59 protein-coding genes, 3 pseudogenes and 1 riboswitch (2 of these 63 cut by a window edge) are annotated in these 57,671 nt (G+C 38.4%); of the genes and pseudogenes, 11 read left to right on the forward strand and 51 right to left on the reverse strand.

The genetic code is table 11. The features are described from left to right. Window positions 1-210, forward strand: partial view of a tyrosine-type recombinase/integrase gene (locus HOO54_RS18115; protein ID WP_253907710.1) — the 3' portion only. The gene continues 111 nt to the left of window position 1, outside the view; only the last 210 of its 321 coding nucleotides appear in the window; its start codon lies off the left edge, out of view; the stop codon is at window positions 208-210. 122 nt (window positions 211-332) lie between these two features. On the opposite strand, the gene HOO54_RS18120 is transcribed toward HOO54_RS18115, so the two are convergent. From HOO54_RS18120 to HOO54_RS25245, 22 genes and pseudogenes are all read right to left on the reverse strand, one after another. Next, window positions 333-1,085 carry a hypothetical protein gene (locus HOO54_RS18120; RefSeq protein ID WP_172297703.1) on the reverse strand — a complete coding sequence of 251 codons (753 nt, stop codon included), beginning with the start codon at window positions 1,083-1,085 and terminating at the stop codon, window positions 333-335. A gap of 180 nt (window positions 1,086-1,265) precedes the next feature. Beyond that, window positions 1,266-1,865: pseudogene (locus HOO54_RS18125) on the reverse strand (phage major capsid protein); the annotation flags it as partial. A 125-nt stretch (window positions 1,866-1,990) separates the two neighbouring features. Further along, complete coding sequence (gene sufB, locus HOO54_RS18130; RefSeq protein WP_172297707.1) at window positions 1,991-3,388, reverse strand: Fe-S cluster assembly protein SufB; 1,398 nt, start codon at window positions 3,386-3,388, stop codon at window positions 1,991-1,993. A 16-nt stretch (window positions 3,389-3,404) separates the two neighbouring features. Beyond that, entirely contained in the window at window positions 3,405-3,851 is a 447-nt protein-coding gene (gene sufU / locus HOO54_RS18135) for a Fe-S cluster assembly sulfur transfer protein SufU (RefSeq protein ID WP_172297709.1), read from the reverse strand. Beyond that, window positions 3,841-5,064, reverse strand: coding sequence for a cysteine desulfurase (locus HOO54_RS18140; protein ID WP_172297711.1), 1,224 nt, complete (start codon window positions 5,062-5,064; stop codon window positions 3,841-3,843). The genes sufU and HOO54_RS18140 overlap by 11 nt, the downstream gene beginning before the upstream one ends. Then, the gene (gene sufD / locus HOO54_RS18145; RefSeq protein ID WP_172297713.1) at window positions 5,064-6,377 is read right to left on the reverse strand and encodes a Fe-S cluster assembly protein SufD; all 1,314 of its coding nucleotides are present in this window, start codon (window positions 6,375-6,377) and stop codon (window positions 5,064-5,066) included. The genes HOO54_RS18140 and sufD overlap by 1 nt, the downstream gene beginning before the upstream one ends. Window positions 6,378-6,390: 13 nt before the next feature. Then, on the reverse strand, window positions 6,391-7,176 hold the full coding sequence (sufC, locus tag HOO54_RS18150) for a Fe-S cluster assembly ATPase SufC (RefSeq protein ID WP_172297715.1): 786 nt from the start codon (window positions 7,174-7,176) through the stop codon (window positions 6,391-6,393). A gap of 352 nt (window positions 7,177-7,528) precedes the next feature. Next, a pseudogene (locus tag HOO54_RS25240) lies at window positions 7,529-7,635 on the reverse strand (hypothetical protein); the annotation flags it as partial. 475 nt (window positions 7,636-8,110) lie between these two features. Beyond that, window positions 8,111-8,257: a YuzK family famiily protein gene (locus HOO54_RS24455; RefSeq protein WP_253907711.1), complete on the reverse strand. Its 147-nt coding sequence runs from the start codon at window positions 8,255-8,257 to the stop codon at window positions 8,111-8,113. Between the two features lie 190 nt (window positions 8,258-8,447). Next, window positions 8,448-8,816 (reverse strand): carboxymuconolactone decarboxylase family protein, encoded by a 369-nt coding sequence (locus HOO54_RS18155; RefSeq protein ID WP_309244885.1) that lies wholly within the window; start codon window positions 8,814-8,816, stop codon window positions 8,448-8,450. Window positions 8,817-8,915: 99 nt separating this feature from the next. Then, window positions 8,916-9,740, reverse strand: coding sequence for a methionine ABC transporter substrate-binding lipoprotein MetQ (gene metQ, locus HOO54_RS18160; protein ID WP_172297719.1), 825 nt, complete (start codon window positions 9,738-9,740; stop codon window positions 8,916-8,918). Window positions 9,741-9,752: 12 nt separating this feature from the next. Beyond that, a complete protein-coding gene (locus HOO54_RS18165; RefSeq protein ID WP_172297721.1) occupies window positions 9,753-10,421 on the reverse strand; it encodes a methionine ABC transporter permease in 669 nt (222 codons plus the stop codon). Beyond that, entirely contained in the window at window positions 10,414-11,439 is a 1,026-nt protein-coding gene (locus tag HOO54_RS18170) for a methionine ABC transporter ATP-binding protein (RefSeq protein ID WP_172297723.1), read from the reverse strand. The genes HOO54_RS18165 and HOO54_RS18170 overlap by 8 nt, the downstream gene beginning before the upstream one ends. A 113-nt stretch (window positions 11,440-11,552) precedes the next feature. Then, a riboswitch (SAM riboswitch) is annotated at window positions 11,553-11,659 on the reverse strand. Window positions 11,660-11,762: 103 nt separating this feature from the next. After that, window positions 11,763-12,107 (reverse strand): hypothetical protein, encoded by a 345-nt coding sequence (locus tag HOO54_RS18175; protein WP_172297725.1) that lies wholly within the window; start codon window positions 12,105-12,107, stop codon window positions 11,763-11,765. 119 nt (window positions 12,108-12,226) lie between these two features. Then, a complete protein-coding gene (locus HOO54_RS18180; RefSeq protein ID WP_172297727.1) occupies window positions 12,227-12,535 on the reverse strand; it encodes a thioredoxin family protein in 309 nt (102 codons plus the stop codon). A 21-nt stretch (window positions 12,536-12,556) separates the two neighbouring features. Continuing rightward, window positions 12,557-12,898, reverse strand: a complete 342-nt coding sequence (locus HOO54_RS18185; protein ID WP_172297729.1) for a toprim domain-containing protein — start codon at window positions 12,896-12,898, stop codon at window positions 12,557-12,559. Between the two features lie 384 nt (window positions 12,899-13,282). Further along, window positions 13,283-13,666, reverse strand: coding sequence for a glycine cleavage system protein GcvH (gene gcvH / locus HOO54_RS18190; protein WP_172297731.1), 384 nt, complete (start codon window positions 13,664-13,666; stop codon window positions 13,283-13,285). Between the two features lie 59 nt (window positions 13,667-13,725). Continuing rightward, entirely contained in the window at window positions 13,726-14,082 is a 357-nt protein-coding gene (locus HOO54_RS18195; protein WP_172297733.1) for an arsenate reductase family protein, read from the reverse strand. A gap of 123 nt (window positions 14,083-14,205) precedes the next feature. Next, window positions 14,206-15,990 carry an acyl-CoA dehydrogenase family protein gene (locus HOO54_RS18200; RefSeq protein WP_172297735.1) on the reverse strand — a complete coding sequence of 595 codons (1,785 nt, stop codon included), beginning with the start codon at window positions 15,988-15,990 and terminating at the stop codon, window positions 14,206-14,208. An 18-nt stretch (window positions 15,991-16,008) separates the two neighbouring features. Beyond that, window positions 16,009-17,184: an acetyl-CoA C-acetyltransferase gene (locus HOO54_RS18205; protein WP_172297737.1), complete on the reverse strand. Its 1,176-nt coding sequence runs from the start codon at window positions 17,182-17,184 to the stop codon at window positions 16,009-16,011. 10 nt (window positions 17,185-17,194) lie between these two features. Then, window positions 17,195-19,585, reverse strand: a complete 2,391-nt coding sequence (locus HOO54_RS18210) for a 3-hydroxyacyl-CoA dehydrogenase/enoyl-CoA hydratase family protein (protein WP_172297739.1) — start codon at window positions 19,583-19,585, stop codon at window positions 17,195-17,197. A gap of 145 nt (window positions 19,586-19,730) precedes the next feature. Further along, a pseudogene (locus HOO54_RS25245) lies at window positions 19,731-19,898 on the reverse strand (DUF3221 domain-containing protein); the annotation flags it as partial. Window positions 19,899-20,358: 460 nt separating this feature from the next. Here HOO54_RS25245 and HOO54_RS18220 point away from each other — a divergent pair. From HOO54_RS18220 to HOO54_RS18230, 3 genes are read left to right on the forward strand one after another with little or no spacing between them, the layout of a single operon-like run. Next, window positions 20,359-20,520, forward strand: coding sequence for a YuzL family protein (locus HOO54_RS18220; RefSeq protein WP_172297741.1), 162 nt, complete (start codon window positions 20,359-20,361; stop codon window positions 20,518-20,520). Window positions 20,521-20,546: 26 nt separating this feature from the next. Next, entirely contained in the window at window positions 20,547-20,798 is a 252-nt protein-coding gene (locus HOO54_RS18225) for a hypothetical protein (RefSeq protein ID WP_172297743.1), read from the forward strand. Between the two features lie 10 nt (window positions 20,799-20,808). Continuing rightward, a complete protein-coding gene (locus HOO54_RS18230; protein WP_172297745.1) occupies window positions 20,809-21,141 on the forward strand; it encodes a spore coat protein in 333 nt (110 codons plus the stop codon). Between the two features lie 32 nt (window positions 21,142-21,173). Here the strand turns inward: HOO54_RS18230 and HOO54_RS18235 are convergent, their stop codons facing one another. The 5 genes from HOO54_RS18235 to HOO54_RS18255 form a co-directional block, all read right to left on the reverse strand. Beyond that, on the reverse strand, window positions 21,174-22,130 hold the full coding sequence (locus HOO54_RS18235; protein ID WP_172297747.1) for an RtcB family protein: 957 nt from the start codon (window positions 22,128-22,130) through the stop codon (window positions 21,174-21,176). 351 nt (window positions 22,131-22,481) lie between these two features. Beyond that, on the reverse strand, window positions 22,482-22,700 hold the full coding sequence (locus HOO54_RS18240; protein ID WP_172297749.1) for an RtcB family protein: 219 nt from the start codon (window positions 22,698-22,700) through the stop codon (window positions 22,482-22,484). Between the two features lie 342 nt (window positions 22,701-23,042). Beyond that, a complete protein-coding gene (locus HOO54_RS18245; protein ID WP_172297751.1) occupies window positions 23,043-23,861 on the reverse strand; it encodes an ABC transporter ATP-binding protein in 819 nt (272 codons plus the stop codon). A 20-nt stretch (window positions 23,862-23,881) separates the two neighbouring features. After that, window positions 23,882-24,934 (reverse strand): FecCD family ABC transporter permease, encoded by a 1,053-nt coding sequence (locus tag HOO54_RS18250; protein ID WP_172297753.1) that lies wholly within the window; start codon window positions 24,932-24,934, stop codon window positions 23,882-23,884. Beyond that, the gene (locus HOO54_RS18255; RefSeq protein ID WP_172297755.1) at window positions 24,931-25,932 is read right to left on the reverse strand and encodes a FecCD family ABC transporter permease; all 1,002 of its coding nucleotides are present in this window, start codon (window positions 25,930-25,932) and stop codon (window positions 24,931-24,933) included. The genes HOO54_RS18250 and HOO54_RS18255 overlap by 4 nt, the downstream gene beginning before the upstream one ends. Window positions 25,933-26,079: 147 nt before the next feature. Between HOO54_RS18255 and HOO54_RS18260 the strand changes: the two genes are divergently transcribed. Beyond that, window positions 26,080-27,051: an ABC transporter substrate-binding protein gene (locus HOO54_RS18260; RefSeq protein WP_172297757.1), complete on the forward strand. Its 972-nt coding sequence runs from the start codon at window positions 26,080-26,082 to the stop codon at window positions 27,049-27,051. A 152-nt stretch (window positions 27,052-27,203) separates the two neighbouring features. On the opposite strand, the gene HOO54_RS18265 is transcribed toward HOO54_RS18260, so the two are convergent. The 3 genes from HOO54_RS18265 to HOO54_RS18275 all read right to left on the reverse strand — a co-directional run bounded on the left by HOO54_RS18265 (window position 27,204) and on the right by HOO54_RS18275 (window position 30,703). Next, a complete protein-coding gene (locus HOO54_RS18265) occupies window positions 27,204-27,641 on the reverse strand; it encodes a YusW family protein (protein ID WP_172297759.1) in 438 nt (145 codons plus the stop codon). Window positions 27,642-27,710: 69 nt separating this feature from the next. Next, window positions 27,711-29,468 (reverse strand): M3 family oligoendopeptidase, encoded by a 1,758-nt coding sequence (locus HOO54_RS18270; protein WP_172297762.1) that lies wholly within the window; start codon window positions 29,466-29,468, stop codon window positions 27,711-27,713. 77 nt (window positions 29,469-29,545) lie between these two features. Further along, window positions 29,546-30,703, reverse strand: a complete 1,158-nt coding sequence (locus tag HOO54_RS18275) for a D-alanyl-D-alanine carboxypeptidase family protein (RefSeq protein WP_172297765.1) — start codon at window positions 30,701-30,703, stop codon at window positions 29,546-29,548. A gap of 217 nt (window positions 30,704-30,920) precedes the next feature. Here HOO54_RS18275 and HOO54_RS18280 point away from each other — a divergent pair, with 217 nt between their 5' ends. Further along, window positions 30,921-31,385, forward strand: coding sequence for a Dps family protein (locus tag HOO54_RS18280; RefSeq protein WP_172297768.1), 465 nt, complete (start codon window positions 30,921-30,923; stop codon window positions 31,383-31,385). Between the two features lie 40 nt (window positions 31,386-31,425). Here the strand turns inward: HOO54_RS18280 and HOO54_RS18285 are convergent, their stop codons facing one another. After that, window positions 31,426-32,772 carry a S1C family serine protease gene (locus HOO54_RS18285; protein WP_172297771.1) on the reverse strand — a complete coding sequence of 449 codons (1,347 nt, stop codon included), beginning with the start codon at window positions 32,770-32,772 and terminating at the stop codon, window positions 31,426-31,428. A 223-nt stretch (window positions 32,773-32,995) separates the two neighbouring features. On the opposite strand from HOO54_RS18285, the gene HOO54_RS18290 reads away from it, so the two are divergent. Then, window positions 32,996-33,664: a response regulator transcription factor gene (locus HOO54_RS18290; protein ID WP_172297773.1), complete on the forward strand. Its 669-nt coding sequence runs from the start codon at window positions 32,996-32,998 to the stop codon at window positions 33,662-33,664. Beyond that, window positions 33,661-35,001: a two-component system sensor histidine kinase CssS gene (gene cssS, locus HOO54_RS18295; RefSeq protein WP_172297776.1), complete on the forward strand. Its 1,341-nt coding sequence runs from the start codon at window positions 33,661-33,663 to the stop codon at window positions 34,999-35,001. Before HOO54_RS18290 ends, cssS begins: the two co-directional genes overlap by 4 nt. A 24-nt stretch (window positions 35,002-35,025) precedes the next feature. Here the strand turns inward: cssS and spxO are convergent, their stop codons facing one another. Beyond that, window positions 35,026-35,190 (reverse strand): anti-adapter protein SpxO, encoded by a 165-nt coding sequence (spxO, locus tag HOO54_RS18300; RefSeq protein WP_172297778.1) that lies wholly within the window; start codon window positions 35,188-35,190, stop codon window positions 35,026-35,028. Between the two features lie 172 nt (window positions 35,191-35,362). Between spxO and HOO54_RS18305 the strand changes: the two genes are divergently transcribed. Next, window positions 35,363-36,241, forward strand: a complete 879-nt coding sequence (locus HOO54_RS18305; RefSeq protein ID WP_172297780.1) for a TetR/AcrR family transcriptional regulator — start codon at window positions 35,363-35,365, stop codon at window positions 36,239-36,241. Between the two features lie 199 nt (window positions 36,242-36,440). On the opposite strand, the gene fumC is transcribed toward HOO54_RS18305, so the two are convergent. After that, on the reverse strand, window positions 36,441-37,829 hold the full coding sequence (fumC, locus tag HOO54_RS18310; protein WP_172297783.1) for a class II fumarate hydratase: 1,389 nt from the start codon (window positions 37,827-37,829) through the stop codon (window positions 36,441-36,443). Window positions 37,830-38,051: 222 nt separating this feature from the next. Between fumC and HOO54_RS18315 the strand changes: the two genes are divergently transcribed. Further along, on the forward strand, window positions 38,052-38,426 hold the full coding sequence (locus HOO54_RS18315) for a hypothetical protein (RefSeq protein WP_253907712.1): 375 nt from the start codon (window positions 38,052-38,054) through the stop codon (window positions 38,424-38,426). Between the two features lie 14 nt (window positions 38,427-38,440). Here HOO54_RS18315 and liaR read toward each other — a convergent pair whose 3' ends face one another. From liaR to HOO54_RS18395, 16 genes are all read right to left on the reverse strand, one after another. Beyond that, complete coding sequence (gene liaR / locus HOO54_RS18320; RefSeq protein WP_172297788.1) at window positions 38,441-39,076, reverse strand: two-component system response regulator LiaR; 636 nt, start codon at window positions 39,074-39,076, stop codon at window positions 38,441-38,443. Beyond that, complete coding sequence (gene liaS, locus HOO54_RS18325) at window positions 39,054-40,142, reverse strand: two-component system sensor histidine kinase LiaS (protein WP_172297791.1); 1,089 nt, start codon at window positions 40,140-40,142, stop codon at window positions 39,054-39,056. Before liaS ends, liaR begins: the two co-directional genes overlap by 23 nt. Further along, on the reverse strand, window positions 40,139-40,870 hold the full coding sequence (liaF, locus tag HOO54_RS18330; RefSeq protein ID WP_172297794.1) for a cell wall-active antibiotics response protein LiaF: 732 nt from the start codon (window positions 40,868-40,870) through the stop codon (window positions 40,139-40,141). Before liaF ends, liaS begins: the two co-directional genes overlap by 4 nt. A 33-nt stretch (window positions 40,871-40,903) precedes the next feature. Then, window positions 40,904-41,764, reverse strand: coding sequence for a LiaG family protein (gene liaG, locus HOO54_RS18335; protein WP_172297797.1), 861 nt, complete (start codon window positions 41,762-41,764; stop codon window positions 40,904-40,906). Window positions 41,765-41,938: 174 nt separating this feature from the next. Further along, on the reverse strand, window positions 41,939-42,622 hold the full coding sequence (gene liaH, locus HOO54_RS18340) for a stress responsive protein LiaH (RefSeq protein WP_172297799.1): 684 nt from the start codon (window positions 42,620-42,622) through the stop codon (window positions 41,939-41,941). 20 nt (window positions 42,623-42,642) lie between these two features. Next, entirely contained in the window at window positions 42,643-43,032 is a 390-nt protein-coding gene (locus HOO54_RS18345) for a protein liaI (protein ID WP_172297801.1), read from the reverse strand. Window positions 43,033-43,198: 166 nt separating this feature from the next. Beyond that, complete coding sequence (locus HOO54_RS18350; protein WP_172297803.1) at window positions 43,199-43,888, reverse strand: aspartate/glutamate racemase family protein; 690 nt, start codon at window positions 43,886-43,888, stop codon at window positions 43,199-43,201. 58 nt (window positions 43,889-43,946) lie between these two features. Continuing rightward, window positions 43,947-44,519: a cob(I)yrinic acid a,c-diamide adenosyltransferase gene (locus HOO54_RS18355; RefSeq protein WP_172297805.1), complete on the reverse strand. Its 573-nt coding sequence runs from the start codon at window positions 44,517-44,519 to the stop codon at window positions 43,947-43,949. Beyond that, window positions 44,516-45,868 carry a heme ABC transporter ATP-binding protein gene (locus HOO54_RS18360; protein ID WP_172297807.1) on the reverse strand — a complete coding sequence of 451 codons (1,353 nt, stop codon included), beginning with the start codon at window positions 45,866-45,868 and terminating at the stop codon, window positions 44,516-44,518. Before HOO54_RS18360 ends, HOO54_RS18355 begins: the two co-directional genes overlap by 4 nt. Then, window positions 45,852-46,925 (reverse strand): FecCD family ABC transporter permease, encoded by a 1,074-nt coding sequence (locus HOO54_RS18365; protein WP_172297809.1) that lies wholly within the window; start codon window positions 46,923-46,925, stop codon window positions 45,852-45,854. Before HOO54_RS18365 ends, HOO54_RS18360 begins: the two co-directional genes overlap by 17 nt. Further along, window positions 46,888-47,844 carry an ABC transporter substrate-binding protein gene (locus HOO54_RS18370; RefSeq protein WP_172297811.1) on the reverse strand — a complete coding sequence of 319 codons (957 nt, stop codon included), beginning with the start codon at window positions 47,842-47,844 and terminating at the stop codon, window positions 46,888-46,890. The genes HOO54_RS18365 and HOO54_RS18370 overlap by 38 nt, the downstream gene beginning before the upstream one ends. Window positions 47,845-48,149: 305 nt before the next feature. After that, the gene (locus HOO54_RS18375) at window positions 48,150-49,895 is read right to left on the reverse strand and encodes a HAMP domain-containing sensor histidine kinase (RefSeq protein WP_172297813.1); all 1,746 of its coding nucleotides are present in this window, start codon (window positions 49,893-49,895) and stop codon (window positions 48,150-48,152) included. Further along, window positions 49,892-50,617: a response regulator transcription factor gene (locus tag HOO54_RS18380; RefSeq protein WP_172297815.1), complete on the reverse strand. Its 726-nt coding sequence runs from the start codon at window positions 50,615-50,617 to the stop codon at window positions 49,892-49,894. Before HOO54_RS18380 ends, HOO54_RS18375 begins: the two co-directional genes overlap by 4 nt. Window positions 50,618-50,839: 222 nt before the next feature. Further along, window positions 50,840-51,640 (reverse strand): ABC transporter ATP-binding protein, encoded by an 801-nt coding sequence (locus tag HOO54_RS18385; protein WP_172297817.1) that lies wholly within the window; start codon window positions 51,638-51,640, stop codon window positions 50,840-50,842. 17 nt (window positions 51,641-51,657) lie between these two features. Then, window positions 51,658-52,656, reverse strand: coding sequence for a FecCD family ABC transporter permease (locus tag HOO54_RS18390; RefSeq protein WP_375335845.1), 999 nt, complete (start codon window positions 52,654-52,656; stop codon window positions 51,658-51,660). 20 nt (window positions 52,657-52,676) lie between these two features. Then, the gene (locus HOO54_RS18395; protein ID WP_172297819.1) at window positions 52,677-53,738 is read right to left on the reverse strand and encodes a FecCD family ABC transporter permease; all 1,062 of its coding nucleotides are present in this window, start codon (window positions 53,736-53,738) and stop codon (window positions 52,677-52,679) included. 230 nt (window positions 53,739-53,968) lie between these two features. Between HOO54_RS18395 and HOO54_RS18400 the strand changes: the two genes are divergently transcribed. Further along, window positions 53,969-54,889 carry a DMT family transporter gene (locus HOO54_RS18400; protein WP_172297821.1) on the forward strand — a complete coding sequence of 307 codons (921 nt, stop codon included), beginning with the start codon at window positions 53,969-53,971 and terminating at the stop codon, window positions 54,887-54,889. A 95-nt stretch (window positions 54,890-54,984) separates the two neighbouring features. Here the strand turns inward: HOO54_RS18400 and HOO54_RS18405 are convergent, their stop codons facing one another. Together HOO54_RS18405 and HOO54_RS18410 are read right to left on the reverse strand one after the other, a co-directional pair. Beyond that, on the reverse strand, window positions 54,985-57,198 hold the full coding sequence (locus tag HOO54_RS18405; protein WP_172297823.1) for a non-ribosomal peptide synthetase: 2,214 nt from the start codon (window positions 57,196-57,198) through the stop codon (window positions 54,985-54,987). 198 nt (window positions 57,199-57,396) lie between these two features. Beyond that, window positions 57,397-57,671: the final stretch of an amino acid permease gene (locus HOO54_RS18410; RefSeq protein ID WP_172297825.1), read on the reverse strand. 1,120 nt of this gene lie beyond the right edge of the window; the window shows 275 of its 1,395 coding nt (coding positions 1,121-1,395); its start codon lies off the right edge, out of view; its stop codon occupies window positions 57,397-57,399.

Genomic DNA, 57,671 nt, shown 5'->3' on the forward strand with positions numbered 1-57,671 from the left:
TGTAAAAAAGCTGGTGTTGATTATAAAGGCACCAACGGCTTTAGACATACCCATGCTGTTCTGCTGCTTGAATCAGGTGCAAACCTGAAATATGTATCAAATCGATTGGGGCATAAGACCATCAAAACAACTGCTGATACTTATCTTGATATTACCGAAAAAATAGAAGAAGACGAACTTCAAAAGTTCTCCTCCTACACTAAAAGATAATTTCAACTTGGCACAAACTTGGCATGTTTTTGGCAAGTAATGAAGTCGTAAAATATAAGGGTTTAAGGTTTTATAAATATAAACTCACAGTTTAACTGTGGATTCTTTTATTTGTCTATTTATCAATATCCTATGACAGTAGTTTTGACTTCATTGATAATTTCATTAGATATTGTACTTATAGGTAACAAATAGACTTTATTTAAACGAGAATTAAATATCCCTAAATTCTCAATTTGTTTAAACTCTGAATGAATAGAATGAATACCCATTAGATAATATATGAGTAACTGTAATGTATTCTTGCTAGTCGGTGCTGATTTTGAAACTTTAAAATCCCATAACGTTTTTTCTGTTAAAAAATCACCATCACCAGTATTAATAGAAGACGTATATCCACCTTCAAAAGTAAAACCATTCTTTACAATAGGTCCATAGAGTTTTAAAAAATTCATTCCTCTATTGACCATAATTCTTATATTCGAGATAGTTTCTTTATCAGGGTTAATAAGTTCCACTGGTTTATACCCCATTACTCCTGCTCGATACGCTACATCAAACCCAACCATTTTACATGCACTTTCAATTGAAGTATCATCTATGCCCTGTATATTGAGTAATAGGTCATTCGCTGATTCAACTTCATTGACATTATATGCTCCCATCAGTGAAATTTTAAATGCCTTTTCAATTGGTTCACCATTTAAAAATCTTGTTAAATAATCTACCACCATTCCTACTAAACCACCACTGATATTTTCGCTTTCATTTAAAATATCAGTATCTACTAAATCTGTAATAACAAAATCTTTCGGTTTAATATATCCTCCTCTCGGTTGTTTAACTTGAGTAATTCTCTTAGTAACTGATACCAAAAAAACACCTCTTTTTTATGTATTTTATTTTTCATTTTCTGTGACGTTAGTTCAATACTAATTATTTCTAATAAGAGAAACTATTACAACATTTTCTTTAAAACAACACAATTCTTTAGCAAACCTTAAAATACAAAAAAGCTAGGGTTTATGGTTCCCCCTAGCTTTTTTCATGTTCATTTATGCAGTTGGTCGAATATGAGAAATCAACTTCGGATTCGTTAAAGCAAAATCACTGTTGATTCTTGCTCTAATTTTAATCTGCCCACGGTTGAAAGCATCACCTGATTTATCAATATCAATCTGAAGTCCACCCTCAGAAAGGATGCTCCAAGCAATTGGTTGAAGGTTAGCAACAACACCTTCATCAAGTCCACCACCTAAAGAATAGGTTTCAAGGTTCTCCATGAATTTAGGGGGTTGAATATATTGCCCTGTTGTATCTGTTAGCAATTCTAAATCCATTGCATCAGGATTGCCGTTTGCACTTCTGATTGCTCTAAACCCTGCCCCAATACTTGCATAATCATTAGTAGTTGCATCAATTAGATTGATGTTAGGGTCATTCAAGATACCTTTATATCCATTAACACCTCCACCCTTCAACATAAAACTTTGAACGGCTTGTGCCATTGCAGATGCCATGATATTTGTTACCGCCATTCCAATATCAAGTCCACCTGATTCAATCAATTCTAGTGAAATAGATGTCATTGCATACAATGGTTTTGCTTCTAAACGTACTGAATCGAATACAGGGGCACTTTCCACAATTAAATCATTTTCAGCCTTGCATGTTAAAAATAACTTCTAATAACATAAAAGTAACCTCAACTTCGCATTAACTTGGCACGAATTAAACTTAGCACGTTCTAAAAATAAGAAAAACCCTTGATATACAAGGGTTAACCAATACTACCTTCCATTTCGAACTTGATAAGACGGTTCATTTCAACCGCATATTCCATCGGCAGTTCTTTTGTGAATGGTTCGATGAAGCCCATGACGATCATTTCGGTTGCTTCTTCTTCAGAAATGCCGCGGCTCATGAGGTAGAAGAGTTGCTCTTCAGATACTTTTGATACTTTTGCTTCATGTTCCAATGAAATGTTGTCGTTCAAGATTTCATTGTAAGGGATCGTGTCTGATGTGGATTTGTTATCCATGATCAGTGTGTCACATTCGATGTTTGAACGGGCGCCTTCTGCTTTGCGCCCAAAATGGACGATTCCGCGGTATGTGACTTTACCACCTTGTTTAGAAATTGATTTTGAGACAATTGTTGATGACGTATTTGGTGCAAGGTGGATCATTTTTGCGCCTGCATCTTGATGTTGACCTTTACCTGCCAATGCGATGCTGAGCGTCATGCCGCGTGCACCTTCGCCTTTTAAAATAACAGCAGGATATTTCATTGTCAGCTTGGAACCAATGTTGCCATCGATCCATTCCATTGTTGCGTTAGCTTCACAAACAGCCCGTTTTGTCACAAGGTTAAAGACATTGTTTGCCCAGTTTTGAATGGTTGTATAGCGACAATACCCGCCATTTTTAACGATGATTTCAACTACTGCGCTATGAAGGGAGTTTGTTGTGTAAACAGGTGCGGTACAGCCTTCCACATAGTGAACATGTGCACCTTCATCAACGATAATTAATGTCCGCTCAAACTGTCCCATATTTTCAGAGTTGATGCGGAAATACGCCTGTAATGGTGTTTCTACTTTGACACCTTTTGGTACATAAATAAATGATCCACCGGACCATACTGCAGAGTTGAGCGCTGCAAATTTGTTGTCAGTTGGCGGAATTACTTTTGCAAAATGCTCACGGAAAATATCTTCATTTTCTTTGAGGGCGCTGTCCGTATCTTTAAAGATGATTCCTTGAGATTCAAGGTCTTCTTTCATATTGTGATAGACCACTTCTGACTCATATTGGGCGGAAACACCTGCTAAATATTTCTGCTCAGCTTCAGGAATTCCGAGCTTATCAAATGTCTGTTTAATTTCTTCAGGAACTTCATCCCAAGACTTTTCTGAACGCTCAGAAGGCTTTACATAGTAAGTGATTTCATCAAAATTTAATGACTTTAAATCTCCGCCCCATTGCGGCATTGGCATATTGTAAAAATGCTCAAGAGATTTGAGACGAAAATCAAGCATCCACTGTGGCTCTTCTTTCATGCGTGAAATTTCTTCAACGATCTCTTTTGTCAGTCCCCGCTCTGAACGGAAAATGGAAACGTCTTTGTCGGCAAAACCATATTTATATTCACCGATATCCGGCATTTTTTTGGCCATCCATTTTCACTCCAATCTATTGATTATCGTTTTCTTCTGTTTGAACACCTTTTTCAAGTGCTTTCCATGAAAGAGTTGCACATTTGATACGGGCTGGAAACTTGGAAACGCCTTGCAAGGCTTCGATATCACCTAAATCAAGTGAATCATCGTAATCTTTGCCCTGCATCATATTTGAAAAAATTTGTGACATTTGAAGGGCACTCTCTACATCTTTTCCTTTGATTGCCTGTGTCATCATTGAAGCAGATGCCATCGAAATCGAGCACCCTTCCCCTTCAAACTTTGCATCTTCTACTTTATTATCCGCTATTGTCATCGTCAGTCTGATTCTGTCACCGCATGTTGGATTGTTCATATCAACAACAATTCCATCACTTAAAATCCCTTTATTGCGCGGGTTTTTGTAATGATCCATAATCACCTGCCGATATAATGTATCTAAGTTCACATTAAAAGACATTTGTGAAATACTCCTTTGTCTTGTGGAGAGCTGCAATCAGTTTATCAACATCTTCCTCTGTATTATACAGATAAAAGCTTGCTCTGGCTGTCGCGGAAACATTCAACCATTTCATTAAAGGCTGTGCACAATGGTGTCCAGCTCTAACAGCCACCCCTTCAGCATCCAACACTGTTGCTACATCATGCGGGTGGACATCTTTTAGATTGAATGTCACCAGACCTGCCCGCTGCTCTTTCGGTCCATAAACAACTGCATCATCAAGCTCTTTAAACTGTTCTAACGCATATGAAGCGAGTCGATGTTCATGTTCTGAAATTTTCTCAAGCCCGATGTCTTCAAGGAAGTCAATCGCTGCACCTAGTCCGATCGCACCAGCAATGATTGGTGTACCCGCTTCAAACTTCCAAGGCAGCTCCTTCCAAGTCGATTCATAAAGATCGACAAAGTCAATCATTTCCCCACCGAATTCTGCAGGCTCCATGTTTTCAAGCAAGACTTTCTTTCCATACAATACCCCAATTCCAGTCGGACCACACATTTTATGAGACGAAAAAGTGAAAAAATCGCAATCTAAATCTTGAACATCTATTTTCATATGAGGTGTGCTTTGAGCACCATCAACAACCATTACTGCACCATGGTCATGGGCAATTTTGCTGATGTCTTTAATTGGATTGATCGTCCCAAGAACATTTGATACATGGGAAATCGATACAATCTTTGTATGAGCAGACACCGTTTGTCTCACATCATCTAAAGAAAGGCTACCATCTTTTTGCAGAGGAATATATTTTAATGTTGCACCGGTTGCTTTCGCAGCTTGCTGCCAAGGAATCAAATTCGCATGATGCTCCATCGGTGTAATGACTATTTCATCGCCCGGTTTCAAATTCGCCCGGGCATAGCTGAGTGCAACCGTATTAAGAGCAGTTGTCGTACCCCTCGTAAAAATGATTTCTTGCAACGATTTTGCATTGATAAACTTTCTGACTTTTTCGCGTGCTCCTTCATAGCGATCCGTTGCTTTCGTTCCCAGTGTATGAACTCCACGATGGACATTGGAATTATATGATTTGTAATAATCATTTAACGTATCGATGACTACACGTGGTTTTTGTGATGTAGCAGCACTGTCCAAATAAACGAGATCATGCCCATTGACTTGTTGATGAAGGATCGGAAACTGACTGCGAACCTCATTGATATTCATTATTTTACTTTCCTTTCAATTACAGAGACCAATTGCTTTTTCACGCCTTCAATCGGAAGTTCATTAACAACCGGTGCAAGGAAGCCATGAATCACAAGACGCTCTGCCTCTTCTTTTGGAATGCCGCGGCTCATTAAATAGTACAGTTGAACCGGATCAACACGACCAACAGATGCAGCATGACCGGCTGTCACATCATCTTCATCAATCAAAAGGATAGGATTCGCATCACCGCGGGCTTTTTCACTTAGCATTAAAACGCGTGATTCCTGTTCTGCATTTGATTTTGATGCACCATGTTCAATTTTGCCAATTCCGTTAAAAATCGAAGAAGCGGAGTCTTTCATCACACCATGTTTTAAAATGTAGCCTTCTGAATGTTTACCATGATGTATGATTTGTGTTGTAAAGTTTTCAGTTTGTTCGCCTCTGCCGACAACGACTGTTTTTGTGTCGCCAAATGTGCCATCACCATGTAAATTTGTCGTATTTTCTGAAATGGTATCACCATCATTCATCAATCCTAGTGCCCACTCAATTTTACTGTCCCTGCCAAGAGCGAGACCTCGGCGGTTGACATATGCCGTAACCCCGGCAGAAAGATTATCAACTGCTCCATATTGAACACGAGCATTTGCACCTGTGATCACTTCGGCAACAATGTTAAACACTGCTTTTTTAGGATTGACTGTACTAATATAGTTTTCCACATATGTGACCGCACTGTTATCATCCGCAACGATTAAGACATGGTTAAACAGTGTCGTATCAATGCTTTCATGAACATAAACAGCTTGAATAGGGTTTGTGAGTTCAACATTTTTTGGAATATAAAGGAATGCCCCTCCGTTTAATAGGGCTGCATGAAGTGCTGTTAGCTTATGTTCATCAACTTTTACGCCATCTTTCATAAAGTATTTCCTGACAAGATCGCCATGTTCACGAAAAGCCGTATGAATATCGGTAAAGATAACACCTTTACTTTGAAGCTCTTTTGAGAGAGATACATAAGCAGGTGTTTGATCTTTTTGAATATAAAGGGTCTTATCTTCGTTCTCAAGATCAATCAAAGATTTGACTTCATCAGAAAGATCATCCAAAGATTCAAGCGGTTCATTTTCTACAGTATGCTTAGCAAATTGCGTAAAATTCCAATTCGATATTTTTGTTTTATCAGGTTTAGGCAGTGGCAATTCTTCCGCATGATCAAGCGCTTTTAAACGCAGGTCTTGCAGCCAGGCTGGCTCCTGATGTTTCTCAGAGAAACTTTTGACATATTCCCGATCTATTGATAGTTTTGTTTGCAATGTCATATCCCCCTAACGCTTACGCTTCTTGACCGACAGTTTCGTCTTCGATTCCTAACTCTTGCTTAATCCAATCGTATCCTTCTGCCTCTAAACGCTGTGCAAGTTCAGGTCCACCTGATTTTACAATACGCCCCTGCATCATGACATGAACATGATCAGGCGTTATGTAGTTTAACAGACGCTGATAGTGTGTAATAATTAAGCAGCCAAAATCTTCACTGCGCATTTTGTTAATTCCTTTTGAAACGACTTTAAGGGCGTCAATATCTAGACCTGAGTCAATTTCATCAAGAATGGCAATTTTAGGTTCAATCATCATCAGCTGAAGAATTTCATTGCGTTTTTTCTCACCGCCAGAGAATCCTTCATTTAAATAGCGTTGTGCCATATCAGGATCCATTTCAAGAAATTCCATGTTTTGATCCATCTTGCGGATAAATTTCATCAATGAAATTTCGTCACCTTCTTCTCTTCGTGCATTAATTGCTGACCGAAGAAAATCGGCATTGGTGACACCGCTAATTTCACTTGGGTACTGCATCGCCAAAAATAAACCAGCTTGAGCGCGCTCATCTACTTCCATTTCCAGTACATCTTCACCATCAAGCAAGATGCTGCCTTTTGTTACTTCATATTTTGGATGCCCCATAATCGCTGCAGACAAAGTCGATTTACCTGTACCGTTCGGTCCCATGACAGCGTGGAATTGTCCACCTTTTATCTCTAGATTTACACCCTTTAAAATCTCTTTCCCCTCAATCTCAACATGAAGATCTTTGATTGTTAATGTCGAAGCAGCCATGAAATATACCTCCAATATATATAATCATTATTATCAGTTTATTCTCATTCTAATTTTATAACAAATGAAAATTGAATACAACCAATGCGTTTTATCTTTCTGATGTACAAGTGTAACAAAAAACACCTTTCTATTAAAGAGATTTCGAACATAAACTTTCTGATCTGTTATGGAACAAGGGAATTTTTGTTTATCATAAAGGCAGATGGTTCTCAATTGCATCGATTATGATGGGAATGCTGATCACCTTTAATTTGGAGTCTGACATGCTCTAGTTTAAACTGTTTTTCTAGATATACCAATATTTGGTTTTAATTAACTCAAGAGAAAAGCTAGTAACCTTTCCTTAGATATCAATATGTTTTGGCTTTTCTTCCATTAATATATGAACAGAGTCTTTCACACGCCCACCGCTGACAAGCACTAAAACCGTACAATGACACTCGCAATCGCATCAGCGATATGTAGATGAACGCACTGACAGAACCAAAATCATACTTTGCGCTTGTATCCCGCTTCATTAATACAGATGCATCAGCTATATTGCAAGGAGTCCAATAAAAGCAATACCGAGCATTCCAACACTTTGTCCCAATGGGAGTAATTTCATTTAAAAGTGCGGCCATATATGTTTTACTTCTCCAAATCGCAAACAAGCTTAATATGCGCCTAGCATCAGACAACAAAGCGAGACTTGTTTGTCTTGATCACACTTAACTCTTCTTTTCCTACAAAATAGTAGTGTATGTTGGTGTCTACAGCATGATTCCTCCTTTTTAAAAGCGGCGAACCTTCTATTAGCCTTTTCAATTTTTTCCTAAATTATTTTTACATTTAAATGATCATATATTCATATTAAAAATGTTATTCCTCTTATTTTATATGGTCAACTGTTTTCAGACAAAAAGGACGGATTTTTCACCGTCCCCTTCCATTAGCCGATCATTTTCATGTTTGAAATGATCTGTTTACTTTTCCTGTACTGTATTTCTCGTTTTTTCTCAACTTCAAGGCGTGTTGTATGCCTTCTGCTGTATTCTTGATAACCGATGCCGTGAGCTGTTTGCATCGCTTTCTCCATTTCCGCAGTAAATTCAAGGTCAAGCTGATCTTGGCTTGAGCAAATAATGAATCATCCTTTCAGAGATTTTCTTACATGATACCAATTATATACAGAATGTTCAAAGCCGATAGAGCCTCAAATATGCGGTTATTTTTCGATATGAAAGAAATATAAACATGTAAAAGTGAATTTCCTTTTTATTTCTCCCTCAATGTTTCGTTTGTTTAAATTCTTCTATGGCTTGCAAGACAAGTGTTACCGCCTGACTCATTGCAGCTCCCCCACCAAAAGCAGCAGCAACACCAGCGGTCTCAAGAATTTCTTGATCACTTGCTCCTCCGTCAAGACACCCTTTAATGTGATAGATCATACAATACTCATCTTGTGCATGAATACTGATTCCAAGTGCAATCAACTGTTTATCTTTCTCAGAAATCGCCCCCTCCTTAAAACATTCCTGTGTAAACTCGTTGTACTTAGAAGCAATACCCGGCATTTTTTCAGAAAAAGTACCAATTCCTGATTTGTATTCGTGTAATGCTGATTCAATAATACTTTCTGATTGTTCCTGAGACACGATTTTTCCCTCCATTTGTTTAAGCTATTTTTATTATGAACTGATTGAGGAAAAAATACGCAAAATCCCCCGGTTTTCAGAAACCGAGGGATCAATTGATTATTCTGAGACAGATATGACAGAACCTTGATATTTTTTATCTATGAATTGTTTGATTTTATCTGAACGCAATACTTCTAGAAGTGCTTTGATTTTTTCGGAATCTTCATCACCTTTGCGGACAGCGATAATGTTTGCGTAAGGATTTTCTTTTGGAGATTCAAGCTTGATCGAATCTGTTTTCGGATTAAGTTTGTTTTGAATTGCAAAGTTCACATTGATAAATACTGCATCAGCTTCATTCGTTTCATACGCTTTTGCTGTCATTTCTGGAGCAACATCATTTCTGATTTTTAAATTTTTCTTGTTTTCGGTAATGTCTTTAATCGTCGCGTCCACTTTCTTAATTCCAGATTTCAATTTGATTAGGCCTGCTTTTTCAAGCATTGACAACATCCGGCCCTGCTCGGCAGCATTGTTGCTCATGATAATTGATGCACCATTAGGAAGTTCTTTTAAAGATTTATATTTTTTTGAATAAATTCCAAATGGCTCAAGGTGTACGGCACCGACATTAACTAAGTCATAGTCTTTGTTTTCTTTCATTTCCTGTTCTAAGTACGGAACATGTTGAAAATAGTTTGCATCAAGATCTTTTGAGACAAGCGCTTTATTAATCAGTTTATAATCAGTGAATTTCTTAATTTCTAGATCATAGCCTTTTTCTTTCAGCAATGGCTTAACCTTTTCAAGAATTTCCGCATGCGGCGTTGGTGTTGCGCCAACTGTAATGACCTTGTTGTTTTCCTTTTCACTTGATGAGCCGCAGGCTGAGAGAATTCCTGCAAAAATAATAAATATAGCAATACATAAACTTTTTTTCACTTTATTTCCTCCTTAACGTTTGTCTAATTTATTTGTTATAAAGTCTCCAATAAATTGGATGATAAACACAATAGCTAAAATTAATATTGTTGCTATTAAAATAATATCTGGGTTATTCATCTGAAACCCGTCTATATAAGCAAGATTTCCGAGCCCTCCAGAACCGATAGCTCCCGCCATTGCTGTTGAACCGATCAGCGCAATGGCAGTTACAGTAATGCCTGATATAAGCGCAGGCATTGATTCTGGTAAGAGAACTTTGAAAATAATCGTTGATGTTTTAGCACCCATTGATTTTGCCGCTTCAATTACACCTTTATCAACTTCCCGTAACGCGATTTCCACAAGACGAGCATAGAAAGGTGCTGATGCAATGATGAGTGCGGGTAAGGCTGCGTTTGGTCCTAAGATGGTTTTCATTAAAAAGTTTGTAAACCCTAACAGCAATACAATTAATATAATAAATGGAATAGACCGAAAAACATTAACGACTGCTGCAATGGCTAGATTAATCAATCGATTTTCCCAAATATTACCTTTAGATGTCATATACAATAATAACCCAAGGATGATTCCAATGATAAAGGCAAACAAAAGCGAAATACCTGTCATATAAATCGTTTCATATGTCGCTTCCCACAGCTGTTCCAAATCTACATTAGGAAACAATTTTTCAAACATTTGAGATCACCTCAACTTCCACATGTTTGCTCTTGATGAAATCAATCACTTGACTGACTTCCTTTTCAGTTCCATCGATATGAATGAATAATGAACCATATGCCCCTTCTTGAGTTTGTGAAATCTTCCCTTGCAGGATATTGATTTCAACAGTAAACTTTCGAATGATTTGCGTAATGAGAGGTGTTTCAGCTGCCTCACCGACAAATGAAAGTTTGATTGTTATTCCTGATTTCATTTCTGTGAGAAATTGTTTTAAAGTTTCTTTTGTTTCTTCTGGTTCAGTCACTTGCTGAACAAACCGCTTTGTTATATCCATCTTCGGTTTTCTGAAAACGGTCAGTACATCGCCTTCTTCGACAACATGACCGTTTTCCATGACGGCGACTCTATGACAGATCTTCCTGATGACATGCATTTCATGGGTAATCAAAACGATTGTCAATCCTAGTCTTTCATTAATATCAGATAGCAGACTCAAAATGGAATCAGTTGTCTGCGGATCAAGTGCTGATGTTGCTTCATCACAAAGCAAAACTTTCGGATTGTTTGCGAGTGCCCTTGCAATTCCAACACGCTGCTTTTGTCCTCCACTTAGCTGAGATGGATAAGCATTTTCTTTTCCTTTAAGACCGACAAGTTCAATCAGCTCATCAACTCTTTTTAAACGTTGGTCTTTGTTCATTCCGGCTATTTCTAGCGGGAAAGCAATATTTTCACGAACAGTTCTTGACCATAATAAATTGAAATGCTGAAAGATCATACTGATTTCTTGCCTTGCTTTTCTCAAGACTTTGCCTTTAATCTGGCTAATTGTCCTGCCAGCAACTTCAATCTCACCTGAAGTGGGCTGTTCAAGTCCATTCAATAACCGAATCAATGAACTTTTACCAGCTCCGCTATATCCGATAATTCCGAAGATTTCACCTTTTTTAATCGTAAGGGTGACCTCCCGAACGGCATGAACATCTCCATGATTTGACTGATAAGTTTTTGAAACATTCCGAAGATTTATCAAAGTCACCACCTGCTTTCTTGCTGTTATTCGTTCTTCTCAGAAATTCCAAAATGATGAATAAAAAAGCCTTTCCGCACATATGAGCAGAAAGGCTTTTAAAAAACTTAACCTTTCTCTCATCTTTCAAAGCTTCTGCTTTGCGTGAATTGGCACCATTTCAACATTTGTTGATGGTTGCCGGGCTTCATAGGGCACTTCCCTCCACCTCTCTTGATAAGAGAATCAGATATTATTTTTTTGAAAGATCGGAATTCTTAAAGAAAAATATATCATGAGTAAAAATAGTTGTCAACTCTTTTTCATAGGATAAATGACCTATATGTTTAAATATGAAGATTACTGTTTTTAAAAAAACCGTCTGTCAGCCACAAAATAGCTTCAAGTTTTAATAATGCACGAAATGAGCCTTTTACTTTTATAGTACCGAGTTCAACAAGATGTTGTAAGGATATATCCCCATGAAGAAGATCAATGATTTCATTTCGCTCTCCTAAAAAAGTCAAGTGAGGTTTTTCCACTGAGAATATTTTTTTCATTTCTCCTTTTTCATTGATTGCAAGTGTGAAATCTTCTTTTTCTTCTTGAAATGTAATAAACAAAACGGTTGTGGATAATAGAGGTTTTAACATGGTCTGATTGTCTTTTTCGATCGATTCTATTTTCTCCAACTGTATAACCTCCTCTAAATTGGTCATACTTAGTGATTCTCTTTATCCAGCTGGAGTCCTTTATGAAATGATCGACAAGTTTTCAAGTTTATTTCCCAAGAAATATGTCAAAGATACCCTCAATCCGCAATAATTTGTTTAATCATATCGTATAAATAAGAAACAGAGTGAAAGGCGTATTCTTTTTTGACGATTTTACCTTTTTTATAAATGACAAGACATGGTACGCTTTTAATTTTTTGCTGTTCTGCAAATGTTGGTGAATAATTTAAATTATTTTTATAAAATGGAACTCCAGTCATTAACTTGTCAATAACCCCCAACATCGTTCCTGCCAACTGACAAGTTCCACAAAAAGGAGTATATAGATATAAAAGACAGGTTTGATCACCAAGCATTTGCAATTCCCGTTCCTGAAGTTCCTGCATATCTTTTTAAGCCCACCTCTATTATAAAAACTTTGCATGTACACGAATATTTCCTCTTATAAGAATATCTGCTAAATGGTCGTTTGGAGCAGAAGCAACTTCTTTATAAACTTTGTCAATGTATATGTGTAAAGCTTCTGGAAGCTCTCTCTTTAGCTGTTTACGGAGTTTTTCACCGGACTCATCAGCATCTACCAATATATATACATCTTTTTCATATAGTTCTTCAGCCAATTCATCAAGTCTTGTCAAACTAATTGTTCCATTTGTACAAATAATGTCAACAGGTTCATCAATTAGCTGTTTGATTTTAAGCTTATCAGATTTCCCTTCGACAATGACAACTTTTTTCGATTCCGTCATTTCATCACAACCTCATCTTATTCAGCAAAAACTCAAGATCGTATTCCTCAATTTTCACCACTCTTATATAAGTAACCTATTTACCACCACAATATGAGCCAGCAATATATTAATTAAAAAGAAAATATCACGATGGTTTTAATTTCGGATGTGTCCTGAAAGTTGTGTGGCTGAATAAAAATTGGGGAATTTGTTCGCTTTCCGCGGGAGTCTCCCTGGTTCATGTTGATAAAGGACTTTTTAGACAGCTCCATTTCGCCGCCGGATTCGTTTCCAACGTATTTACCCATATCCTTTCGGCGGTGAGCACCTGAGAATTTGAAAAAGAGGTATGCCGTGAAGGGTGCCATACCTCTTTTTTTAAAATGAACCATACTTAGTCAATCAGTCTTCTTTTATCATGTCATCATATTGTTCAGCGGTCATCAGTTTGTCGATTTCAGTTGCATCAGCTGGCTCAACGACAATCATCCATGCTTTTTCATAAGGAGATTCATTGACAAATTCAGGGCTGTCTTCTAATTCCTCATTGATTTCAATGACTTTCCCATTAATTGGGGCATATAATTCAGAAACAGTTTTAACAGACTCAACACTTCCAAAAGGCTCGTCTGCTTGAATCTCATCCCCGACTTCAGGCAGTTCAACAAAAACGATATCACCAAGCTCTGACTGGGCAAAATCGGTAATACCGATTCTTACTTTGTCCCCTTCTGTTTTAACCCATTCATGTTCTTCAGAATAACGTAACTCTTTTGGTGTGCTCATGCTTACCCCTCCATATATAATTAATCAGGCCTATCTTGAAGATACCATAATTTGAACCGCTATAACCAGTATGTCTTAAACTGATCTTCATTAAAACCGATTGTCACCTTTTGACCATCTGTTACAATTGGACGTTTAATCAACATTCCATTTGAAGCAAGCAATTCAAATTGTTCGTCTTCAGACATTTGTGGCAGCTTATCTTTTAATCCAAGTTCTCGATATTTTTGCCCGCTTGTGTTGAAAAATTTTTTCAGGTTAAGACCGCTGTTTTGATAAAGCTCTTTCAGTTTCTCTTTGCTCGGTGGCTGTTCAACAATATGTATGTCATGTATTTCTCTTCCGTTGTCTTCAAGCCATTTTTTCGCTTTTCGGCATGTTCCGCATTTCGGGTACCAATAAAAGTCTAGTGCCATATATTCACCCCTTATCATTTATCCGAGGCTATTTTAACATAGATCTTTTTAAAAACCTAAGACGTTGCTTAGCTGTTTATAGCTAAAAAACCCCGCTTACAAAAGCAGGGTTTTCTCTTTTTGTTAAACAATATATTTTTCTGCTTCAAATACACCTTTGGCCGCCAAGCGTTTTTTCTCAATAACATTAACAGGTGTAAAGCGTGTCAGTTTTCGAAGAGCGGAAAGCATCATTCGCAGCGTATCACCTGATTCTGTAGCAATGATCGATTCTTTCGCATGGCTTTCAATTTCGTAAAGAGCTTCCTGTGTGAATATTTGTGTATAAAGGATCTTTTGACGGTTTTTCTCTTCTCCTTCAGCCAAAAGCGCTTTTTCAGTTCTTAAAATAGCTGATTCCATCGCATATACTTGACTAACGATATCGGCAATGTTGACAAGAATTTCTTGTTCCTTTTCAAGGTTCTTGCCATATTTTTGTGCAGCCAAACCTGAGACTAAAAGCGCGATTTTTTTAGCGTTTTTCAGGATATATTTTTCTTGCTCTAACACGCCGTCACCCGGTTCCTCAGGCATCATCATCATCAGCTCTTCCTGCAATGCCTTAGCCTTCTCTAATAGCGGGAGTTCTCCTTTCATCGCTTTTTTCAAATACGTTCCTGGGACAATAAGACGGTTGATTTCATTGGTTCCTTCAAATATTCGATTAATTCGGGAATCACGATACGCCCGCTCTACTTCGTATTCCTGCATGAATCCATATCCTCCATGGATTTGGACCCCTTCATCAGCTATATAATCAAGTGTTTCAGATCCGAACACTTTATTCAGTGAGCACTCAATCGCATATTCAGCAATCGATTTTGCCACTTGTCTGCCATCTTTTTGCTCTTCTTCAGACAGCATTCCCATCTTGTCTTCAAAAAGTCCGACTGTCCGGTAGACAGAGCTTTCCATCGCATATAATTTTGAAGCCATATTGGCAATTTTTTCACCGATTAAGCTGAAACGGGAAATCGGTGTCTTAAATTGACGGCGTTGATTGGCATAAGCAGCTGACAATTCAATCACTCGTTTAGAAGCCCCGATGGTTCCGACAGCTAATTTGTAACGACCGATATTGAGGATATTAAAAGCGATGACATGTCCTTTTCCAGCCTCACCTAAAAGGTTTTCTTTTGGTACTTGTACTTGATCTAAAATGAGTGTCCGAGTTGAAGAACCTTTAATCCCCATCTTTTTCTCTTCCGGTCCAGTTGAGACACCAGGGTAGTCTTTTTCAACAATGAAAGCTGAAAAATGTTCTCCATCAATTTTAGCATAGACAACAAATACATCAGCAAAGGCGGAGTTTGTAATCCATTGTTTTTCTCCGTTCAGTATATAGTGTGTTCCTGCTTCATTTAAGACTGCTGTCGTTTTTGCTCCCAGTGCATCAGAACCAGATCCCGGTTCAGTCAAGGCATATGCCGCAAACTTTTCACCTGATGCTAATGCTGGAAGGTACTTCTTTTTCTGCTCATGTGTACCAAAGAAAACAATTGGCAATGTTCCGATTCCAACATGTGCTCCATATGACAATGAAAAACTGCCTGCTCTTGAAAATTTCTCAGTAATTAAAGCTGAGCTAATCTTATCAAGACCAAACCCGCCATACTCTTCAGGAACGTCCGCACCAAGAAGTCCCAGTTCCCCCGCTTTTTTTAGAAGTCTGACAGAGTGATCAAAGTTGTGTTCTTCAATTTCATCAACATATTGCAAAACATCACCAAGAATATAATCTTCTGTTGTTTTCGCAATCATTTTATGTTCTTCTGTGAAGTCTTCCGGTGTAAACATTTGATCAGGTGTGACCTCATCTATTAAAAAGGCACCGCCTTTTTTCATTTGATCCTTTGTTGATTCCATGTTCCCATCCCCTTTTGTTTAAACTAACTCAAACACTCCTGCTGCTCCCATACCGCCGCCAATACACATTGTCACAACTCCAAATTGCTCGCTTCTCCGTCGCATTTCATGAAGTAGTGTAAGCGTCAGCTTTGTCCCTGTACAGCCGAGTGGATGCCCTAATGCAATCGCTCCGCCATTTACATTTACTTTTTCTTCATCAATGCCTAGCTCTCTAATGACTTGAATGGATTGCGAAGCAAATGCTTCATTCAATTCAAATAAACCAATATCTTTTAGTTCAAGACCTGCTATCTTCAATGCACGCGGTACTGCTTCTATCGGACCGATTCCCATCACTTCCGGTGGAACGCCACCAACAGCAAAGGAACGGAATTTAGCAAGCGGTGCCAACCCAAGGGCATCTGCTTTTTCTTTGTCCATAATCATCACTGCAGCCGCTCCATCACTTGTTTGCGAAGAATTTCCAGCAGTGACCGTACCTTTCGCAGAGAAAGCGGGCCTTAACTTTGCAAGGACATCCTTAGTTGTCCCTGGTCTTACCCCTTCATCAGTAGCAAATGTAAACGTTTGTTCTTTTAATTTATGGCTTTCATCAACATGTCTGAGCGTGACTTCAACCGGAACAATTTCATCAGCAAATTTTCCCTCAGCAATTGCCTTAGCCGCTTTTTGATGGCTGCTAACAGCAAAAGCATCTTGATCTTCCCGAGAAACGCCATATTTAATGGCAACTTGTTCAGCAGTATGCCCCATACTCATGTAGTATTCAGGAGCATTTTCTGCTAACGCAGAATTTAGTCTGATACTATGACCCATCATTGGGACTATGCTCATTGATTCAGCTCCGCCGGCAATGACCGTGTCCGCTGCCCCAAGCATGACTTTTTCGGCTCCATATGCAATCGATTGAAGTCCTGAAGAACAGTACCTGTTAATGGTAACGGCTGGCACTGTGTGGGGCAGACCTGCTAGTGCCCCAATGTTCCGTGCCATATTTAAGCCTTGTTCAGCTTCTGGGGTAGCACAGCCAATAATTAAATCGTCAATGTTCCCTTCATATTCGCCCGCTCTTTTTAATGTTTCTTTCACAGTGAGCGCACCTAAGTCATCGGGACGAACCGTTCTCAATGAACCTTTGTTTGCTTTTCCAATCGGGGTTCGAGCTCCCGACACAATGACTGCCTCTCTCATTTTATCCCTCCTAATTACGCAAAGGTTTGCCTTTTACAAGCATATGTTGCATTCTTGCCTGAGACTTTGGTTCACCCACAAGGCTCAGAAAAGCTTCTCTTTCCAAGTCTAGTAAATATTCTTCTGATACTTCTGCTCCAAAAGAAACTCTGCCGCCGGCAATCACAAATGCTAACTTTTTCGCAATTGTCATATCATGATCAGAAATGGCCCCGGATAGTTTAAAAGCCTCTGCTCCAAGGAGGAGCGCAGCATAACCCGTTTCACCAGTAACCGGAACTTTTTGTTTCACTGGCGGACGATAGCCATTTTCATGAAGTGTCAGTACAAACGATTTAGCATCATATAAGAGGTGATCCTGGTTCATACTAATTTGATCTTGCAAAGTTAATATATTGAGTTCTCTTGCTTCTTGGGCTGAAGTGGATGTTTTTGCCATTGCAATTTTTTCAAATGTTTGGTTTGCTGCCTGTTGAAGATCGACAGACATCCCTTCTGGGAACCCTTTTAAGTGGTTCAAATAAAGTTCTTTATTACCTCCGCCTCCTGGAATCAAGCCAACACCAACTTCAACAAGACCCATATAGGCTTCACTTGAGGCTTGAACACGTGCAGCAGGGAGGCATACCTCAGTTCCCCCTCCAAGTGTCATTCCAAATGGTGCTGCGACTACTGGTTTAGAACTGTACTTCACTTTCAGCATCGTTTGCTGGAATTGGCGGATGATCATATCCATTTCCATAAAATTATCATCTTGAGCTTCCATAAGCATCATAGCTAGGTTAGCACCGACACAAAAGTTCTTGCCTTGATTTCCAATGACCAGCCCTTTGTAATTGGCATCCACTTCATCAATTGCATATTTCAGCATTTGAATGATATCTAGACCAATGGCATTGCTTTTCGAATGAAATTCTAACAGTGCTACATCATCACCTAAATCTATTAAACTAGCACCGCTATTTTTTTTGATGATACCTTTTGTCTCTTTGATTGAAGAAAGATAAATATTTTTCTTATTTTCCTCTAAAGCGCGGTATTCCCCAGACTGGATATCATAGAAAAACGTTCTGCCATTTTCTCTTAAATAAAAAGATTTATGCCCTTTTTTAAGCATTTCTTTAACCCAGTCCGCTACTTGCCATCCGTCAGCTTCAAGTTTTTGAACTGACTCTTTCACACCGATGCTGTCCCACATTTCAAACGGTCCTTGTGCCCAACCAAATCCCCATTTCATCGCTTTGTCAACAGCTACTACGGTGTCAGCGATTTGACCAGTCAAGGCTGCTGAATAAACAAGTGTTGGCGCTGTGGTTTTCCAAAGTAAAATGCCCGCTTTATCCTCCGAATAAATAAGCGCTTTCATTCTTGATCCAGTGCCCTTTAGCTGTTTCGCAGCTTCAAGACCAGGTGTTTTTAGTTTCTTTCGTTCTCCATATGTCATTGTTATTGGATCAAGCTCAAAAATGTCTTTTCCTTCTTTTTTATAAAAACCTTGCTTAGCTTTACTGCCAATCCAGCCATTTTCCAGCATTTTTTCGACAAACTCTGGAAGCCGAAAAACCTTCTTTTCTTCTCCTTCAACTTGATCATAAACATTTTTAGCTACATGGGAGAATGTATCAAGACCTACGACATCAAGTGTTCTGAATGTCGCACTTTTCGGTCGTCCGATAAGAGGTCCTGTAATTGAATCGACTTCACCTATTGTATATCCGCCTTTAAGCATTTCCTGAACTGTAACAAGGAGGCCGTATGTTCCAATGCGATTGGCGATAAAATTCGGTGTGTCTTTCGCTTCAACAACCCCTTTTCCTAGTACGTCTTCACCAAATTCTTTCATGAAGCACAATACTTCTGGATCTGTTTCATCTATTGGTATAACTTCAAGCAATTTTAAGTAGCGAGCAGGGTTAAAAAAGTGTGTCCCTAAAAAATGCTTTTTAAAATCTACAGATCGTCCTTCCGCCATTTGTTTAACGGAAATACCTGAGGTGTTACTACTCACGATACTGCCTGGTTTTCTGTACTGGTCAACTTTGGCAAATACTTGCTTTTTAACATCCAGATTTTCAACAACAACTTCAATAATCCAGTCAGCTTCTTTTATTTTTTCAAAATCATCTTCCATATTTCCCGTTGTAATGTAGCTGATGTTTTTCTTAGAAGTAAGCGGAGCCGGTTTTTGTTTAAACAGCTTTTTTACTGCTGTCTGGGTCAACCGATTACGCACATCAGGGTCATGAAGGGTGCGGCCTTTTTTCTCTTCTTCTTTCGTTAGTTCTCGTGGAACCATATCGAGCAATAAAACAGGAATGCCAATATTGGCTAAATGCGCTGCAATTCCCGATCCCATCACTCCGGATCCAATAACAGCGGCTTTTCGAATATGCTTGACCATGAAAGATCCTCCCTACCTTTGAATGAATACTCATTCATTTTTACTTAAAAAAAATAAACTCCCCTGTCTTTTATCATCTTAAAAGATTTTTGAATCAAGTTCAATAGCCTTGAGGAAAATTTCAGAAATTTTTTAGAAATTAGCGTCAAAAACAAACGATTTTATAAATTGTTGCTTGAGGAGGATTTGATTCTTTAAGTACCTGAAACCATACTTTTACTTTCTGCCTTTTTTTGATGTCTTCTTTGTTTTTTATTTCACTAATCCCCAACAATATCACCTTGTTTTTATACTTTTCAAGGAGCTCTTGTTTTGTTAAATCATCATGCTTTTTTTAGGGCTGTTCTGACTCTCAACAAGGATTGCTCTATCTCCTTCTTTGTGCACAATATAGCCCACAATGCTCTGTCCTTCTTTTTTATGATCTTCTTATGATTGACATCCAATTGAAACTAGAATAGCAATAACTGAAAGAAATAATAATAACTTACGCAATACACCGTTTCCTTTCCTGATATTTAATTTTTAAAATGATTTTATCATTTGAAAGGTGGTTTATAAACAGCAAAAGCAAAGGATTGAGCGTTCTTTTAATCATTCATTCGACCTTGGGGGTGAGTTTGCGCGAATGTAATAGAAAATCACATCTAACTTGTTATAAGACACCAAGTGTGAAGCAATTTCATGACTGGAGCATCTTCATATTTATATTGCCACATCCAATAACATGTTTCAAAGCTTTTTGGACATTCTATACAAGAGGAGGTGACGGCATGGTACGCGAACGAAAAAATCCCTCTGCAGCTGCAATCAGTGCAGCCGCTATGAAGGGAAATGCAGGCCCTGATTACAAAAAGGAAGATGCCGGAGGTAAACAGTCAAGCCAGAACCAGCAGTATAAAAAAGAGAATATGGGCGGTCATGACCATGAATAAATTTTAAAAGGTAAAGGAGAATGACTATGCAAAATCAACAACAAATGACAACCCCACCGTCTGTGATTTCTACAAAAGATCATTTATATTTAAAAGATATGCTGAACTGGAATTTGCTTGCTATGAAAAAAGCCCATTTTATGGCTGAGCATTGTCAAGATCAGACCCTGAAAACAGAACTTGAGCGGACAGGGCAAATGCATCATAACCATTACAATACGATCTTGGAACAGCTCCATTCAAATCAAAGCGGAAATCAAACAGTCTATATGCAATAGGAGGTCCATCATGAATCAACAAAAAATCGGCAATCAAGAAACACCTGTACCTAATACAAGCGCCATGAATGACCGAGATTTTGTCAATGAATTACTAACAACCGAAAAATATATCACATCTTCATATTCGACTGCAATGAATGAATTAAGCCATGATGCGCTTTATCAAAAGATACAGCCTCTTTTTCATGAAGCGCAAAATACACAGCGAAGAATATACGATTTGATGTTTCAATATGGTTGGTACAAAATTGAAGCTGAAGACGCAATGAAAATTGAGCAAACTTATCAGCAGTTTCAGTCTACCCTCCAAAACCAATCACCATATCAAAATAATCAATAGCAGAGACCGGAAAAAATCCGGTTTCTTTACATTTAGTGAGCCTTATAATTATATAGCGGTTTAATGATTTTTTGTATTGATAAGGCGTTTTCTGTATTGGTGATGATTTCTTCCATTGGCTTGTATGCCATTGGACTTTCATCCAGTGTTTCAGATACAACTGAAGTACTCCACACCTCTTTCATTGTCACTTGAAACTCATGTAGTGACAGGTTTGCTTTTGCTTTTGATCTAGACATCAAGCGTCCTGCACCATGAGGCGCTGAGTAGTTCCAGTCTGGGTTTCCTTTTCCTTCCGCAATTAAACTACCATCCCTCATATTCATCGGAACAATGACGCGTTCCCCTTTCTGTGCTGAAATTGCTCCTTTACGTAAAATCATATTCTCTATATCAATATAGTTATGGATGGTTGTAAATTCATCAATGATATGCCATTTCATATGCCGTACAATCTCTTCAATCATTGCTTTGCGGTTTAAATCTGCATATTTTTGTGCAATCGCCATATCATGCATATAAGCTGCAAAGGAATCACCTTCTAAATACGCTAAAGCTTTTTGTATTTTGGGACTTTTCATTGAGTTTAGTATTTCTTGAATTTCATTTACGCGTCCTTCTTGTTTTAATTGATCAATCACCTCTTGTTTTTTATCTTTCATGTCCATGAGTTCTTGATAAGCTAGATCTTGATAATATTCCGCAATTTGTTTTCCCAAGTTTCGGGAACCACTATGAATAACAATCGCTACTTTATCATCCCATTCATTCAATTCAATAAAATGGTTGCCTCCTCCAAGTGTTCCAATTGACCTCTCTGCACGACCTTTATTAATTGGAGCTTGGACATCATCAATATTGACCAAATTTGCAAACTGATGTTTTTGATTTCTGATCTTGAATCCACTAGGGACATGTTTTTGAATCACTTCATCTAGTTGATCAAAATTGATGTTATCTTTATGTTGATCAATGACAGCGAGTGACATCCCGCAGCCAATATCGTACTTGATCCTCTAATTTCTTAGGGGGTGGACTATACCTTCACTATAGTCATCGGAGTCTTGTGCAGCCCCTACTATAGGCTCGCCGTGTTAATGATTCCATAAATTAGGTAACAACCCAATAATAAATTTGAGCTAATTACACATGTGCAAGTATGTTACACTCCATTTCTCTCTGGCAGGAATATAGAATCATTCTGCACCTAAGTCTGCTAACTTGGTACAAGTCTCTGAACCATTTGATTATGTCACCATAACCTCTGGATGCTGATTGCCTTCGTCACTACACGGTCAGGTTTCCAGCAATTGAGCGAGTTTTTTAAAGTTGGAGCCGACTTAGTTAACCCCAACAAGATTTGGCACGATTTTATCTTTAATTGTCATCGTTGTTCCGATTGTACAGCCTGCTCCTGCATGTGTATCAGGCATAATTCGAATTTGGCTGCCTTCAGCAAAAGACTGATTACATAATTCTATAATCTGTCCCATGGCTTTTTGATCTAAATTGTCTGTAAATACTTTTGCTAAATTGTATTTCCCCCGTAATTCAATCATGATTTCCTCCGTTTAGCTAATAGAGTTTTTGTAAAGTCTCTAGTTCAGTTATTTTTTCTGAACTAATTTCCTGTATTATAGTCAAGATCTGTTATTATAATATCATTAAATGGTTTGATGTTTAATCAAAAATGTATCACGCTGGCGTGATGCATTTTAAGAATTTCCCCATCTTCTAATGACTAGAGCTTGACCTTTCTGCCATCCTTTCGGGAGATAAAACATTCGTGACTATTTTCTCTTTTAATATGCAATAATCACACACACACCGATATCCTCATCCCTACAAAAATTAAAAAGCCTACGCATCGAAAACGAAACGTAGACTCCTCATGAAGTGAATTAAGCATGAGACTGAGCGACCTGCTGGACGATGCACCTTCCTCTGCCATATGGAATGCAATGTGGTGTACCAAAAAGCGGATCTCTTGTCACTTCACAATTCATTTCAAAAACATCTTGCACAAGCTGACAGTCAATAATTGCTTCTGGTCTTCCTTCCGCATAGATTTGCTTATCCTTAATTGCCACTAGGTGGTGGGCATAACGACAAGCAAGATTCAAATCATGGAGCACCATCACAATTGTGCGTTTTTCATATTCATTTAATTCAAAAAGAAGATCAAGAATTTCGATTTGATGGGTCATATCCAAATATGTAGTTGGCTCATCCAATAAAATAATCCCGGTTTCCTGAGCAAGTGTCATCGCAATCCAAGCACGTTGGCGCTGGCCACCTGATAGTGAGTCAACTGTACGGTTAGCGAGTTCTTCCATATTGGTTGCCTTTAAAGCATTTTGAACAGCTTCTTCATCTTTTACTGACCATTGTTTAAGCCAATTTTGATAAGGATAACGTCCCTGTTTGACGAGTTGAAGGACAGTTAATCCTTCTGGAGCTGCAGGTCCTTGAGGAAGAATCGCCAGTTCTTTGGCAACTTCCTTAGTTGGTAGTTTAGAGATAGAGTCTCCTTCCAACAGGACAGAACCGCCTTTTGGTTTCAGCAAACGTGCAAGTGAGCGAAGGAGAGTTGATTTACCGCAGCCATTGCTGCCAATAAATACAGTGATTTCACCTTTTGGGATCGTTAAGTTTAATTCATCAATAATCATTGTTTCTCCATAACCTAAGCTTAACGTTTCTGTCGAAATGGCACTCATAAATGAAACCTCTCCTTTTATTAGTTTCTGCTTTTTATTAACAAGTATATAAAATAGGGGGCACCGATCGCAGCGGTGAACACACCAGCAGGCACTTCAACAGGAGAAAACAAGGTTCTCCCGATCAAATCGGCAAGCAACACCAATAAACCTCCAATTAATGATGCAATCGGCAAGAGGGCACCGAATGAAGAACCGACTAGTCTTCTTGCTATATGCGGTGCCATCAGACCGACAAAACCGATGGTTCCGGAAAAAGCAACAGCAACTCCAGCAAAGGCCGTGCTTAATAGCAGGAGCCAAAAACGATGTTTCTCGACATGACTTCCGGCACCAGTCGCCAATTCTTCTCCGAGCGTCAGAATGTTCACATTTCTTGAAACACCGGCGCAAATCAGTAAAAGGACAAGCGTTACCGGTATCAAAATGAGCACATCACGCCAGTTTGATCCATATACTGATCCAGTAATCCAAACATTTGCTTGGGACATTCTATATATCGGCCCTTTTATCATCAAGACAGTTGTTAAAGACTGGGCAAGCATTGAAAACCCAATCCCAATCAAAACGAGCCTTAAAGTTGAAGCACCTTTTTGATAAGACAAAAGATAAACAAGTATCCCAGCAAAGCCCGCACCAATAAATGCGGCGACAGGTAGCCAGTTGATACTGACTGTAAGCGCATTGTTTTGATTTGAAAATAACATGAGAAACAAGACAACAGTTACAGATGCTCCACCCGTAACACCGATTATTTCAGGTGATGCTAGAGGGTTATGAATTAGCCCTTGAAGTATCGAACCTGCCGCTGCCAAACAAATACCAGCAAACAAAGCAATTAATATCCGCGGCATTCGGAAAGAGGTAATGATCAGTTCATCCCCCGGATCGCCAATACCTAGAAAAGTCTTCATAACGGCATCCGGAAAAATAAATCGTTCACCAATCCCCGCACTGAGTACGATAACACAAGCTGTTAACAGAAATAAGATCATGAACGTAAACAGAGCTTTGCGATGAATTAAGATTGAAAAACTGCCTTCTCTCATTCGGATTGTGCGATAATTCTTCAATTTTTGAACCCCCTTCTTGCAATAAATACAAAAATGGGTGTTCCGATAATGGCTGTCATAACACCGACTGGCACTTCTTCAGGCATGATCAAATACCTAGCTCCAATATCTGCAATAACGAGTAAAATTGCTCCTAACACAGCACAGTACGGGAGAATCCAGCGATGGTCATGACCAATAATATATTTCGCAACATGAGGTATGACAATTCCGATAAAACTTATCGGTCCAGCAACAGCCACAGCACCACCGGCAAGTAATATGACTGAAAGCGCCATCAGTACTTTTACCATCCATGTCTTCTGCCCAAGGCTTTTGGCTACATCTTCTCCCATCGTCAACACATTAATCTTCTCAGCAACCAAAAAACTAATGATGAATGCAACTAAAAGATATGGTGAAACAGAAATGAGCAAGTTAAGATCTCGCCCCTGAACAGAACCAGCCAGCCAAAATAATGCCTGTTCAAGTGCTGCTTCATTAACGGAAAGCATTCCTTGCGTTAATGATGAAAACAATGCGGCCAGTGCGGCTCCAGCAAGAGTAAGCTTTAGCGGAGTCATGCCTTCCCTGCCAAGGGAACCGACAAAATAGACGATCAATGCAGCAAATGCTGCGCCAAAAAAAGAAATCCACGCAATCGTTTGAAGTGAGCTGATATGAAAGAAAAACAGGGCTCCGACTACAAAGAAGCCGGCTCCTGCGTTCACACCGAAAAGAGCGGGTGAAGCAAGCGGGTTTTTGGTTAATGCCTGCATTAAAGCACCGCTAACACCAAGAGCCGCACCAACAGCTGCAGCAATTAGTGCACGTGGCAAACGGACATTTTTTAAGACGAGATGTTCATTAGAGCCGTTAAAGTCTGTAAAAGCTTTAATGGACATTGTCCATGATGTATTTGTATATCCATATACGATACTGGCGCAAATGGAGAAGGTTAAAAGCAAGATAAAAGCTAATAGTGCGATTGTTCTATATTTATTCGTTCTTAAAAGCATAGATGATTCTCCTACTTGAACTCCATATCTTATTGGCTATTGTATCAGATATCATTGATTTTGAAAATCATTTTCAATTAAAGATTGACAACATGATCTTTAAAAATTTATGATCATGATGAGACTTACATTCTAAGGAGGACAACGATGAAAAGATGGTCAATGTTAACATTTATCACGATATTAGTGATTTCAATACTTACAGCCTGCAACAGCGGCAAAAAAGAAGCGGCTTCAAACAGTGAGGAAACAATCAGTGTTAAACATGCAATGGGTACAGAGGACAAGGCGCCTGCTCACCCAAAAAGGGTAGTGGTCTTAACAAATGAAGGAACAGAAGCTTTATTGGAACTAGGAATTAAACCTGTAGGTGCTGTAAAGTCTTGGACAGGTCATCCATGGTATAAGCATATTAAAGCTGACATGAAAGGTGTTAAAGAAGTCGGTCTTGAAGGAGAGCCAAACATTGAGGCGATTGCCGAATTGCATCCTGATTTAATTATAGGTAATAAAATGAGGCACGAAAAAATATATGATAAGCTAAAAAAGATTGCGCCAACCGTTTTCTCTGAAACGCTTCGCGGCGAATGGAAAGACAATTTTTCTCTCTATGCAAAAGCGGTAAATAAAGAAGAAAAAGGTAAAGAAATTTTAGAAGATTTTGATGATCATGTCAGACAATTAAGCGCAAAGCTTGGCGATCAGAAAAAGAAACGAGTAGCGGTTGTGAGATTTATGGCTGGTCAATCAAGGATTTATTATAAAGATTCATTCTCCGGGATTATTTTAGAACAACTTGGTTTTCAATACCCTGAAAAACAGGAAAAACTGTTTAAAAAACAAGCTGATAAGTTTGCTTTTATGACGGAAAACAAAGAATCAATTCCAGAGATGGATGGTGACATCCTGTTTTACTTCACATATAAGCCTGCTGAAAGTAAAAAAGAGGCTTTAACATGGCAAAATGATTGGACAAGTGATCCGTTATGGAAAAAGCTGTATGCTGTAAAATCTAAAAACGCGCATGAAGTTGATGATGCGATCTGGAATACCGCTGGCGGTGTAAAAGCGGCTTACCTGTTTCTTGATGACATCGAAAAATACTTTTTGAAATCATAAAGTACATGAGGAAAAGAGCTGTCTAAAAAGTCCTTTTTCAACATAAATCAGGGGGAATTGCGAGACTCCTGCGGAAACAGCGAGCCAGGTCCGCGGAAAGCGAGCAAATTCCCCCATTTTTATTCATCCACACGACTTTCAGGATAGCCCCTCTATTCTTTGCCTTTACATACTCTTGAAGTTCCATCAGGCCATTTGACTTGTAGTTGGAACTGATCATAGCCGTCATCAAGATTAAAAGCTTCAAGTACATGACGGATGACTGTACGATCTGCATCAGACTTGGCTATTGAAAGCTCACTTAAAATCATTTTCATTTCATGTAACGCTTCTTCCCCTTCTCGATTTACATCATTCAACTGATCTTCAATTTCCGCAGCCTCACCCTCCTGTTTATGATATATTGCTTTAAATGTACTATGTTTTCCATTCCCATAATTTACATTCAACATAAACTCAGCAAAGGGTACAGCTTTAATATCTGTAACAGGTGTATCCTCAATCTTTCTTTCTGAATGTTTTTCTACTGCCGTTTGACAACCTGTCAAGATGATGAGTACAGCAAAACAGGTGATCTTAAATAAGTTCATACAGTTCAGCTCCTATATGGACATTATTCTTAGCTATATCCTGTTTGCTAAAACTCATGCAAATAGACTTTAAGTCATGGCTAAAAATTGTTTGGCATCCTGAACAGCAAGTTGGATTGCATTCTCCCAAAAGTCCGGTTTCGTCAAATCAACGCTGAGGTGTTTCATTGCCAAATCTTCAACTGACATTGAAGCTGTATCTTTTAAAAGCGCGATGTACTTTTCTTCAAAATTCCGTCCTTCTTTTAAGGCCATCGCATATATACCGAGCGAAAACAAATAACCGAATGTATAAGGAAAATTGTAAAACGGCACAGAAGTAATATAAAAATGGAGTTTCGAAGCCCAAAAATAAGGATGGTACTCACCTAGTGCACCACAATACGCTTCTTTTTGCGCCCCTTCCATCAGTTCATTCAGCCTGTTAACAGAGACAACACCGTTTTTGCGTTCTTCATAAAACTGAGTTTCAAACAAAAATCTGGCATGAATATTCATGAAAAATGCAACACTGCGCTGTATTTTATCGTCTAGGAGTACGAGTTTGTCCTGCTCTGAAGTAGCCTGTTTTAATGCAGCATCAGCCACGATCATTTCAGCAAAAGTCGATGCAGTTTCAGCTACATTCATCGCATATGCCCTGTTCAGGGGTCTCACATGACGAATGGCTTCATGGTGAAATGCATGACCAAGCTCATGTGCCAGAGTTGATACATTATCAGCACTGCCAGAGAACGTCATAAATATTCTTGATTGACCACTTTCCGAAAAATTGCTACAAAAACCGCCAGACCGTTTGCCGCTCCTATTCTCAGCCTCAATCCATCTATGTTTAAATGCTTTTTCTGTAAAAACGGACAGCTTTTCTCCAAATGTTTCGAACTGGTTGACTATGAAATGGGCAGCCTCATCAAACGAATATTCCTTAGTATTTTCCCCAAGCGGCGCTTTCAAGTCATACCAGCTTAAACGCTCTAGTCCTTGAAGAGACGCCTTTCGCTTAAGATAATCTGCAAAAGGCTGTTTATGATCGATAATCACTTTCCACATAACATCCAGGGTTTCTTGCTTCATCCGATTGATGTCAAGCGGTTCTTTCAATACATTATTCCAGCCTCTTGCCTTATACACATTTAATCGGAAACCAGCGAGATGATTAAGTGTGCTACTCAACAAGTCAGCATGTTGTTCCCAAGCATGATCAAGGTTTTTCGAAACAGACTGACGGATATCCCGGTCCGGTTTAGAAGTCAAGTTCTCAGCCTGTCCAACTGAGAGAATTTGTGTTCTTCCGTTTTCTTCGTATGGAATTTGGATTTGATTCATAATACTGTTATACAAGCTGCCCCATGCATGATAACCATCGACAGATAGCCCTTGAATCAAAGTTTCCTGTTCCACTCCAAGCTTTTCTTTGACCCTCATTCTTCTCTCATTTAGAACATAAGCTACTTCAGAAAACTCTTTTTCCTTAAGAACCGTATTCCAGTCTGTTTCTGGTATTTCAGCCAATTTGCTGTCCAGAATGACCAAAGCTTTATTAAATTCTGCAGAAAGCTGGGTTACTTCAAACTTAAGAGTGTTTGCTTTTAAATCGGTTGTATCTTGGGCTTGCAAACAACTGACAAAAGAGTGTGCTTGCCGAATTTTAACATCAAGTTTCTCCATGAACTCAACTATGTCTTTCAGTTCTTTATCAAAAGTAGTCACTTTTTCTCTAAAAGAAGCAATTAAATTTTTAATCTCACTTAAGTAACTTTGAAAGCTGGAAGCATGACTTCCACCTTCAAAAAAAACATCCAGATCCCACGTATCTTGTAAAGCCATTTTACATCCCCCTTTACCATAATAATTATATTATAAGATACATTTTCCTTTTATGTAAAAAAAGGACGCCTAGCGCCCTATAATTGTCTCAGTCTCTTCACTACATAACTGATTGCTAATAAACCAAAAAAACCGGTTAAAAACAGGAAAAGTCCGCCGCTTTTATGAGGCTCTCCCTCATGTATAGCAGTTTGATCAGCAGATAACCCTCCGTTTTGAGATTGCGCTCTAATATTCACAGATCGAATGAGCCGTCCATCCTCTCCTTTTATATTCAGTGTACCATCGCGATCTAACACTTCTGATATTGTTTCGTCTTTCTTTTTTGTGACAAATAAACGATCTTTCAGATCAAGCCGTTTACCATCCTGGTCTTTAAACTGTTTACCTTTTTGATATGCAACAGTTTCAAAGTGATTGAAACCATCAGCTAAAAGTGTTTTTGTATCATTGTACATCATCTTGCGGCTATCCGCTTTCATAACAACTGCGATCAAATCGAGATCACCATGTGTAGCCGTCGTTACTAGCGTGTGTTTTGATTGATCAACATACCCGGTTTTCCCACCGGTTATTCCTTGAAAAGGAATCTCCCCTGTCAACAATCGATGATGATTTTTCAATGTTGTTTTCCATGTTTTCCCCTTCCAAGACAACTGCTTTTCCGAAAAAATTCCCCGAAAAATTTTGTTCTTCATGGCATATCTTGTAATTTTGGCCATATCGGCGGCTGTTGTAACATGATTTTTGTCAAACAACCCGTGTGGATTTGTAAAGTGAGTGTCATGTGCTCCAGCCCGTTTTGCCACAAATGCATTTACCTCATCTGCAAACTTTTTATCACTTCCACTTACATATTCAGCAATTGCCGTTGCGGCATCATTACCTGAATTCATTAACAATCCTTGAAGCAACCGTTTTAATGGAACAGTTTCTCCTTCTTCCAAATAGACACTTGTCCCTTCTGTATCAGCTGCTTTTTTGCTAATTTTAACTTTATCTTTTAAATTCCTTTTTTCAATCGCATAAATGGCTGTGGCGATTTTTGTTATACTGGCAGGATACATTTTTTTGTTGCTGTTTTGTTCAAACACAACTTGTCCCGATTTTGCATCAATTAAAATTGCCGATTCACTATCAATATGAAAGTCATTTTGGTCTCCAGCTTGAGCAGACTTGTGAATAAGTATAGTCATGCATAGTAAAGCAGTCAACAAAAGGATTTTTTTAGCCATTGTCTCACCTTGCCTTTAGAATAATGCTTTCTTCTATAAAATAGCACCATATAAATTTTATCAATTGTTTCTAACAAATGACAAGTATGATTTCATGAAGAGACAGACTGCTCGTTCACACGGATCTTTTTTATAATTATTATAATTTAATATTGATTATAAATAAAACTGTGATATAATAAAGTTAAGAAACAACAATTTGAGGAGGAGTATGGACATGTTCACACAACAGTTAAAACAACAAAACTTTACACTTGAAACGACAATGAATACTAATCTATCAAACTGGTTCATTCTCTACACAAAGCTTCACCGTTTTCACTGGTATGTGAAAGGACCACATTTTTTTACACTACATGAGAAATTTGAAGAACTGTACAATCATGCCGCTGAAACAGCTGATGTAATCGCCGAGAGATTGTTGGCAATCGGCGGACAACCGCTTGCTACAATGCAACAATTTCTTGAGCACGGTACAATCTCAGATTGTGGAACAGAAAAAACAGCAGATGACATGGTATCTTCATTAATTAGTGATTACCGCAAAATTTGCAAGGAAACTCAAGATTCAATTAAACTTGCCGAGGAAAAATCAGATCATGCTACTGCCGATATTTTGATTGGGTTAACAGAAGAAATCGATAAACAAGTTTGGATGCTTTCTTCATTTTTAGGTGAGTAATGTTGACAAGCCATGGCTATCCGCCATGGCTTGTTGTATGTTATTTGGTTTTCGTCAACTTCGCCTTTAATGTTTTTTTCTTTCCGTCTCTTAACACTTCAAATGTCACAGTTTCACCTGTTTTAGTTTCTGTGTAAAGAATTTTTCTCAGATCAGCAGATTTTTCAGTTGCTTTGCCATTCATCTTGACAATGATATCACTGGATTTCATACCTGCTTTGTCTGCCGGTGATTTTTTCGCCACTTTATCAACATACACACCTTTATTCAACTGATCTCGAGAAAGGTCGAGTGTATTTTTTTGGTACTGCTCAGGAACTTGATCCATATCGATCATTTGCACACCTAAATATGGACGCTCTACTTTTCCTTTATTCAGAAGCTGGTCGACAATTGGGCGTACATCATTGCTCGGGATTGCGAAGCCCAGGGATTCGACACCCGATTGACTGATTTTTAAACTATTAATACCAATCACCTGGCCGCCACTATTAATTAGTGGGCCGCCGCTGTTTCCCGGATTAATTGCCGCATCTGTTTGAAGGACGTTCATTTCATACTGTCCCTCAGATGTAGGAACTTCTATTGTCCGGTTCACACCACTAATAATTCCTTGTGTAACAGTTCTGGAAAACTGTAGACCAAGCGGATTACCAATTGCAATGACTGTCTCGCCAGCACGTAGCTTTGAAGAATCGCCAAAACTTGCGATTTTGTCAACACCTTTTGAACTAATTTGTAAAACGGCTAGATCAGATAAAGCATCACTGCCGACAATTTTAGCCTCGACTGTTTTACCGTTAAACAAAGAAATTTTGACCTTTGAGGCACCTTCAACTACATGATTGTTTGTGATAATATAGGCTTTATCATCATCTTTTTTAAAGATGACACCTGAACCTGTTCCGCCTTGCTCGACTTCATCTTCAGAAAACCCGAAACTGGATTGAATATTTGAGACTCCAACAATCGTTGACTCTAAATCTCTTACCATATCAGCAAAATTATTCGCATCTGTAATCGGTTTAGATGTAAAGTTTTCCTCTTGTTTTGGTTTTTCTGAAACGCTAGCTTGCTCCTGATGGTTGTTAGGCAAAAATGGCATAGCACCTAAAACAAGACCGCCTCCAATAATCCCTCCTAATACCGGGCTTATCCATGATGCGATCCGCCGTTTTTCTTTTACAGTTTTTGTTTCTCTGGATTTTTCCAGTGCTACTGCTGTCTCTTGTTGAGAAACACTTGATTGACTGACAATCGCTTCTGAGTTTTCGGGCTGTTCCTCTGCAACGTGCTCTTCAGAACTTCCTGTTTGCGATATTTTCAGCTCATCTAATGGCTGCTTTTTTTCATTGTTTTCTTCATCATTGTTGTTTTTAAAGTCCATAAGCGTACACTTCCTTTATTATTCTTGTCTTCAACTAATTTTTATGGTAAAAGTTTTAACTATCATTAAAAAATGCTCCATTCAATATTGCTACCTTTCTTCCCTAATGATAGCCTACACAAATGTTATGGGATAAATATTAAAAAAATATGTGAAATTATGAAATTGGACCAGACTTATGTTAAAACTAGTATAATGACGTAGAGAAAGGATGTGAACCCGATTGTCATATACCATTTATCTAGTTGAAGATGAAGAGAATTTAAATGAACTACTGACAAAATATTTAGAGAATGAAGGTTGGCACGTCACTTCTTTTCTCGACGGTAAAAGCGCCCAACCATATATTTGCCAGTCCCCACATTTATGGATTCTCGATATCATGTTACCATATGTCGATGGTTATACGCTAATAAAACAAATAAAAAACCATGATCCAAATGTCCCTGTTATTTTCATTTCAGCACGTGATGCGGATATTGACAGGGTTCTTGGGCTTGAACTTGGAAGCAGCGACTATATTTCCAAGCCATTTCTCCCAAGAGAACTGATCATCCGTGTGCAAAAGCTTCTTAAGCTTGTCTACAAAGACGACATTCAGAGAAAAAAAACCGTTGTTTCTTCATATGAAGTCAGTGAAGACTTACGAGAAGTATACGAAAATGACCAATTAATTAATTTAACATCAAAAGAATTTGATCTTTTGCTTTTTTTTACGAACCATCAGGGTCGAGCTTTCTCAAGGGAAGATATTTTGATAGAAATCTGGGGAGACGATTACTTCGGAACAGATCGAGTTGTTGATGATCTTGTGAGAAGACTGCGAAAAAAAATGCCACATCTAAAAATTGAAACGATTTATGGGTTTGGATACAGGATGTTAAAATCATGAAAAATAAGTCACTAGCTTTTCAAATTTGGACAGTAATCTGCGGTATATTATTAACGATCTCTATTTTATTATTGATTTTATTTTCAACAACATTGAGAAACTTTTTTACAGATGAAATATATTCAAATATTGAAAATGAACAGCATGTCCTAACCGAATATAGCTTTTCTCATTCTCTTGAAAGGGGGTTTGATGATGGAAACGCTTCGCGCAGTGCTAACCGCAATGTTCAACATATGCTCCTTCCGGAGAACGGAGCTCAATATCCACAAATTCTCCCTCGTTCATTTATAGAAAAAGTTCAAACACTTGGAAAGAATCAGGAATCAGAATCAAAAAGGTATTCTGAAAAGGTGGATGGAGAGTATGTTTTCTTTGTACTAAAAAAAATTCCAACTGATCACCAAACATACCTTTTGTTATCATATGCCCTTGATTCATACAGAGATGATTTATCGTTTACGCTGTTTAAACAGCTTTTATTTATTTTAACCGGTGTCATCTTGCTCAGCTGGATACCCTCCATATGGCTGGCAAAATATTTATCCAAACCTTTAGTCACACTTGAAAAACACGTTAAGCGTATCTCAACACAAGATTGGGATGATCCGGTTGTGGTTGATAGAGAAGATGAAATTGGAAAGCTCGGCCATACGATTGAAGATATGCGGCAAAAACTTATTCAAAAAGATGAGACAGAGCGAACACTCCTACAAAATATTTCTCACGACTTAAAAACACCTGTGATGGTCATCCGCGGATATACACAATCAATCAAAGATGGTATCTATCCAAAAGGAGATTTGGAAAATACGATTCAAGTGATTGAAGGCGAAGCAGAAAAACTGGAAAAGAAAATAAAAGGTTTACTGTATCTCACAAAGCTTGATTACTTGTTAAAACAGAAAAGACATTATGGGAGTTTTAATATACAAGAAGTGATACAAGAAGTGATCGAACGTTTGAAATGGTCTAGAAAAGAATTAAGTTGGAAGGTACAACTGGAAAAAGGCACAATGATGACTGGTGATCAAGAGCAATGGAGCAAGCTTATGGAAAATGTTCTTGAAAACCAAATCCGTTATGCAGAATCAATCGTCGAGGTTAGTATGAAATCAGCAAAAACATGTATTTCCATCAAAATAAAAAATGATGGTCCACACATTGAAAAAGAGATGCTATCCAATCTATATGAGCCTTTTAATAAAGGGAAGAAAGGCGAATTTGGAATTGGACTTAGTATCGTTAAACGAATTTTAACACTCCATCATGCAAATATGGAGATTCATAATGACCAAACCGGTGTTTATTATTTGATAACCGTTCCAAAACAATAGACTGTCATTAGTTGCAGTCTTTTTTTATATAAATGAATAACCATTAAAACCGCTGTAATTCGGTTTTACAGCTTTTTTTGGATGTTTCATCCATTTCTTTTCTGCCAGCAGATGTTTTGGGTATTTTACTTTATCTACCTTAATCCCTTGACTGCGCAGACGACTGATCATTCCATCGATTTCTTTCATCAAAATTCACCCTTTCTCAACTATTTTTGACCACTTGGTCACCTTACTTTATAATATAAAGAATATCAAACAAAAAAACAAGTTACAATCTAATTAAAATTGTGACAGAAGCCATGAAGTGACTAGCCAGTCATACTATTTGGAACTCCATCCATTCAGGAAGGTGAAGACCATGAAACAAAAAGAAAAAGTCATCATTGAAAAAGCTATTAAACTATTTGCTAAAAAAGGCTATAATGCAACTTCAGTACAAGAAATTGCAAAAGAATGCCAAATTTCTAAAGGTGCTTTTTATATTTACTTTAAATCGAAAGAAGCGCTTCTCCTTTCAGTCCTACATTATTACTATGATAAAGTCTTTTCCCGAATTCATAAAATTCAAACAGAACATGATAACCCACGGACTGTCTACAGAAAACAACTGATCGTTTTTTTCAAAAACATTTTTGACCATAAAGAGTTTATTATGATGCAATATAGAGAGCAGCCACTTCCATACAATGAGGAAATTGAGGCGTTTGCTAAAAAGATGCGGACAACTACTCTTAAGCTTCATAAAGAAAATATCCAGAATATTTACGGAGCAAACATTGAACCCTATAGTGCAGAATTGTGTTTTTTGATTGATGGAATGAGCGAAGTTTATCTTGAATTAATGGTTTTATTGCACCATTCTTTTGATCTCCATCTTCTTGCTGATCATATCCTTAACTGTATTGATGATCTAGCAATGGGAATGATGAAACGAAGTGAAAGTCCAGTAATATCCAATGAAATGGCGGACAAGTGGTTCGGTCCTTTCTCCAGATTGGATCCCCTAAAAGATAAGCTCATTCAAGACATGCAGATCAAAATAGAAAAATGGTTTAACAGCGATCCTCCTTCAGAACTGCTGGAAAGCCTTAATATTTTAATAGAAGAATTGAAAAAACAAACGCCAAAAAAAGCAATCATTAAAGGGATGTTACTCATTTTGCATGAGTTTGAAGGACTTCGAAAGGAAGTGGATCAGCTGACCGAGTACATTCAAAAGGATATACTGAATTCTTAGAGGGAAACGAGCTGTCTAAAAAGTCCTTTTTCAACATAAATCAGGGGGAATTGCGAGACTCCTGCGGAAACAGCGAGCTAAGCGAGACCCAAGAGGAGCAAGGAACGAGCTCCGAGGAGGCTCGCGGATCGCCCGCGGAAAGCGAGCAAAATCCCCCATTTTTATTCATGCACACGACTTTCAGGACAGCCCCTTTTTGTTATCCTTTCGGGTTCACCATTTCTTCAGGTTTGACAACTTCATCAAACTGCTTTTCGGTTAAAAGGTTCAACTGAAGAGCAGCTTCCTTCAGTGTTAATCCCTCTTGATGGGCAAGCTTTGCAATTTTTGCAGCATTTTCATAACCGATATGCGGATTTAAAGCTGTGACAAGCATAAGTGAATGTTTAAGGTTATTTTCAATCGTCTCATGAGCTGGCTTAATGCCAACCGCACATTTATCATGGAATGAATTCATCCCATCAGCAAGCAGCTGCACCGATTGAAGGACATTATAAATGATTACTGGTTTAAATACATTCAATTCAAAGTTCCCTTGGCTTGCCGCAAAGCCAACCGTTGCATCATTCCCCATAATCTGCGCTGCAATCATGGTCAAGGCTTCGCTTTGAGTAGGATTAACTTTACCCGGCATGATAGAGCTTCCCGGTTCATTTTCAGGAATGACCAGTTCGCCGATCCCGCAGCGCGGACCACTTGCCAGCCATCTGACATCATTAGCAATTTTCATCAAATCGGCTGCCAATGCCTTAAGAGCCCCATGAACATGTGTCAATTCATCATGGCTTGTCAACGCATGAAATTTATTAGGTGAACTTCTAAACGTCTGCCCTGTCAATTGACTGATTTCTTCAGCAACCATTTGACCAAATTGTGGGTGAGCATTAATTCCAGTTCCAACAGCTGTTCCCCCAATGGCAAGATCACGAATTTTTTCCGTTGCTTCAAGGATCATTTCTTTAGAACGGTCAAGCATATAGACCCAGCCGCTGATCTCCTGCCCAAGTGTAAGCGGAGTCGCATCCTGAAGATGGGTACGACCAATTTTGACGATATCTTGAAATGACTTAGCTTTTTCATTGAGTGTATGTTTTAAGCGGTCAATGGCTGGTACGAGCTTTTCATAAATAGCCAGAACAGCCGCAACATGCATCGCTGTCGGAAATGTATCATTTGAGCTTTGGCTACGATTGACATCATCATTCGGATGAATCTTATTGTTTGATCCTTTTTGCTGCAAAAAAGCTGTCCCTCTGTTTGCCACGACTTCATTCATGTTCATATTACTTTGCGTCCCACTTCCTGTCTGCCAGACAACAAGCGGAAAATGACTGTCATAGTTCCCCTTTAAAATATCGTCACATACAGAAACAATCGCTTCCGATTTTTCAGATTCCAGATTCCCTAACCTTTCATTGGCGATCGCTGCACTTCTTTTTAAAATCGCAAACGCATACACAACTTCGTGCGGCATTTTTTCTGAGCCAATTTTAAAATTTTCCTTGCTCCTCTGAGTTTGAGCACCCCAAAACTTGTCTGCAGGAACCTCAATTTCTCCCATTGTGTCTCTTTCAATTCTGACATTCATTATGTATCCCTTCCTTCTCTGGTCTGCAACATATTGAATTCGATGAAAATATCAAAAATCCTCTTTAGAAACATTTTCAATAAAAACGTTTCTAAAAAGACTAGTAACAAAGCGTCAATTCCTTTAAGATATAACAAATGAGAGTCTTTAAAATTTATCAATCTGTCCAATTATGAAATCATCGGAAACAGTTGATGTTGATAAAATAGTTTTGAAAGGGTGATGTACTTGAAGCGGATTTTGCAGATGACAGGTGCTACTTTAGTTGTGACCGCAATCATTTTAGCCAGTTTAATGATCAATGATGTTGTCCTAGAACCATTTATGGAGGATTCACAATCGATGCTGTTCTTTACGATTGGGACTTCTCTTTCAACTCCGATTTTTTGTTTCATCGGCGGATTTATTTTGCTTGGCATGAGCAAACTGATTGATTTGCAAGAAAAGAACAACTCCATACTGGTTGAACAACTAGACGCCATACTCAAAAATAGCACCCGAATGGAGCTTGAAGAGAATGAGCCAATGACCAAGTCTGTTCATATAGACTCATCAGCTCTATCTGAAATTGATGACCGCAAATATTGGAACGGCTGACAACGACAAAGGATCTATTTAACAAGCTTGTTTCGGTGCGCATAGATGGCTGCCTGTGTGCGGTCATCGACCTCAAGCTTGGAGAGAATGTTCGTCACATGAGTTTTGACAGTTTTAATCGTGATAAATAATTCTTCCGCAATATCCTTGTTGGTTTTTCCCACAGCAACAAGTTTAAGAATTTCCAGTTCTCTTGCTGTCAAAGATTCATGACGAGGATGCTCTCCTGATGAATGTCTAAGCTTTGACAACACTTTTCCAGCCACCTTTGCTTCAAGCTTAGATTCACCTATACTTGCTGCCCTGATGGCATCAGCAATCTCACTTGCTTTTGATGTTTTAAGCAAATAACTGAGCGCACCAGCTTCTATAACCGGATAAACTTTATCATCATCGATAAAACTTGTTAGCACAATAATTTTAGGGTCAGGCAACTCACGACAGATGTGCTTTGTTGCTTCAATTCCATCCATTCCCTCCATGACAAGATCCATTAAAATAACATCGGGATGTGTTTCAATCGCCAACTTAACACCATGCCTGCCATCTGATGCTTCACCAATCACCTCGATATCGGGTTGGGCTTCTAAAAAAGCGGACAGACCCATTCTAACCATCTCATGATCATCAATTAATAGCACTCGAATCACTGCGATTCTCTCCTTTTTCTTGTTCAAAGATCGGAACTTTTACATCAACTTGTGTGCCTTTTCCCGCAAATGAAATCACTTCTGCCACTCCGCCTACTTCACTCGCTCTTTCCTTAATGGAATTGAGTCCATATGATGATGTTTTAACGCTAGCCATTTTAAAGCCTTCTCCATTATCAATAACTTTCAACTGCAGTTGCTGGTTTCTGAGCAGTAGCCTGACAGATACTTTCGTTGCCTTGGAATGCCGGAAAACATTTGAAAGTGCTTCTTGAACGATTCTGAATAAATGATCTTCAACACCTTTAGGAAGTTTTCCGATATCTTCAATTTCCCAATCCATTTCGATCGACTGCTTCGCTTTAAACTCGTTGAGAAGATCTGACAATCCTTCTTTTAATCCTTTCCCTTCAAGCGTTACCGGACGAAGATGTAAAAGTAAAGCCCTCATCTCACTTTGTGCATCAGCCGCCATTTTCTCGACCATCCTCAGCCTTTGTATAAATTTCTCACCAACTGAAGGATGAATACCTTCTAAAATAGCGGAAGTCATCATTGAAATTGCAAAAAGTTGCTGACTGACAGCATCATGCAATTCCCGTGCTAACCGCTGCCGTTCCTCGGAAATGACAGATTTTTTCATATGATCTTGCCATTCCGCCCTTTCATTCGACAGTTTTTGCAGAGAAGCAACTTGTCTTTCAATTTGTTCAGCCATAGCATTTAACTGATCAGCCGCAAGTCCGATCTCATCATCGCCAAGCTGTGGAATTCGATAAGCAAAATTGCCGTTCTCATATTTGATAATGGATTCGATTAATTTTTCAAGCCTTTTTTTCAGCTGATTACCGAACATGTAGCCAAAACCAAACCCAACAACCGCACTAATTGAAAAAAGCAGAATAATAAATGGGATGCCGAACCACCTGGAAGTGATGAGAACTCTTGGGTCAAGTTGATAATAAAACAACATGAAACCTAAAATAGAAATAAAGATTGTCAAGCTGACACCTAAAGATAAACGAACAGCGCGCCATTGAATATTTGCTAGTCTGCTATTATTCATATGAAGCGCACATCCACATCACCGATAAACAGAGAAATTGAAATTTTAACACGTCTTGTAGACTGCTGGTAATTTTCTGACTCGGTATACATTTGAGTTCCAATCCCGCTTTTGCGATCACCGATAATGTCTATGTCCCCGATAAAAGCTGAAGAACTGATCGAAATATCTAGATCAGGCGGGACATAAATATCGATATCACCGATAAGTCCAGTGATGGCAATTGTATTTTCCCCCTCTGATATAATGGCTTTTGACAAATCGATTTTAACATCTCCAATAAATCCGGATATATTTAAATCATTTAAGTCAAAAGGTGTTTTCATTAATTTAACATCACCAACAAAAAAGCTATGCTGTCCCGCGCTTTTTCTAAGAGGAATTGAAGAGCCTTCCATCTTTTCTTTTTTCTTATTTTTCGGGTTCTTACGGTCAAAAACAGGCTGGTTTGTTACAAATCTGTAACCGACATAAATCAAAAATGCAGCAAATAAATAACCAAACAGACTGAAAGTAATGTTGAACAAATTATTTAAAATTAAAAAACCCGCAAAAATATACATGACAGAGCCGAGCCACCGGCGTGAATACTTCCGAAAAAAATACCCTGCAAAAAGAAAGGCGAGCGGCCAGAATAGAACATCCCCAAGTCCGCTGTTTTGCAAAAATGCACTGATTCCAAAAAGGACGATGATCAATCCGATCAGTTGTTTTTTTCTAAGACGCATGCTGACTTTAGGCCCTCCTTTCCTTTTTGACATTTATTCAATTGAAACATTCCCGCTTGTGAGCGAGATATCAATTTTATATTTGCCATTTCCGTTTTTTCCAATCAGTTCCCGTCTGTCTCCACTAGTCTCATTAAAGGGATAGGAATGTTTAATGCTTCCACTTGCGGCTGTTGCTTGAAGCTTGATATCAGCATCTTTAGGAAGCTCAAGTTTTGTGTTTCCCGACGTTTGATCAATACTAACAGCATCATTAATTGCTGAAAATGATGCATTCAAATTGCCGGAGGTTTGCTTAAGACTAAGCTTACCTGTGACATTGTCAAGCTCTGTATTTCCTGAAGTGGACACAATATTCGCAGTCTTCGTTTTGATACTTTCTAAGCGAATATTTCCTGACGTCCCTTTTACTGAAAGCTCGTCTGCATACAGCTGATCAATCTTCACACTGCCGCTACCTGAGTTTAGTGATAGTTTTCGCAAAGATAAATGCTCTCCGGTCATTTTCACACTCCCGCTTACTGACCTAATAGACAAATCATCTTTATATTGATATGGCATTCGAAGAATGAGTTGATTTTTTTGAAAGAACGAAAAAAATCCCTTTGCCTGTGCAGACAGACGAAGTGTATGACCTTGTTTTGATGATTTTAAATGTGCGCTGTTACCCGACAGTTCAGCTTTAATATCATCGCGGTGTTCAGCTTTCACCTTGACTGTTAGATGCTTAGCATTAATATCAATATGATTGATTTCCGTGACTGAAGCATTGGCAGATCGGACAGAGTCTTTACTATTACCCCAAAAAACTAAACCATGCCAATCATTATAAGTCAAAGCTGCGAATATTAGAATGCCAGCAATAATCAGCAATTTTCCGCCCGTTTTTTTCATTTGTTTATCCTCTCGGTCAAAGTCTCTCGTTCTTATTATAAGTAAATGTTCCTATGAAAGAAATATAAATTGTAAAAGGGCCTGTCCAATATGTCGATTTTTAACGATTGGACGCCCTTTTCACATGAACAAATACTGTTATATCCGCACTGCTCTTTTCAGACAGTTTCTTTTTTATTCATTTCCGACTGACTCTTGTTTTTCTAAGCCGACCTTTTGGCTCCGCATTTTTTCAAGTTCTTCTTCAACCTCTTTTGCATATTCAAGCCGGCTGTATGGGCTGTTAGATGTTGCCGTAAAATCAGCATAACTATTCACTCTCGTCTCCATTTCTTCAATACGGTTTTCCATTCTCAGAAACTCGCGGTAGGTGCTTTCGTTATCAATTTTGTTAAAAGAGGCATTCATATGTTCTTTTGCTTTAACCGCATTTGCGCGGGCGATGAGTGCGTGTTTTTTATCCTTTATATCACGAAGTTTCACTTCAAGAGTTTGTAACTGCTCTTTTAATTCAACAAGCTGCTGTTTAGCATGTTGATAAGTATCCTGATATTCAGCTGCTTTTGCCTCAAAATACTTCATTTCTGAAAGAGCTTTTTTGGCAAGTTCCTCTTCACCAGCATCAAAAGCAAGTTGTGCCTGATTTTTTCGTTTAACAGCCAATTTTTCCGCTTCTTCATATTTCCCTTTAAAATTTTGCTCAATAACTTGCTGATTTACAATTGTATGTTTTGCCTTGGCAATATCACTTTCCATATCACGAACATATTGATTTAACATGACCCGCGGGTTTTCGAGTTTATCCAATCCTTCATTAATAGATGCAACAACCATGTTTCTTATTCGTTTTAATGCCATAACCTAGTTCATCCTTTCATTTATTGTTTTTTTTTCAAAAAATCTTCCCATTCTGAATCAAAACTTGTATCATATGAAGCCGCAGAAGGCTCTACTTTCCCTGAGAAAAACAGATTTTCTTCTGGATCGCTGTTTTCCTTTATTAAGTTCCAGCCAAAGTAAATCAAGGCGACAGCAAGTGCCATGCCAATTAGAAAAGGAAGCGACCCTCCCAAAAACATGATCCCGATGATGCCTAATACAACAGCGGCAAATTGGTGGCCTTTGCGCCATTTTTTAATAGCGTAATAAACAAACAATGCACCGATTGCCCCAGCAAATAACCCTCCGAAAATACCTCCTCCAAAGAACAGAGAAATACCAAACAGGATGAGAAAAAAACCGATGACTGATTTACCTGTTATTTTCATATCTGCTCCTCCTTTCTTGTTTATACACCTACTATAAACATTTTCATTCTTCGACAAAACGAGTCAGAGATTGATTTTACTGTAAGACCAGAGTCGTATATTGAATAAGACTGAGCATAGAAAAAGCCGTTTCCCTTGGAACGAGAACGGCTTTTGTATGTAAAACTTATTCTAATGCTTTTTTTACTGCTTGGGCAGCATGGATTACAGTTGTATCAAATATTGGCACATCAGAATCCTCCGAATTTATGAGAGCACCAATTTCTGTACAACCGAGAACGATTCCTTCAGCTCCTTGATCAACTAAATGGTTGATGATTTGTTTATATTCATCTTTTGAGGATTGCTGTAAGATCCCTAAACATAACTCTTCAAAAATCACGTTATTGACGGTTTCTCTTTCTGATTCGTTTGGGACTAATACCTTGATACCGTTAGATTCTAATCTTGCTTTATAAAAATCTTGTTCCATTGTGTATTTTGTACCTAATAACCCGACAGTAGCAATGTTTGTTTTTTTGATTTGACTTGCCGTTGCATCAGCAATATGTAAAATAGGTATCGTAATCTTTTCCTCAATATGCTCAATGACTTTATGCATTGTATTTGTGCAAATGACGATAAAATCTGCTCCTGCTTTCTGCAATGACTGAGCAACATCACCTAATAATAATCCTGCTTTTTCCCACTGATCTTCTGCTTGATAACGTTCAATCTCTTCAAAATCAATACTGTACAACAAACATTTTGCTGAATGCAATCCTCCCAATCTAGTTTTTACTTCTTCGTTCATGATTTGATAGTATTCAACCGTTGATTTCCAACTCATTCCGCCGATAAGCCCGATTGTTTTCAAAAGAACTCGACTCCCTTTTCAATCGTTTTCTTTTATCATACACCTATCATCTGTTATGTCAGTACTTTTTTTTCTGTTTAAAAACATTCGCACTTCTTGCATATTCAATATCTTTGATGTTCAGCCTGAAATTGACCACTCTTGCAGCCGCAAACAAATAATCTGACAGTCTGTTTAAGTAGTGAAGCAATACTTCTCGGGTCTCTGTTGTTTTCATTAATGTTACTAGCAGCCGCTCCGCCCGGCGGGCAATTGTTCTGGCAACATGCAAAAATGCCGCTGCGTTTGAACCGCCTGGAAGAATGAATTTTTCAAGCTCAGGCGCTTCTTCACTGTATACATCAATCCGCTTTTCTAAAAATGTAACAGCTTCTTCTTGAAGTTTCTCATTACTTTTCGGAGACAGATGAGCCAATTCACTTCCACAGTCAAACAGTTCATGCTGTATCTTTAAGAGCTCACCTTTGATATCGCTAAAGTTTTTTGAATGAAGTTCAGTGCCAGCAAGACCAATAAAGCTGTTCAGTTCATCAACTGTTCCATAGCATTCAACCATAAGATCGTCTTTGTCAACACGTCCCCCGATCACATGCGTTTTTCCTTTATCCCCTGTTTTCGTATACAGCTTCATGATTCTTTCCCCTTTCTGATCGCTTCTTTTACACATTGATAGACACTCTGGCTGATAAATAAACCAAACGGCGCAGTCTTTAAAGCGCAATCAAATGACGCACCACTTCCATCTGCAACAATTAACACATGATCTAACTGACCGGTTGACATATCGTTTGAAAAGGCTTTTATCGCCTCAACCTTGGCTTCAGTCACGGTTATGAATGCCTGAACAAAAGCCTGTTCAGATAGTTCCCCATTGATCATTAGCCAAATCGTAATACAATCAGCAGCGGCTATCACAGCGACCAAAATTGAAACATGACCTACCGAAACCGGGCGGAAAGCCATATGTTTCGGTTTTGCTGCTGTAAATGTCATACAAACAGAATCTTTTTCAGGGAGTAAACTTTGAGGATCTTCTTGCAAATCTGGAGTAAACCGGCTGATAAACGTTTGTTTCCAACCAATACCTGCCCCGATAGATGCCGATGATAGAACACGAAGTGGCTTCTCCGTCTGCAAAACAAGACCTTCAGTGGTTACTTCAAGCAGTTCTGCAAATGGGACTGCTTGATCTGGTTTTTGTTTTCTATCAGGCTCAATCGTGATCTGCGGATTAGACCGATTTGGATGATCTAATTGTTTAACAACTGTATCATACACATCATTGAGCTTTTTTTCTTGGATTAATTTCTCAGGTGTCTGAAGCTCCTCAATTTCACCACGTTTGAGCAATAGAATCCGATCACAGTAAAGACTTGCCACATTTACATCATGAAATATACTAATGACCGTAAGCTCCTGTTCAATAGAAAGCGTTTTGATAAGGTCAAGCAGCTGTTTTTGATAGGAAAGATCTAAAAAATTGGTCGGTTCATCTAGAAGAAGAATGGAAGGCTCCTGTGCTAAAGCTTGTGCTAAAAAAACACGCTGCTGTTCTCCCCCGCTCAATTCATGGAGGAAACGGCTAGCGAACGAAAGAATACCGGTCTGTTTCATCACTTTTTGGACAATTTGCTTGTCTTGTTCAGTTGATTGTCTAAACAACCCTTTTTGATAAGGATATCGTCCGAATAAAACCGTTTCCTGGACGGTAAAAGGAAAAGCTTGCTCAGTTTTTTGCGGGAGCACAGCCATCATTCGCGCTAAATTTTTTGGATGATAAGAATCAACAGGTTTTCCTGCTAGATGGACAGACCCTTCTGAAGCTAACAATGTGCCACATATCATCTTCAAAAGCGTCGTTTTTCCACTTCCATTCGGTCCTAATATTCCAAAAAACTCCCCTTTTGACACGGAAAAATTGATCTGTTTGACGACATCTGTTCGTCCATAGCCACCAGACATATTACGAACGTCCAACATTGTACATTCCTCCACGCTGTCGTTGAATTAATATGATTCCAAATATAGGTGCTCCAATTAATGCTGTTATAATTCCGATTGGCAATTCGGATGGCTCAATAATGGTCCGTGCCAATAAATCTGCCAGTACAAGAAAACCAGCACCATTTAAAATAGATAGCGGTAATAGATGTCTGTGATCAGTTCCCCATAATAATCGAAGCAGATGTGGTATAACAAGTCCGACAAAACCAATGGTTCCTGAGACAGCAACTGCTGCGCCTGTTAAGACAGAACCTGAGACAAGCACAACAATTTTCCGTCTATTGACATCAACACCAAGCTGTCTCGCTTTTTCCTCTCCATATGTCATGATGTTTAGTTCTCTCCCATTTAACAACAATCCAATCATTCCGCAAACAAAAAAGGGAAGAAAGAGGAGAACATAGTTCCATCCTCTCATTGACACACTTCCAAGCAGCCAATGGATGATTGGTTTTAAATCGTCTCCTGTTAGGGCAATCATTAAAGAAATGAGCGCACCTAGAAATGAACTCATCATAATACCCGTTAAGATCAGTGAGGACAGTGAAAGTGAAGGATGTACCAACCGGGCAAAGAACAAAACGAGCATCATCACAATGACAGCAGATATTACACTTAAAAAGGGGAGGGTAAAACCGGCAATAACCGGCAGCTGGATGCCAAAAAACAATGTAACAACAGCTCCAACTGCCGCACCTGAAGAGACACCTAATGTGTAAGGATCTGCAAGTGGATTTTTCAGCAGTCCTTGAAATCCCGCTCCTGCTACAGCCAGAGCTGCACCAACAAGTGCAGCCAGAATCACTCTTGGAAGCCTGATTTTCATCATGATATTCACTTCTGTTTGATCGACCGTGATTCCTTGAATACCAAACCATTCATGCATAAAAATCTTAAGTATAGCAGGAATGGGAATCTCCAAAGATCCAATAGAGATTCCCAACAGAATAGCGACCATCAGCATGATCACACTGATTAAATAAGCGATCGGCCGGTTATTTCTTAAAAACGTCAGGGTAAATGGTTTTCGCAAGCTCTTCGACCCCTTTAATTAACCTTGGCCCGGGACGAGACACAAGGTCTTGATCCACGTTAAAGACTTGTTTATTTTTAATAGCATTGACAGTACTCCAACCGCTTCGTTTTTTTATCTCCTCAACAGATGCAGCACCGGTTGTTGTGATGATGACATCAGGATTCAACTTCACAATCGCCTCTTCTGTCATCTTTGACCAGCCTTTTTGAGCTGATGCCGCGTTCTTTGCATGGATCACTTCTAGCATTTCATGCATAAATGTACCTTTTCCTGTCGTAAAAATCTCAGGAGCAGGAGATACTTGAACAAAAACCTTTTTTTGTTGATCTGCAGAAATTCCCTCAGATTTTTTTTGAATCGCTGCTAGATCAGATTTCATACTTTTTACAAGGTCTGTCGCCGCCTGTTTAGTGCCTGTTGCCTTTCCAATCAGTTCTATTGATTGATATGTTTCTTCAAAAGATGTAGCATCATTCACAATAACCACCGTAATTCCTGCATCCCGCAACTGGTTCAAACCTTCTTTAGCATTTTGCATTGATGATGCATGAGCCAAGACTAAATCAGGTTTTAAAGAAATAATTTTCTCAGTATTAAATTCCATGCTGCCAATCTTTTCAACTTTTTCAACTTCTTTTGGATATGTATCTAAGTCCGTTACACCGACTACTTTTTTTCCCAGTCCCAGTGCATATGTAATTTCTGTATTGCTCGGCATTAAAGAAACAATTCTTTTCGGTTCTTTTTCAATTTTAATTTCTTTTCTTGAAGCATCTTTTATGCTGACCGGAAAAGCAGTTTCGGCTGTCTTTTCTTGAGTCTTCTGCGTTTCAGTCGGGGCATCTGCTTGTCCGCATCCACCAAGAATGCCAATTGCTAAAAACAGTGAAAATAATAAACCAACAAACCTCTTCATTAAGATTCCTCCTTTGGATAAAATAAAAAACACCTTTACTCTGAGTAAAGATGCAGACGCACTCTCAGCTATTCACACCTACTATACCTTTTTTCGGAATTATTATACTATAACTGTTTCGTGCTGTATATGCGTGATCAAAGAGGTGGTGTCCTGAAAGTCGTATGGATAAATAAAAATTGGGGAATTTGCTCGCTTTCCGCGGGCGATCCGCGAGCCTCCTCGCAGCTGTTTCCGCAGGAGTCTCGCAATTCCCCCTGATTTATGTTGAAAAAGGACTTTTTAGATAGCTCCGACTGATGAAACTAGCTTTGTTTCTTAAACTCCATCGTAATATCCGTTCCTTCCCCGGTTCTGCTGTCAACCTCGATAGATCCGTCATGAAGGTGGACAAGCTCAAGAGCAATGGCCAAACCTAGCCCGCTCCCTTCGGTTGAATCTGTAGTATGTGTTCCCCTGTAATAACGGTTAAATAAATTAGAAACGGTTTTCGAATCCATCCCAATTCCATTGTCCTGAATCCGAAGTATGACATACTGCTGCGTTTCTTCAAGTGAAATTTTGATTTTCGTGCCTTTTTGATTATGTTTAACCGCATTGGCAAGGAGGTTTTCCAAAATCCGTCTAAACCACCCCTGATCAATTGAAAACTCAGTATCTTCACATTGATAAACAAAAGACACATCATAGCCTTCAGAAAACGGGTAGCGGTTAAATTCCTCTACAAAGCGCGTTAAAAACGGCACTAATCTGACAGTTTTCCGTTTAATTGGAAGTGCTGCATTTTTTAATCGATACGTTAAATTTAGATCTTCGATTAACTGTGACATGTAACTTGATTTTTCTTTCATCACTTGACCGATTTCACTAATTTCTTCTTTTGTCCAATCGTATTGGGGAGATTCAAGCATCATGCTGTACCCATAGATTGTGCTCAGCGGTGTTTTTAAGTCATGTGATAGCCCTGCGATCCATTCTTCTCTCGTCGTCTGGATTTTTTTGCGATTTTGTTCATTTTCCTTTAATGTTTCAGTCAATTGCTCCATCGAATCGAATACTTCAGTAAACAGTCGGTAAGGCTGTTTTCTTTTCCTTTTTTTATTCATGCTTTTCGGCCAGCCTTTTCGGTTCTTCGGCTCTTCAAAATGCCCTTTAGATAGATTGACAATCCATTTAATCGTATGGATGATTGGCATACCAAATCGGAACGAGTACCAGAGTGTCATTCCTATCATAAATAAGAGTAAACTGCCGATGACGATCAGAACAACTTTTAAAGCCAAGCCAATCATTGAACGATTGAATTCATGATCAGGGTTAAATATTGGATTTGCCGTCGCTGTGACAATCCATTCTGTATCACTTACACGTTGATATGAAAACTCATGTGCATAATTCCATGGTTTTGATTCATATTTTAGGAGCTCTAATTCATTAATGCCTTCACTATAATCAATATTCGCATTTAAGGAGTCTATTAGCTGACCTTTTATATTAAACACATATACAGATCCCTTGTTTTCTTTAATGAATTGAAGAGAGCTTTTTTTGTAAGAAGACAGTGTCTTGACATCTTTTTCTTCTCTCAGTAAATGAGACAAAATTTTATCGCTTTTAGATTCCCATCCAAACAGAATGATATAGTCATGATCATTAAAATTTGCCGACCAATAATTCACTTTGTAATCTTTAACTTTCTTGTTTTCAAAGACGGTGAGCAGTTCTTCTCTCTGATATTTTTTTTGAATGTCATGAGGAAGGTGATAAGAATAGACGGTTTCTTCTTGCTTATTTAAGATCTGCAACCAGCCATCTTGCTTATTAATTGCTGTTTTTAAAATATCTTCCATTTGCCAATTGCCATCATCATCAATAGAGATCCATGATTCAAACGTGTCTGAATTAGCTTTCGCCAAACCTGCATCAGCTTCACTCTGACTAAAGCGTAATGTAAAGAAAATGAGAGATAAGGATAAAACAGCAAGAACAAGCAATAATATAATGAAGATCTGGCCGACAAAATGAATAATTAACTTTCCCCTAAGCTTCATCTCCTAATCTCTTTTCTTGCCATAATAGGAATAAATTTGTATCCTAATCCGCGGATTGTCACAATGTAATCAGGATTACTCGGGTCTTTTTCAATTTTTTCTCTTAATTTTCGAATATGGACCATGACAGTGTTACTGTCACCATATGAAGGAACTCCCCATACATTTTCGTAGATTTGGTCTTTTGAGAGTACGATGTTTGGATGGTCACAAAAGTATTGTAGAAGCTGGAGCAACTGTGCTGAACATCCGACAATTTCTCCGTCAACAACTAGCTCAGCAAAGTCTGGATAAAACGTAAAGCGCTCATATTCATATGATGTTTTTACCGCTATAGCCTCGTCTTTTTCCTGATAAGTCCTTTTTAAATGTGCCCTGATTCTAGCAATCAACTCAAGCGGATTAAAAGGTTTTGTAATATAGTCATCCGCTCCACAATCAAATCCAGATAATTTATCAAGATCGGATGTTTTTGCGGTCAGAAAAAAGATCGGTGCATTTGTAAAACGGCGAATGTGAGGGGAAACTTCAAAACCGGTCTGTCCCGGCATCATGACATCGAGAAGAATTAAATCTATGGTTTCCTTTTTTACGATTTCTAAAGCTTCTTCAGAACGATTTGCCGTTAATATTTGAGTGAAACCTTCTTTCTTGAGGACACGCCTTACCATTTGAACAATCGCATCTTCATCATCAACAATTAAAATCCTTGCTTTCTCCACTCTATTCTTTCCTTTCTTTCTATTTCTTTTTGTCTATCATCCATCATCTTACCATCAATTTTATTGATAGCCATTATTTTTAGTAAAAAAAAATAAAAGAAGGTGTCCTGAAAATAGTGTGGATAAATAAAAATTGGGGAATTTGCTCGCTTTCCGCGGGCTGTTCCCGCAGAATTCTAACCAATTCTTCCTGATGACTTTTTAGAAAGCTCCAGCCAATTGCTAGTTTGTTACCATATCCCTTTGGATAAGATCATAGGTCAAACATACCGGTTTACCTGTATGCGGATCTTCTACGATGACCGCATCAATTTGAAAAACTTTTTTCAAAACTTCTTTTTTCATCACTTCATGCGGTGTTCCCTCTTGTATAATTGTGCCACCATTTAATGCGACCATATGATGTGCAAAACGAGCTGCATGATTCAAGTCATGGATGACCATCAAAATTGTTCGCCCTTCATCTCGGTTGAGTTTTTCTAAAAGCTTGAGAATTTCCAGTTGATGAGCCAAATCCAAATAGGTTGTTGGTTCATCAAGCAGCAATAATTCTGTCTCTTGAGCAAGCGCCATGGCAATCCAAACGCGTTGGCGTTGTCCACCCGAAAGAGCTTCAAGCGGCCGATTATAAAATGCCTCTACTCCAGTGACATGAAGCGACCATTCAATCATACGCCGGTCTTCTGCCGATAGTCTGCCCATTCCTTTTTGATGTGGAAAGCGACCATATGAAACAAGTTCATATACAGTCAGACCACCTGGTGCCTCAGGTGTTTGCGGCAAGATCGCCAGCTGTTTGGCAATCGCTTTTGTCGACATTTGTTGGATAGCCTTTCCATTTAAGTAAACGGCTCCTGTCTTTGAACGATGAATTCTCGCTGCAGTTTTTAAAATTGTTGATTTCCCACAGCCATTTGGACCGATTAATGTCGTAATTTTCCCTTTAGGAATCTCAAGATTTAAGTTTTCGACAATCAGTTGCTCGCCGTAGGCAATACCGAGTTCATTTGTTGAAAGAGACATTTTACCACCCTTCCTTTCTACTTTGTTTTCATCAGCAAATAGATAAAATACGGCGCCCCTAACACAGAAATAACGAGCCCTACAGGAATTTCTGAAGGTGCCAAAATCATTCGTCCGATCAGGTCAGCCAGCAAAAAGAGCAATGCTCCTATAAGTGCTGCTGTTGGAATCAAAAACTGATGTTTTGGTCCAACGAGCCTTCTCGCAATATGTGGAGCAACAAGCCCGAGAAAGGTGATATTACCCGCCGCTGCTACAGAGGCACCACTAAGAGCAGCAGCTGATAGAAGCAAGATAGCCCGTTCTTTTTCAACAGCCGTTCCAAGGCCGGTTGCAATCTGATCCCCTAAACTTAGGATATTCAAATAACGAGCTTTATAGATGATAAATGGAATAAGGACAATAATCCATGGAAAAACTGCCATAGCGATGTTCCAGTTCGCATTCCAAATATTCCCCGACAGCCAGACGGTCGCTTGCATAAAATCGTTTGGGTCCATCTTTAGCTGCAACATTAAGACTGCCGCAGCAAATGCTGCATTCACTCCAATACCAACTAAAACAAGGCGAACCGGATTCAGCCCTTTTTTCCAAGCCAGAAAATAGATTAAAGCAATCGCAAAACAAGCTCCCAAAAATGCAAATATCGGCAAAGAGAACACCAAGTTCGATTGCAAATGATTGAGAGACCCTTGAAAAAAGAAAATAAATAGTACAACGGCAAAACTTGCACCAGAGTTGATTCCTAGAATCCCTGGATCGGCTAGATCATTTTGTGAAACACCTTGCCAGACAGCACCAGCAACTGCAATTCCAGCCCCTACCAGAATGGCTACTGCCATACGTGGTAGACGGAATTCAAACAAGACAAGTGCATCTTGTGCTGTCCCCAGTCCAACAAACGTTTTTAACGTATCGATCGGAGCGATTCGAATTTCACCCGTATTGAGACTTATTAAAAATATCATAACCATCAATACTGTGATAAGACCCATGATCATGAGGGTACGGTTCATTTTTTTCTTCAGCATCCCCATTATAGCCCCCTCCTATCATGTCGGGCCAAATAGAGAAAAAACGGTACACCGACAAGGGCTGTCACCGCTCCTACTGGTGTTTCAAAAGGAGGATTGAGCAATCTTGCGACGATATCAGCATAGATGAGAAGCACAGCTCCTAAAACTGCCGAACACGGAATGATCCAACGGTAATCAATTCCTACTAAAAAGCGCGTGATATGCGGGATGACCAAACCGATGAAGCCAATCGCTCCAGCTACAGACACGGCTGCACCGGTCAACAGCACAACCGCTCCTATTCCAATCACTTTCACTGCCGTTGTATATTGGCCAAGACCTTTTGCCAGTTCCTCTCCTAAGCTTAAAATTGTAATCGAGCGGGCAATCACTAAGACAAGCACCAACCCAAGGACGACTGCAGGCAGTAAAAGCTGAATACTTGACCATTTAACACCTGCGATTCCACCTGCATACCAAAAACTCACATCCCGTGCCACATCAAAATGGATCGCAATGCTCGATGATAAAGCGCTCAGCATCGTTCCAACTGCAATTCCAGCCAGAGCCAGCTTCACAGGCGTAAGACCTCCTTGTGAAAACAAACCGATCGCAAAAACAACCAGGGCACCAAAACCAGCCCCTGCAAACGACCAAAACATCAGTCCAAGCGATGATATCCCTGGAAAAAACGCAAATGCAATGGCAATCGCAAAAGCAGAACCGTGTGTCACACTCAAGATTTCTGGAGAGGCCAGTGAATTTCTTGTCATGCCTTGCATAATCGCCCCAGAAACAGCCAAACAAGCACCAACAAGCATTGCACTAACTGTTCTCGGCATCCTCAGCTCTTGAATAATCTGATGTGCTGTATTTTGAGAATTAAAATGAAACAGCGCGTCCCAAACAGTCCCTAGCTTTAGATCAGCAGCACCAAGGATTATCGATAATGCCCCGCCAACCAACAACAGCAATAACCCACCTCCTAGAACAATCATTGCACCAAGGGGACGGCTGACAATGTGTTGTTGATGGTCTGCCTCATTTTCGTTATAAATCTCATCTACCTCCAAAAAAGACATTCCTTTCACTATATCATTGATAACGATTATCATTTTCAATATATAGTATAACAATCTTTATAGAATAAAACCTACTTTTTTTAATGACGATTGTCTGTAAAAATTTATCCCAACAGACTATTCAATTCGCAAACTTATTTTCATACACTAGAAGAATAAGATTTTAAAGAAAATTTGAAATTCATTTCTTTTTAAATTATAATATGGAAAAACAGGAAAAGAGAGTAATTATGAACAAATTTCATATAAAAGGGATGTTAATGGTTATTGTTGCGACGTCATTTTGGGGGCTATCAGGCACAGCTGCCCAGTACCTATTTGAACAGCAGCAAGCAGAAGCTGGTTGGCTGGCATCAGTACGGTTACTCTTATCAGGTATTATTCTCCTCATATATGTTTCCTTAACACAAGGAGTAAAGAAAGCATTTCACATTTGGCTAGTAAAAGAACAAGCTTTTCGTCTTATTCTATTTTCAATATTTGGTTCACTGGGTGTTCAGTATACATTCTTTGCTTCTATTGAAGAAGGGAATGCTGCAGTGGCGACAATTTTACAAAACTTAGCTCCATTCTTCATTTTAATGTATTTATATTTTAAAAAAGCAGTTTCCCCTAATTTAGTTGATCTGTTTCTAGTTTTTTTTATGTTAAGCGGAGTCTTTCTTCTTTTGACAAATGGAGCATTAGATGGCTTATCTGTTTCAACAAATGCCATCATCTGGGGAGTACTTTCAGGATGTGCAGTTGCATTTTATACAATATATCCGTCCCATCTTATCCAAGAACAAGGATCTTTAATTGTTGTCGGGTGGTCTATGTTAATTGGGGGAATTGGAATTTCATTTGTGTTTTCACCACTGTCTATTAATATTGGACAATTTGATATCATTGGATGGGGATTGATTATTTTTATTGTTATATTTGGTACATTAATTTCATTCACTCTTTATATTGTAAGCCTGTCATATCTTTCACCAAAAGATGCAAGTTTATTAGGTTGCTCAGAACCTATGATTGCCGTATTATCATCAGTCGGATTTCTTCATATACCTTTTGGCATATTTCAAGGTCTAGGTAGTGTGATCATTATAATAACTGTTATCTTTCTTTCAATGCAAAATGAAGAAAGAGTACATAGAAAGTCTTTATAGTTTTTTTAAAAATGAACTTTTACAGGTATATATAATGAACGAGACTTGTCCTATAGTTTGGACAATCCCGTTCATCGTATAGAAAGAATATTTAGTTAGTCAATCACATAAGCCAATGCTTGTTTATCTATTTTCCCATTTGCTGTAAGCGGCAACTTATCTAATTGTACAAAGTAAGATGGTATCATAAAATGGGGTAAATAGTGATTTAAGTGTTCTTTCAAATCTTTTGCGGAAAGAAGTTCATCCCCAACTACATATGCTGTCAAGTATTTATGATTGTATTTATCTGTTCGAGCTAAAACAAATGCTTCTTTCACATTTTTGTGTTTCATTAATAAACGTTGTATTTCTGCAGGTTCAGTTCTTCTTCCCCGTATCTTTACTTGATCATCTATTCTCCCTAAAAACTCAATATTACCATCAGGTAACCATTTGGCTAAGTCGCCGGATATGAACATAGTTTCGTGAGGCACAAAAGGATTTTCAACATACCGTTCTCTCGTAATATCAGAGCGATTCAGGTACTCTCGAGACACCCCTACTCCTCCAATACAAACTTCACCAGGAGCACCTATAGGCAACGGTCTTTTATCCTTGTCTAAAATATAAACCTTATAATTTGCAATCGTCTTGCCAACCGGAATATTAAAATCACATTTATTCACAAACTCATAATAACTGATGCAACATGTAGTTTCAGATGGTCCATATGTGTTATAAATTTTCACATGCTGAATAAGTTTATCGACATACTCTTCTCTCAAAACGTCTCCACCACTTATAGCCGTGCGTAATGTTTTAACTACAGGGTATTTATTTAGTTCATTTAATAATAAAGGAAATCCGCTTATCATTGTTGCCCCATGTTGGTTCATGACTTCTAAAAGCAGTGGAATGTTTTCAACTTCATGTTTTCTAGCAATAATTAATGTTCCTCCAAATGATAAAATTGGATATATTTCCTCGACAGAGATATCAAAAGAGACTGTTGATTGTTGAATCATCTTATCATTGGAAGTCACTTTGAACTCGTGATTAAAGGCATGGATATAACCAGCAACATTTCGATGTTCAACTGCAACCCCTTTAGGTTGACCAGTAGATCCTGATGTATATAAACAATACATCAGGTTATTCACATTATGTAGTTTCTTTAAATTAGAAGTATCTTCTGTATAATTGAATTCATCGTCCAGATAGATATATTCCTTAATTTTATCAATTTCGACATCTAAATCACTTTTTGTAAGCAACACCTTAACATCAGCGTTTTTAAACATATAATGAATCCGTTCTTTTGGAAAAGCAGGATCAACGGGTATATAACATCCCCCTGCTTTTAAAACACCTAACATTCCGATAATTAATTCAATATCCCTTTCTACAATCAACCCTACAAATTGTTCTGGCCTAACCCCTTTATTTCTCAAAATTCTAGCTAATTGATTTGCTTTTTCATTTAATACCTTATAGGTTATTTTCCGATCTCCACAAATAATAGCAACAGCGTTTGGAGTTTTTTCAACTTGGTTTTCAAAAAATTGATCAACGGTTAAATGTTGATCGTAATTTACAGTTTTATTATTAAATCCATAAAGAATCAACTCTTTTTCTTTTTCAGTTAATATTTCAATTTCCGTTACCTTTTTTAATGGAGTATAAACCATTTGTTCTATTACTCTTTTAAAATGTTCTGACATACGATAAACTGTGTCTTCTTTAAATAATTTAGCATTATACATCATGGTAAAATTAAGGATTTCACCATTTTCCATATTTAGAACAAGTGAGATATTATTCTCATCAACAACTTGATAGGAATACTTAACAATAGAATCAAATATTGGTTGTTCATCATTACACTCCGTAAATCGTTTAATCAAGTTGATTGGCGTATTCTCGAATTTCTTCCTTAAACTAATGTTTTCTTGTGTATCTTTTAAAAAATCAAGTACATGCTTATGTTTGTTTAGAATGCGTAACGGGGAAAATCCACCTTTTGAGTTAGAGATCCCGAACATAGTATCGTCAACATTATTATAATTTTGCAATAATAAAGCCCAAGCAGAATATATAAAATCTTCATACTTTATTTTTTCGGAATCTAAGAAATGAAAGAAATATTCAGGAAATTCTCCTTTGATCTGAAATGAAAAATGTTTAAAATCAGGGGATGTAACAAGGTATGCTGGATAGTCACAAGGTAAAGATGTTTTACCTTCAAAATCACTAAGATATTTTTTCCAAAATTCTTGCTCACAGTTTGTTATTATTTGATCACTTGCCTTGCTTTGTTGAGTTTTCAATGGAATCTATCCCTTTCCTCGTAGATTGAAATCCTCTCGCGTTACTAGATTTAACAAATAATCCTTATCAGTACTTGATTTCTATTTTAATACATACTTTTACAGAAAAAACCTAATAACTGTTGTGATTTTTTGAATTTTTTTGCCAACAAAAAGGAACTGACTCAATTTCTGAATCAGTTCCTGATACTTTACTTATTAGGAATGAAATTTACGATAGATAAAAGGATAAATCATCAAACCGACAAAAAATAGACCAATACCAAGGATAAATGTTTTCATATCAGAGACACCTGTTAAGATAACAAATGTTGAATAGACTAAAGCAAGAACAGCGATCACACCATCCTTTATCCTCGAACCTTTCATTTGATCGTAAGTTTCACCTTTAATAATCAATTTCAGTGAAAAAAGCGACGATATGAGATATGGAACTAAATAAGCTAGTGTTGCCGATGTCGTTAAAAATTGAA

Source organism: Bacillus sp. WMMC1349, assembly GCF_013155385.1.
Classification (GTDB): Bacteria; Bacillota; Bacilli; order Bacillales; family Bacillaceae; genus Bacillus.

Coding starts and splice junctions, on each gene's coding strand:
- HOO54_RS18275 (WP_172297765.1), bottom strand. CDS start 30,703: ATGGCTAAAAAAATCCTTTTGTTGACTGCTTTACTATGCATGACTATA.
- HOO54_RS18315 (WP_253907712.1), top strand. CDS start 38,052: ATGTACTTGAAGCGGATTTTGCAGATGACAGGTGCTACTTTAGTTGTG.
- HOO54_RS18195 (WP_172297733.1), bottom strand. CDS start 14,082: ATGGCACTAGACTTTTATTGGTACCCGAAATGCGGAACATGCCGAAAA.
- HOO54_RS18345 (WP_172297801.1), bottom strand. CDS start 43,032: ATGAAAATAACAGGTAAATCAGTCATCGGTTTTTTTCTCATCCTGTTT.
- HOO54_RS18185 (WP_172297729.1), bottom strand. CDS start 12,898: ATGACGGAATCGAAAAAAGTTGTCATTGTCGAAGGGAAATCTGATAAG.
- HOO54_RS18370 (WP_172297811.1), bottom strand. CDS start 47,844: ATGAAGAGGTTTGTTGGTTTATTATTTTCACTGTTTTTAGCAATTGGC.
- sufD (WP_172297713.1), bottom strand. CDS start 6,377: ATGACATTGCAAACAAAACTATCAATAGATCGGGAATATGTCAAAAGT.
- HOO54_RS18355 (WP_172297805.1), bottom strand. CDS start 44,519: ATGAAGCTGTATACGAAAACAGGGGATAAAGGAAAAACGCATGTGATC.
- HOO54_RS18285 (WP_172297771.1), bottom strand. CDS start 32,772: ATGGACTTTAAAAACAACAATGATGAAGAAAACAATGAAAAAAAGCAG.
- HOO54_RS18395 (WP_172297819.1), bottom strand. CDS start 53,738: ATGTCTTTTTTGGAGGTAGATGAGATTTATAACGAAAATGAGGCAGAC.
- HOO54_RS18265 (WP_172297759.1), bottom strand. CDS start 27,641: ATGAACTTATTTAAGATCACCTGTTTTGCTGTACTCATCATCTTGACA.
- spxO (WP_172297778.1), bottom strand. CDS start 35,190: ATGAAAGAAATCGATGGAATGATCAGTCGTCTGCGCAGTCAAGGGATT.
- HOO54_RS18240 (WP_172297749.1), bottom strand. CDS start 22,700: ATGATTGAATTACGGGGGAAATACAATTTAGCAAAAGTATTTACAGAC.
- HOO54_RS18235 (WP_172297747.1), bottom strand. CDS start 22,130: ATGTCACTCGCTGTCATTGATCAACATAAAGATAACATCAATTTTGAT.
- cssS (WP_172297776.1), top strand. CDS start 33,661: ATGAAAAATAAGTCACTAGCTTTTCAAATTTGGACAGTAATCTGCGGT.
- HOO54_RS18360 (WP_172297807.1), bottom strand. CDS start 45,868: ATGTTGGACGTTCGTAATATGTCTGGTGGCTATGGACGAACAGATGTC.
- HOO54_RS18390 (WP_375335845.1), bottom strand. CDS start 52,656: ATGAACCGTACCCTCATGATCATGGGTCTTATCACAGTATTGATGGTT.
- HOO54_RS18165 (WP_172297721.1), bottom strand. CDS start 10,421: ATGTTTGAAAAATTGTTTCCTAATGTAGATTTGGAACAGCTGTGGGAA.
- liaF (WP_172297794.1), bottom strand. CDS start 40,870: ATGCGTCTTAGAAAAAAACAACTGATCGGATTGATCATCGTCCTTTTT.
- HOO54_RS18245 (WP_172297751.1), bottom strand. CDS start 23,861: ATGAGTGCCATTTCGACAGAAACGTTAAGCTTAGGTTATGGAGAAACA.
- HOO54_RS18400 (WP_172297821.1), top strand. CDS start 53,969: ATGAACAAATTTCATATAAAAGGGATGTTAATGGTTATTGTTGCGACG.
- HOO54_RS18205 (WP_172297737.1), bottom strand. CDS start 17,184: ATGAGAGAGGCAGTCATTGTGTCGGGAGCTCGAACCCCGATTGGAAAA.
- HOO54_RS24455 (WP_253907711.1), bottom strand. CDS start 8,257: ATGGAGAAAGCGATGCAAACAGCTCACGGCATCGGTTATCAAGAATAC.
- liaG (WP_172297797.1), bottom strand. CDS start 41,764: ATGAAAAAAACGGGCGGAAAATTGCTGATTATTGCTGGCATTCTAATA.
- HOO54_RS18260 (WP_172297757.1), top strand. CDS start 26,080: ATGAAAAGATGGTCAATGTTAACATTTATCACGATATTAGTGATTTCA.
- HOO54_RS18270 (WP_172297762.1), bottom strand. CDS start 29,468: ATGGCTTTACAAGATACGTGGGATCTGGATGTTTTTTTTGAAGGTGGA.
- sufU (WP_172297709.1), bottom strand. CDS start 3,851: ATGTCTTTTAATGTGAACTTAGATACATTATATCGGCAGGTGATTATG.
- HOO54_RS18180 (WP_172297727.1), bottom strand. CDS start 12,535: ATGCAGGAACTTCAGGAACGGGAATTGCAAATGCTTGGTGATCAAACC.
- gcvH (WP_172297731.1), bottom strand. CDS start 13,666: ATGAGCACACCAAAAGAGTTACGTTATTCTGAAGAACATGAATGGGTT.
- sufB (WP_172297707.1), bottom strand. CDS start 3,388: ATGGCCAAAAAAATGCCGGATATCGGTGAATATAAATATGGTTTTGCC.
- HOO54_RS18225 (WP_172297743.1), top strand. CDS start 20,547: ATGCAAAATCAACAACAAATGACAACCCCACCGTCTGTGATTTCTACA.
- liaH (WP_172297799.1), bottom strand. CDS start 42,622: ATGGCATTAAAACGAATAAGAAACATGGTTGTTGCATCTATTAATGAA.
- HOO54_RS18210 (WP_172297739.1), bottom strand. CDS start 19,585: ATGGTCAAGCATATTCGAAAAGCCGCTGTTATTGGATCCGGAGTGATG.
- HOO54_RS18255 (WP_172297755.1), bottom strand. CDS start 25,932: ATGCTTTTAAGAACGAATAAATATAGAACAATCGCACTATTAGCTTTT.
- HOO54_RS18305 (WP_172297780.1), top strand. CDS start 35,363: ATGAAACAAAAAGAAAAAGTCATCATTGAAAAAGCTATTAAACTATTT.
- HOO54_RS18200 (WP_172297735.1), bottom strand. CDS start 15,990: ATGGAATCAACAAAGGATCAAATGAAAAAAGGCGGTGCCTTTTTAATA.
- HOO54_RS18375 (WP_172297813.1), bottom strand. CDS start 49,895: ATGAAGCTTAGGGGAAAGTTAATTATTCATTTTGTCGGCCAGATCTTC.
- HOO54_RS18140 (WP_172297711.1), bottom strand. CDS start 5,064: ATGAATATCAATGAGGTTCGCAGTCAGTTTCCGATCCTTCATCAACAA.
- liaS (WP_172297791.1), bottom strand. CDS start 40,142: ATGAATAATAGCAGACTAGCAAATATTCAATGGCGCGCTGTTCGTTTA.
- HOO54_RS18220 (WP_172297741.1), top strand. CDS start 20,359: ATGGTACGCGAACGAAAAAATCCCTCTGCAGCTGCAATCAGTGCAGCC.
- fumC (WP_172297783.1), bottom strand. CDS start 37,829: ATGAATGTCAGAATTGAAAGAGACACAATGGGAGAAATTGAGGTTCCT.
- HOO54_RS18385 (WP_172297817.1), bottom strand. CDS start 51,640: ATGTCTCTTTCAACAAATGAACTCGGTATTGCCTACGGCGAGCAACTG.
- sufC (WP_172297715.1), bottom strand. CDS start 7,176: ATGGCTGCTTCGACATTAACAATCAAAGATCTTCATGTTGAGATTGAG.
- HOO54_RS18230 (WP_172297745.1), top strand. CDS start 20,809: ATGAATCAACAAAAAATCGGCAATCAAGAAACACCTGTACCTAATACA.
- HOO54_RS18280 (WP_172297768.1), top strand. CDS start 30,921: ATGTTCACACAACAGTTAAAACAACAAAACTTTACACTTGAAACGACA.